The 57,671-nt window shown below is 44.9% G+C and carries 46 protein-coding genes and 1 tRNA gene (1 of these 47 running past the window's edge); 25 read left to right on the top strand and 22 right to left on the bottom strand.

The window, feature by feature from the left end:
• Together BLT07_RS21185 and BLT07_RS21180 are read left to right on the top strand one after the other, a co-directional pair.
• Nucleotides 1–460: the 3' portion of an alpha-amylase family glycosyl hydrolase gene (locus BLT07_RS21185; protein WP_217633300.1), read on the top strand. It extends 320 nt beyond the left edge of the window; the window shows 460 of its 780 coding nt (coding positions 321–780); its start codon lies off the left edge, out of view; the stop codon is at nucleotides 458–460.
• Nucleotides 461–473: 13 nt separating this feature from the next.
• Entirely contained in the window at nucleotides 474–1,022 is a 549-nt protein-coding gene (locus BLT07_RS21180; protein ID WP_217633299.1) for an alpha amylase C-terminal domain-containing protein, read from the top strand.
• 69 nt (nucleotides 1,023–1,091) lie between these two features.
• Here the strand turns inward: BLT07_RS21180 and lpxD are convergent, their stop codons facing one another.
• Nucleotides 1,092–2,099, bottom strand: coding sequence for a UDP-3-O-(3-hydroxymyristoyl)glucosamine N-acyltransferase (gene lpxD / locus BLT07_RS07475; RefSeq protein WP_091867300.1), 1,008 nt, complete (start codon nucleotides 2,097–2,099; stop codon nucleotides 1,092–1,094).
• Nucleotides 2,100–2,555: 456 nt separating this feature from the next.
• Between lpxD and BLT07_RS07470 the strand changes: the two genes are divergently transcribed.
• The 4 genes from BLT07_RS07470 (at nucleotide 2,556) to BLT07_RS07455 (ending at nucleotide 5,886) form a co-directional block, all read left to right on the top strand.
• On the top strand, nucleotides 2,556–2,837 hold the full coding sequence (locus BLT07_RS07470; protein ID WP_139205115.1) for a hypothetical protein: 282 nt from the start codon (nucleotides 2,556–2,558) through the stop codon (nucleotides 2,835–2,837).
• Nucleotides 2,838–3,133: 296 nt separating this feature from the next.
• On the top strand, nucleotides 3,134–3,634 hold the full coding sequence (locus BLT07_RS07465) for a hypothetical protein (RefSeq protein ID WP_091867296.1): 501 nt from the start codon (nucleotides 3,134–3,136) through the stop codon (nucleotides 3,632–3,634).
• Between the two features lie 203 nt (nucleotides 3,635–3,837).
• On the top strand, nucleotides 3,838–5,568 hold the full coding sequence (locus tag BLT07_RS07460) for an APC family permease (RefSeq protein ID WP_091867293.1): 1,731 nt from the start codon (nucleotides 3,838–3,840) through the stop codon (nucleotides 5,566–5,568).
• Nucleotides 5,569–5,610: 42 nt separating this feature from the next.
• A complete protein-coding gene (locus tag BLT07_RS07455) occupies nucleotides 5,611–5,886 on the top strand; it encodes a hypothetical protein (protein WP_091867291.1) in 276 nt (91 codons plus the stop codon).
• A 151-nt stretch (nucleotides 5,887–6,037) separates the two neighbouring features.
• On the opposite strand, the gene BLT07_RS07450 is transcribed toward BLT07_RS07455, so the two are convergent.
• Together BLT07_RS07450 and BLT07_RS07445 are read right to left on the bottom strand one after the other, a co-directional pair.
• Nucleotides 6,038–6,637 carry a DUF6515 family protein gene (locus BLT07_RS07450; protein WP_091867289.1) on the bottom strand — a complete coding sequence of 200 codons (600 nt, stop codon included), beginning with the start codon at nucleotides 6,635–6,637 and terminating at the stop codon, nucleotides 6,038–6,040.
• Entirely contained in the window at nucleotides 6,634–6,831 is a 198-nt protein-coding gene (locus BLT07_RS07445) for a hypothetical protein (protein WP_091867287.1), read from the bottom strand. The genes BLT07_RS07450 and BLT07_RS07445 overlap by 4 nt, the downstream gene beginning before the upstream one ends.
• A gap of 181 nt (nucleotides 6,832–7,012) precedes the next feature.
• Between BLT07_RS07445 and BLT07_RS07440 the strand changes: the two genes are divergently transcribed.
• A complete protein-coding gene (locus BLT07_RS07440; RefSeq protein WP_091867386.1) occupies nucleotides 7,013–8,959 on the top strand; it encodes a M1 family metallopeptidase in 1,947 nt (648 codons plus the stop codon).
• A 45-nt stretch (nucleotides 8,960–9,004) separates the two neighbouring features.
• On the opposite strand, the gene BLT07_RS07435 is transcribed toward BLT07_RS07440, so the two are convergent.
• On the bottom strand, nucleotides 9,005–9,712 hold the full coding sequence (locus BLT07_RS07435; RefSeq protein WP_091867285.1) for a Crp/Fnr family transcriptional regulator: 708 nt from the start codon (nucleotides 9,710–9,712) through the stop codon (nucleotides 9,005–9,007).
• A gap of 174 nt (nucleotides 9,713–9,886) precedes the next feature.
• The gene (locus BLT07_RS07430) at nucleotides 9,887–10,864 is read right to left on the bottom strand and encodes a sugar phosphate isomerase/epimerase family protein (protein WP_091867283.1); all 978 of its coding nucleotides are present in this window, start codon (nucleotides 10,862–10,864) and stop codon (nucleotides 9,887–9,889) included.
• Between the two features lie 327 nt (nucleotides 10,865–11,191).
• On the opposite strand from BLT07_RS07430, the gene BLT07_RS07425 reads away from it, so the two are divergent.
• The 4 genes from BLT07_RS07425 to BLT07_RS07410 all read left to right on the top strand — a co-directional run bounded on the left by BLT07_RS07425 (nucleotide 11,192) and on the right by BLT07_RS07410 (nucleotide 18,888).
• Entirely contained in the window at nucleotides 11,192–14,185 is a 2,994-nt protein-coding gene (locus tag BLT07_RS07425) for a SusC/RagA family TonB-linked outer membrane protein (protein ID WP_091867282.1), read from the top strand.
• Between the two features lie 29 nt (nucleotides 14,186–14,214).
• The gene (locus tag BLT07_RS07420; RefSeq protein WP_091867280.1) at nucleotides 14,215–15,876 is read left to right on the top strand and encodes a RagB/SusD family nutrient uptake outer membrane protein; all 1,662 of its coding nucleotides are present in this window, start codon (nucleotides 14,215–14,217) and stop codon (nucleotides 15,874–15,876) included.
• 191 nt (nucleotides 15,877–16,067) lie between these two features.
• A complete protein-coding gene (locus BLT07_RS07415) occupies nucleotides 16,068–17,453 on the top strand; it encodes a 3-keto-disaccharide hydrolase (protein WP_394331307.1) in 1,386 nt (461 codons plus the stop codon).
• A 91-nt stretch (nucleotides 17,454–17,544) separates the two neighbouring features.
• Nucleotides 17,545–18,888, top strand: a complete 1,344-nt coding sequence (locus BLT07_RS07410) for a Gfo/Idh/MocA family protein (protein WP_091867382.1) — start codon at nucleotides 17,545–17,547, stop codon at nucleotides 18,886–18,888.
• Between the two features lie 497 nt (nucleotides 18,889–19,385).
• On the opposite strand, the gene BLT07_RS07405 is transcribed toward BLT07_RS07410, so the two are convergent.
• Together BLT07_RS07405 and BLT07_RS07400 are read right to left on the bottom strand one after the other, a co-directional pair.
• A complete protein-coding gene (locus BLT07_RS07405) occupies nucleotides 19,386–20,705 on the bottom strand; it encodes a sugar porter family MFS transporter (protein ID WP_091867278.1) in 1,320 nt (439 codons plus the stop codon).
• A gap of 31 nt (nucleotides 20,706–20,736) precedes the next feature.
• Complete coding sequence (locus tag BLT07_RS07400) at nucleotides 20,737–21,972, bottom strand: 3-deoxy-D-manno-octulosonic acid transferase (protein ID WP_091867277.1); 1,236 nt, start codon at nucleotides 21,970–21,972, stop codon at nucleotides 20,737–20,739.
• A 157-nt stretch (nucleotides 21,973–22,129) separates the two neighbouring features.
• On the opposite strand from BLT07_RS07400, the gene BLT07_RS07395 reads away from it, so the two are divergent.
• The 4 genes from BLT07_RS07395 (at nucleotide 22,130) to odhB (ending at nucleotide 28,937) form a co-directional block, all read left to right on the top strand.
• Complete coding sequence (locus BLT07_RS07395; protein ID WP_091867275.1) at nucleotides 22,130–23,299, top strand: DegT/DnrJ/EryC1/StrS family aminotransferase; 1,170 nt, start codon at nucleotides 22,130–22,132, stop codon at nucleotides 23,297–23,299.
• 106 nt (nucleotides 23,300–23,405) lie between these two features.
• Nucleotides 23,406–24,422 carry a UDP-glucose 4-epimerase GalE gene (gene galE / locus BLT07_RS07390; RefSeq protein WP_091867274.1) on the top strand — a complete coding sequence of 339 codons (1,017 nt, stop codon included), beginning with the start codon at nucleotides 23,406–23,408 and terminating at the stop codon, nucleotides 24,420–24,422.
• Nucleotides 24,423–24,732: 310 nt separating this feature from the next.
• A complete protein-coding gene (locus tag BLT07_RS07385; protein ID WP_091867272.1) occupies nucleotides 24,733–27,585 on the top strand; it encodes a 2-oxoglutarate dehydrogenase E1 component in 2,853 nt (950 codons plus the stop codon).
• A 44-nt stretch (nucleotides 27,586–27,629) separates the two neighbouring features.
• Complete coding sequence (gene odhB / locus BLT07_RS07380) at nucleotides 27,630–28,937, top strand: 2-oxoglutarate dehydrogenase complex dihydrolipoyllysine-residue succinyltransferase (RefSeq protein ID WP_091867270.1); 1,308 nt, start codon at nucleotides 27,630–27,632, stop codon at nucleotides 28,935–28,937.
• A gap of 156 nt (nucleotides 28,938–29,093) precedes the next feature.
• Here the strand turns inward: odhB and BLT07_RS07375 are convergent, their stop codons facing one another.
• The gene (locus BLT07_RS07375) at nucleotides 29,094–29,540 is read right to left on the bottom strand and encodes a retropepsin-like aspartic protease (RefSeq protein WP_091867269.1); all 447 of its coding nucleotides are present in this window, start codon (nucleotides 29,538–29,540) and stop codon (nucleotides 29,094–29,096) included.
• A 58-nt stretch (nucleotides 29,541–29,598) separates the two neighbouring features.
• On the opposite strand from BLT07_RS07375, the gene BLT07_RS07370 reads away from it, so the two are divergent.
• The 8 genes from BLT07_RS07370 to BLT07_RS07335 all read left to right on the top strand — a co-directional run bounded on the left by BLT07_RS07370 (nucleotide 29,599) and on the right by BLT07_RS07335 (nucleotide 35,018).
• Complete coding sequence (locus tag BLT07_RS07370; protein WP_091867267.1) at nucleotides 29,599–30,366, top strand: TatD family hydrolase; 768 nt, start codon at nucleotides 29,599–29,601, stop codon at nucleotides 30,364–30,366.
• Between the two features lie 74 nt (nucleotides 30,367–30,440).
• A complete protein-coding gene (locus BLT07_RS07365; protein ID WP_091867266.1) occupies nucleotides 30,441–31,460 on the top strand; it encodes an asparaginase in 1,020 nt (339 codons plus the stop codon).
• A gap of 79 nt (nucleotides 31,461–31,539) precedes the next feature.
• Nucleotides 31,540–31,624, top strand: a tRNA-Ser gene (locus BLT07_RS07360).
• 245 nt (nucleotides 31,625–31,869) lie between these two features.
• Entirely contained in the window at nucleotides 31,870–32,634 is a 765-nt protein-coding gene (locus BLT07_RS07355) for a MotA/TolQ/ExbB proton channel family protein (protein ID WP_091867264.1), read from the top strand.
• A gap of 25 nt (nucleotides 32,635–32,659) precedes the next feature.
• Nucleotides 32,660–33,106, top strand: coding sequence for a hypothetical protein (locus tag BLT07_RS07350; RefSeq protein WP_091867262.1), 447 nt, complete (start codon nucleotides 32,660–32,662; stop codon nucleotides 33,104–33,106).
• Nucleotides 33,107–33,111: 5 nt separating this feature from the next.
• The gene (locus BLT07_RS07345; RefSeq protein WP_091867260.1) at nucleotides 33,112–33,738 is read left to right on the top strand and encodes an ExbD/TolR family protein; all 627 of its coding nucleotides are present in this window, start codon (nucleotides 33,112–33,114) and stop codon (nucleotides 33,736–33,738) included.
• Nucleotides 33,739–33,760: 22 nt separating this feature from the next.
• The gene (locus tag BLT07_RS07340; RefSeq protein ID WP_091867258.1) at nucleotides 33,761–34,243 is read left to right on the top strand and encodes an ExbD/TolR family protein; all 483 of its coding nucleotides are present in this window, start codon (nucleotides 33,761–33,763) and stop codon (nucleotides 34,241–34,243) included.
• Nucleotides 34,244–34,322: 79 nt separating this feature from the next.
• Nucleotides 34,323–35,018, top strand: coding sequence for a porin family protein (locus BLT07_RS07335; protein WP_091867256.1), 696 nt, complete (start codon nucleotides 34,323–34,325; stop codon nucleotides 35,016–35,018).
• Between the two features lie 4 nt (nucleotides 35,019–35,022).
• Here the strand turns inward: BLT07_RS07335 and BLT07_RS07330 are convergent, their stop codons facing one another.
• The 6 genes from BLT07_RS07330 to pyrH form a co-directional block, all read right to left on the bottom strand.
• Entirely contained in the window at nucleotides 35,023–35,628 is a 606-nt protein-coding gene (locus tag BLT07_RS07330) for a hypothetical protein (protein ID WP_091867254.1), read from the bottom strand.
• A complete protein-coding gene (rpoN, locus tag BLT07_RS07325; protein WP_091867252.1) occupies nucleotides 35,628–37,091 on the bottom strand; it encodes an RNA polymerase factor sigma-54 in 1,464 nt (487 codons plus the stop codon). Before rpoN ends, BLT07_RS07330 begins: the two co-directional genes overlap by 1 nt.
• Nucleotides 37,092–37,129: 38 nt before the next feature.
• Complete coding sequence (asnS, locus tag BLT07_RS07320) at nucleotides 37,130–38,563, bottom strand: asparagine--tRNA ligase (RefSeq protein ID WP_091867251.1); 1,434 nt, start codon at nucleotides 38,561–38,563, stop codon at nucleotides 37,130–37,132.
• A 36-nt stretch (nucleotides 38,564–38,599) separates the two neighbouring features.
• The gene (locus tag BLT07_RS07315; RefSeq protein WP_245726467.1) at nucleotides 38,600–40,984 is read right to left on the bottom strand and encodes an efflux RND transporter permease subunit; all 2,385 of its coding nucleotides are present in this window, start codon (nucleotides 40,982–40,984) and stop codon (nucleotides 38,600–38,602) included.
• Nucleotides 40,985–41,124: 140 nt separating this feature from the next.
• Nucleotides 41,125–41,679 (bottom strand): ribosome recycling factor, encoded by a 555-nt coding sequence (gene frr / locus BLT07_RS07310; RefSeq protein WP_091867249.1) that lies wholly within the window; start codon nucleotides 41,677–41,679, stop codon nucleotides 41,125–41,127.
• Nucleotides 41,680–41,723: 44 nt separating this feature from the next.
• Nucleotides 41,724–42,431 carry a UMP kinase gene (pyrH, locus tag BLT07_RS07305; RefSeq protein ID WP_091867247.1) on the bottom strand — a complete coding sequence of 236 codons (708 nt, stop codon included), beginning with the start codon at nucleotides 42,429–42,431 and terminating at the stop codon, nucleotides 41,724–41,726.
• A gap of 546 nt (nucleotides 42,432–42,977) precedes the next feature.
• Here pyrH and BLT07_RS07300 point away from each other — a divergent pair.
• Nucleotides 42,978–44,849, top strand: coding sequence for a M61 family metallopeptidase (locus BLT07_RS07300; protein WP_091867245.1), 1,872 nt, complete (start codon nucleotides 42,978–42,980; stop codon nucleotides 44,847–44,849).
• A 113-nt stretch (nucleotides 44,850–44,962) separates the two neighbouring features.
• Here the strand turns inward: BLT07_RS07300 and BLT07_RS07295 are convergent, their stop codons facing one another.
• The 8 genes from BLT07_RS07295 to BLT07_RS07260 all read right to left on the bottom strand — a co-directional run bounded on the left by BLT07_RS07295 (nucleotide 44,963) and on the right by BLT07_RS07260 (nucleotide 57,006).
• Nucleotides 44,963–46,792 (bottom strand): cytochrome c oxidase subunit I, encoded by a 1,830-nt coding sequence (locus BLT07_RS07295; protein WP_091867243.1) that lies wholly within the window; start codon nucleotides 46,790–46,792, stop codon nucleotides 44,963–44,965.
• A gap of 65 nt (nucleotides 46,793–46,857) precedes the next feature.
• Nucleotides 46,858–47,967 carry a cytochrome c oxidase subunit II gene (locus BLT07_RS07290; protein ID WP_091867241.1) on the bottom strand — a complete coding sequence of 370 codons (1,110 nt, stop codon included), beginning with the start codon at nucleotides 47,965–47,967 and terminating at the stop codon, nucleotides 46,858–46,860.
• Between the two features lie 23 nt (nucleotides 47,968–47,990).
• Nucleotides 47,991–49,337: a quinol:cytochrome C oxidoreductase gene (locus BLT07_RS07285; protein WP_091867379.1), complete on the bottom strand. Its 1,347-nt coding sequence runs from the start codon at nucleotides 49,335–49,337 to the stop codon at nucleotides 47,991–47,993.
• 17 nt (nucleotides 49,338–49,354) lie between these two features.
• Nucleotides 49,355–49,924 carry a c-type cytochrome gene (locus BLT07_RS07280; RefSeq protein ID WP_091867239.1) on the bottom strand — a complete coding sequence of 190 codons (570 nt, stop codon included), beginning with the start codon at nucleotides 49,922–49,924 and terminating at the stop codon, nucleotides 49,355–49,357.
• A complete protein-coding gene (locus BLT07_RS07275; RefSeq protein ID WP_091867237.1) occupies nucleotides 49,921–50,457 on the bottom strand; it encodes a DUF3341 domain-containing protein in 537 nt (178 codons plus the stop codon). Before BLT07_RS07275 ends, BLT07_RS07280 begins: the two co-directional genes overlap by 4 nt.
• A 90-nt stretch (nucleotides 50,458–50,547) precedes the next feature.
• Nucleotides 50,548–52,335, bottom strand: a complete 1,788-nt coding sequence (nrfD, locus tag BLT07_RS07270; protein WP_091867235.1) for an NrfD/PsrC family molybdoenzyme membrane anchor subunit — start codon at nucleotides 52,333–52,335, stop codon at nucleotides 50,548–50,550.
• Between the two features lie 33 nt (nucleotides 52,336–52,368).
• Nucleotides 52,369–55,533, bottom strand: a complete 3,165-nt coding sequence (locus BLT07_RS07265) for a TAT-variant-translocated molybdopterin oxidoreductase (RefSeq protein WP_091867233.1) — start codon at nucleotides 55,531–55,533, stop codon at nucleotides 52,369–52,371.
• A 72-nt stretch (nucleotides 55,534–55,605) separates the two neighbouring features.
• On the bottom strand, nucleotides 55,606–57,006 hold the full coding sequence (locus tag BLT07_RS07260) for a c-type cytochrome (protein ID WP_091867231.1): 1,401 nt from the start codon (nucleotides 57,004–57,006) through the stop codon (nucleotides 55,606–55,608).
• 236 nt (nucleotides 57,007–57,242) lie between these two features.
• On the opposite strand from BLT07_RS07260, the gene BLT07_RS07255 reads away from it, so the two are divergent.
• Nucleotides 57,243–57,614, top strand: a complete 372-nt coding sequence (locus BLT07_RS07255; RefSeq protein WP_091867377.1) for an SPOR domain-containing protein — start codon at nucleotides 57,243–57,245, stop codon at nucleotides 57,612–57,614.
• The last annotated feature ends 57 nt before the right edge of the window (nucleotides 57,615–57,671 follow it).

The raw sequence follows: 57,671 nt of genomic DNA, 5'->3' as shown, positions 1-57,671 counted from the left end.
TATAGTGGCCAAACGCAAGTTTTCTTTTAAAGAGAGTGATTTCAAGATTGCCGACCTCGATAAATTGATGATTTATCAAATGCATATCGGTACGTTCAATCGTGAGGAAAAAAAAGATAAGGTAGGAAGCTTTAAAAGTGCCCAAAAAATATTGGGTTATTTGAAAAACTTGGGCATAAACGCCGTTCAACTGATGCCCGTTGCCGAATTTGCGGGTGGCATTTCTTGGGGTTATAATCCCGCGGCACCTTTTGCCATAGAATCGGATTATGGCGGTCCGAATGCTTTTGCCGAATTTGTAGACAAGGCCCATGGCCATGGTATTGCCGTAATAATCGATGTAGTTTATAATCATTTCGGGCCATCGGACACCGATTTGTGGCAATTCGACGGTTGGTCGGAAAATGATAAGGGTGGTATCTATTTTTACAACGGGAGAGGCCGACAGCGCATTTGCTAAAAAACGATCTGTCTTGGGGGCCTTACTTGTGTTCACCGCCCCGGGTATTCCTATGATTTTTCAAGGTCAGGAATTTTTGGAGGACGGATATTTTGACGATACCCAGGGCCTGGATTGGAAAAAAGCATCCAAATTCAAGGGGATTCATAAATTGTATAGAGACCTAATAAAGCTAAGGGTCGGAGACTTGAGCGACGAACTTAGGGGGTTACAGGGGCAGCACATTAACACTCTCCATTTTAACCATGACAATAAGATCTTGGCATACACCCGCTCCCATGATGAGCATGGGCATTGTCCTGTGCTTGTTATCATCAATTTTTCGAACTCCACATTTGAAAATTACGATATAGGCGTACCCATTGGAGGTCTATGGGAAACCGCCTTCAACAGTAGTTGTGACGGTTATGATGAAAAGGATTTTAGTTTGGTTAAGGCAAAATTACACATGGCGAGCGGCGAACCTTATGATAACCAGCCCCATAAATTGACGTTCTCCATTGCAGAGTATGGGGCATTGATTTTGAACGGATGTGATAAAAATCGAAGGGATTACGATTAAGCGCAAATTGAGATATTCCCTTTAAGGTAAAATCGAATTTATGGAAAACAGAAGTGATAAGATCAGCTTTCAAGACACGGTTTTTTTACATTTGACCAACTGCCGTACAGCTGCCCATTGTTTCAACATATCCCTTGCATCCTGTGCCGGATAGCCTAAAACCGTCTTTCCCGCTTCTACATCGTTCATGACCCCCGAGCCCGCACAAACGGTAGCACCGGAATGTATGGTGGTATGGTCTTTTATGGAGGCACTTCCCCCTATAATAACACCATCGCCCAAGGTTACAGAACCTGCAAGACCACTATGCCCCGCCATGATACAAGAACGGCCCATAATACTATTGTGCGCTATTTGTACCAAATTATCGATTTTACAACCGTCACCAACGATAGTGGCACTGAATTTTCCCCTGTCAACACATGAATTGGCGCCGATTTCGACATCATGACCTATGATGACATTGCCTATCTGTGGTATTTTGACCAGTCCTTTGCCATCATCACATGGCCGATATCCGAAACCGTCAGCTCCGATACTCACATTGCTATGAAAAATACAGTGACTGCCAATCATACAGCGTTCACGAATAACCGTACCGGACCAAATGATGGTGCTATCACCCACACTAGTTTCATCGAACACACAAACATTTGGATATAGCGTTACCCCTTTTCCTAAAGCAACATCTTTTCCGATATAGCAATTCGCACCGATTTTGCAGCCGTCACCTATTTTTGCGGTTTCGTGTACCACGGCAGTTGGATGGATGTCGATATCAAAAACAGGGGTGGCGGGATTAAAAAGCTTCAATAGTTCCGCCATGGCCAAATCGACGTTTTTCACTTTAATAAGAGCCCGATTATCGCCAGGCTCCATATCCACATTAAAATCGATCAGCGTGGCACAAGCTTTTGAGGCGGCCCAATATTTCAAATACTTGGTACTGCCTATCAAGGTGATGTGATTGGTGCTTGCCTTTTGTATTTCTTCGGGACCTTCGATTTTTTGGGTGGTGTCACCTATTAACTCACCTTTTAAAATAGTGTTGATTTCTCTTATGGAGTACGATGGCATGAATGGTTGTATTGGTTATCAGAATGCGATGTTCGTAATAGTATTGGAGCCTGTTGTCAGTGTGCCCGAATACCTTTTCTAATGAACATCTTAGGTTCCACAAGGTAACGATTAATTTAGGACATTAATAATCAATTGCTAAGAATGGGTAGAAATACCCATATTGCCGCCTGATATTCCTTAGAATCTATCGCCATTCCAATTTTGACGAAAGTCCGGATAGTTGAAATTTCACGTTTTTTTTGATAAATTTTCGAACTACCAATACCAATTTGATTTGTCGTGAGTATTCATTTAAAGAGTAAGAAGTGCATACTTTGTATCAAATACCTAATTATTATAAAGTCATAAAAATGCCCCGTGACACTATTCTTTAGCATTTTGTTAGTCCTGATTGCAATACCCTTCCTTTTTAAGCAACACCCTCAATTCGGCAAAGTTCCAAAGGGAAAACGGTTGGAACGGATAAAACGATCACCAAATTTTAAGGATGGGAAATTCCAAAATATACGCTTTACCCCTATGTTGACCGAGGGTTATTCTATGGCGAACGTCACTTATAATTTTCTCTTTAAGAAAATTCCGAGGCGGAGACGAACGGATACCGTTCCCTCGATCAAGACCGATTTGCTACAACTTCCCACGGAGAGTAATGTATTAGTATGGTTCGGACATTCCTCAAAATTTGTGTTGGCAAATCACCCATGGGATGCCCCTTGGAACGAATTACTGCGCTAAACGAACAGAATTTTCACTGTGCAATTGTAACGCCATATGTTGGTGAGGTGGTCTATCTTGACGACGGGGATCAACTGTTCTCACAGTGGTGGAAAGAAATAAATTGAATTGTACACAGCCCGCCTTCTAAATCAACCGTTAAATATTCCGTAAATTACTTAAATGTGAGCGCTTTAACCCCCTTCATTTTTGGTGAACTGCTGTTAGTTTTCGAACTTTATATTGGTTTTTTGAAAATTTAAAAATTGAACTGAAATTAGAAAGTGAACTGAACAGCAAATTTAAATTTCATCAAAATGAAAACGTACGCTATAGTTTCGATGGCAGCACTTTTGGCTACCGGATGCAGTGCTCAGGATAAAAATAAACCTGAGATGGCACAAAATGACCATAAACCGCTGAAAGAAGTACCAAAAGGAACTTGGAAGGTCGATAAAGAGCTCGATGAAAACGGGAATATGATAAAGTATGACTCGATTTACTCGTGGTCGTCCGATAATAGCCTTCAGAATTTGACCAATGAGGAAATGGATAGTATTATGCAACATTTTGGTGCGGCTTTTGGTGAACGCTTCGGAGATTTGAAGGATCAAGATCTGGCTGGTTTCTTTAATCGGGATTCCCTTTTTACCAAAGAATTTTTTGGGAAGAATTTCATGGATGGCAACTTCGATCAACATTTTTCGAACCTCGATGACCTGCGTGAACAAATGGAAACGTTGCGACAACAATTTTTAAAAGGGAAGCCCTTGATAGAGGCCGTACCTGATGAAGGGCATGCGGATGACGAGTTATGAAATGTGTTCTTGTATCAATGACATCCGAAATACACTACGAATCAGTGCATTGGCTCGGCCGCACTGAATAGTATCATGAAAGAACACCATCGGGTTTCGTATGCCCGCACGATTTTATCCATAATTTTAGGGTCAATAAAATCAATTTTATTTTTGAAAACGATTAATTTGAACCTACCTTCCATGATACTAACACTATTTTTATGCCTAAAAAGCTAAATCAACTTGAGGCGACCGCTATTTGCGGAAACGACATTAGTTCATCTTGCCTATATGTATCGGCTCTCGCCATAGTTTACGCCGGGCAGTACGCTTGGATTTCCCTTTTGATGGTAGCAGGGGTGCTTTTTTTGTTCAGAAGGATTTATGGGGAAGTAGTAGGGGCACTGCCATTGAACGGAGGAGCCTATAACGCTTTATTGAACACCACGAAGAAATCAACGGCATCGATTGCGGCATCATTGACCGTTCTCTCCTACATGGCTACGGCGGTGATTTCTGCCAGTGAAGCGGTGAAGTACGCCCATAGCATTTGGCCCATCATACCGATAATACCGGTGACGATAGGTATTTTATTGTTGTTTATGGGCTTAGTTATCTTAGGTATCGGGGAATCGTCAAAAGTGGCGATTTTTATTTTTCTGTTCCACTTGCTATCGCTGACCATACTTTGCAGCTTTTGTATCTACTTCTTTTTTCACAACGGTTTTGAGGTGTTGCTGACCAATTTTGAACTACCTATCGAAGGTAGTATCGGTATGGCGCTGTTCTTCGGCTTTTCCGCGGCCATGTTGGGCATCAGTGGTTTCGAGAGTTCCGCCAACTATGTGGAAGAACAAAAAAAAGGCGTCTTTCCAAAGACCCTCCGCAATATGTGGATCGTGGTAAGCGTGTTCAACCCTTTGATTGCCTTTTTGGCACTCGCCATTATTCCTATGGATCTAGTAGGCAGTAATCAAGATGCACTACTTTCCTATTTGGGGGAAACCTCCGGGGGAAATTGGCTTTCTTTTTTGGTGAGCGTCGATGCCGCCCTAGTTTTAAGTGGGGCCGTGCTTACTTCTTTTGTTGGGGTAGGTGGGTTGATGGAGCGTATGGCACTGGACCGCATTTTGCCCAGATTTTTATTGAAAAAGAACAAGAGCAACAGTTCGTATCCGATCTATATCTTATTTTTTGTACTGTGTACCTCTATATTGTTCGTTACCGGGGGTGATCTCGCTAAATTGGCAGGGGTGTATACTATCGCTTTTTTAACGGTAATGGCACTGTTCGGTATTGGTAATCTTCTGCTGAAGATCAACCGCAAACGATTGCCCCGTCCCGAAAGGGCAAATTGGATTTCTGTTTTTGTTGCCATTGCGGCCGTCGTGGCCGCTATCGTTGGAAATGTAATTTTGAATCCGCCGTATTTGGCCATTTTCATCGAATACCTGATTCCTACCCTGTTCGTAGTTTTCTTTATGTTCTATCACAATTACATCCTGAGGGGTATTCTTTCCCTTATTGATTATATTTCCCCGGACAAAAGCCAAGTATGGGCCAAGATCAACAAAGCGACCAAAAGGGAACTGGCTAAAATAAGGGGCCAACAATTTGTATTTTTCACCAATCACGACAATGTAGAGACCCTGAACAAGGTTATGCAGTACGTAAAACGGAACGAGCCTACCCACAAAATCAAGATTGTTGCCGTTCTCGATGATGGCCATAGTGTGGCCACAAACCTGAAAAGTGATATCGAGGTGCTGGATAGGGCCTACCCCGATATCCGTATAGAGTTTGTCGAGGAACCTGGGGTCTTTGGCCCGGAAAAGATACAGGAACTTTCTAGGCGATGGAAAATCCCGACCAATTTCATGTTCATTGGTGCCCCTGGCGAGGACTTCCAGTATGCCATACAGGAACTGGGTGAGGTACGGCTTATCATTTGAAATGCCCTGTAACTGAACGATACATAATTTAAATACGAACCAATGAGTTTATTGACCGAAAATGTTATTCCCGGAAATTACGGCCGGATATTTACCACCAATGCCAATACCGATATCTTGATGAACAAGATAAAGATGGGGCTTGAACAAGTCGATGGCGTACAAATGGTGCTGCCGATCGAAGAAGTTTCCCCAAGGGAATTTATTGTCCGCACCTCAAAATTGGTCACCGTTCGTACTATCGAAGCGGCGGTACAGAAGTTAGGGCTAGATTTGCATGTAATCCCAAAAGGAATATTCCCGATGCTTGAAAAATAGAACGGATTGAGCGGCGCATGGCCGACGGTGTCAATTTACGTTAGAAATCCATACCTATATCCCGTTTCCGCTACTTGCGTTGCGGCTAGGCTATAATCCAACGCAATACATACTTTTTTCATCTGAATAGGTTTCAATTCATACCTCGCTATCATTCCATCAACTCGCCTACGACCTTAAAACCTTGTTCGCCGTCGACAAATACTTTATCGTACAACACTCCTAAATATTCATAATAGGCCTCATCGTCAATGGTTACCGTTTCCGTCAGTATGGGCAGTTCATAGATAATCGCACCTTCTGGGGCCACTTCGGTTTCGAATGCGTTGGCGTTGCTTTTTCTATAGAAAACACCATTACCGTAGTAGTCCGTATTGCCAACCTCCTGTAAATGGGGCACTTGTTCTTTCAGATTGCCTATTTGTAATCCCGTCGGCGGGGCCACCAACAAGTATCGGCCACCATTATAGATGTAAAAATCGCCATGATCAAGATAGTAGTTGGTATCTTCAAATTTCAAAGGTTCAAGATCTACTGCAAGCCCGCGGTGCTCGGCGAACCTTCCCCCGGTACCGAATAGTACCACTTTAAGGCTATCGTTGACCGTAGCCTTTCGTTGTAAGAACGGATGCATGTCTTGTGTGGCCTCCTGTTGTTCGTTTTGAACGATTTCAGTGCTTTTTTGTTGCGCATACAGGGCGCCGCCCGATAAGAATAATGTGCATACAATATAAATACCTAGTTTTTTCATAGCTGTTCATTTTTGGAATGCAACTTTTGCTTTAAAGTTGCAAGTTCTTTTTCGATGGCCTGCAGCTCTTTTTTGGCGGCTACCATTTCTTTCTCCTCGGCCGCGCTCAAGTGGTCGTAGACATCGAGGGACAATCTTTTGTGGCGATCGTGTAATCTGCCAAGTTGATCGCGTTCGCTAATACGGTGTACCATAACTTTGAATATTAAATTGTTGACTTTTATAAAAACAAGGTAAAGGTATGACAATGCCGTATTCGAAACTGCTACCTAAGTAGCACTTCATTAGTATTTCAACTTGTATCTTTGCCACTCGCTTACGCTGTAGATTAACGTGGCTATTTAATTTTAAATCATTTGAACGACTATGAAAACAATGAGCTATTTCAAAAGTATAGCATGGGCTTTGGCGCTTTGCTGTTTTGTTTCAGACCTGGCCCAAGCGCAGGATACCGATAAGGATAACCAATCTCTGTTCGGTGAATTTATGGGCCATAATGGCAATGTATACCGCACGGCCTCTGGCAAACCAGGCCCTGAATATTGGCAAAATGAATCCGATTACGAGATTCATGCCACGCTTGACGACGAAAAGAACAGTCTTACAGGAACCCTGACGCTTACCTATACCAATAATAGTCCCGAAGACCTTGATTTTATTTGGATGAATATGGAACAGAACCGGTTCATGAAAAATTCAAGGGGAAACCTGACCACACCTATCGGAGGTAACCGCTACAACGGCGATATCGACGGAGGCTACGAAATATCGAATCTCAAGGCAAGCGTCAAACGCGGTAGTTCTTCAAAACATATCGTTAGCGATACCCGTATGCAGGTGTTTTTTAACGAGCCCATTCCCGCCAAAGGGGGCAAGGGAACCATTTCGATGGACTTTACCTACAAAATCCCGGAAAAAGGGATGGATCGTATGGGTCGCGTAGACACCAAAAACGGTACCATCTACGCCATGGCCCAATGGTATCCGCGTGCGGCAGTTTTTGATGATATCGAAGGCTGGAACGTGGAGCCTTATTTGGGGGCCGGGGAATTCTACCTCGATTATGGCGATTACGACTATTATATTACCGCGCCTTTCGATTATATTGTCGTAGGGTCCGGGGCACTTCAAAATGCCAACGAAGTACTGTCCGCCACTATGCGCGAAAGAATGGAGATGGCCGCCAAAAGTGATTCTACCGTTTTTATCGTAAAGCCCGAAGAGGTGAACGACGCCACCCTTAGAGCCAAGCAAGAGGGTACCCTGACCTGGCATTTTAAGATGGAAAATTCACGGGATGTGGCCTTTGCCTCCTCCAAGGCATTTGTTTGGGATGCGGCCAAAATCGATCTGCCCAGTGGTAAAAAGGCCTTGGCCCAGTCCGTCTACCCTATAGAAAGTCAAGGTAAGGAAGCTTGGGGAAGATCTACCGAATACGTCAAGAATTCCATCGAGAACTATTCGAATATGTGGTTCGAGTATCCTTATCCCGTGGCGGTAAACGTGGCCGCGGAAATCAACGGAATGGAGTATCCGGGCGTGAGCTTTTGTAACTGGCAGAGCAAGGGCAAAGACCTATGGGGCGTTACCGACCACGAATTCGGGCACAACTGGTTTCCCATGGTCGTCGGTAGCAACGAACGCCGCTACCCTTGGATGGATGAGGGCTTCAACACCTTTCTCAACTACTACAGTAGCGAAACGTTCAACAAAGGGGAATTTTCGGGCGACCTCGACCAGACCCGAAGCAAGGTGAATTGGTATCTCGACCCGAATAGCCAGGGCATAGAGACGTATCCCGATGTGGTCGATATCCGAAATTTGGGCATGACCGCCTATGTAAAGCCCGCTACCGGACTCTTTTTACTGCGGGAATATATCTTAGGGAAAGAACGGTTCGATACGGCTTTCAAATCCTATATCAAGGAATGGGCGTACAAACATCCGCAACCCCGTGATTTTTTCAATAGGATGGACAATGTGGCGGGCGAAAACCTGGCCTGGTTCTGGAAAGGATGGTTCTACGGCACAGGAAAGATCGATCTAGCCATCGACAATGTAGTGCCCTATCAAGGCAACTATGTGATCATTCTATCCAACAAGGGCGACATGCCCATGTCCGTGACGTTGAAGGTCGGCTATGGGGATGGAACTTCGGAAACCCTAAAACTACCTGTTGAAATCTGGGAGCGCGGCAATACGTGGAACTATCTGCTGGATACCGATAAAACGGTCAAAAGCGTAGAACTGGATCCGGATAAAATGGTGCCCGACGTCAACTTTTCGAATGACATATGGCCTGTGGCAACGTATTCCAAATAGAGCGGCCTACTCGTCCGGTTTTTGGCACGATTTGCCAAATGGGAATTAAGGTACAAACTTCTCTTCTGCAATCGCCAGTAACAATTCGGCATTTTGAATGTCGATATGGCTACGACTTACGGTAATGGCACCGCATTTTTTCAGTTCCTGTATATGGCGGTTGACTACTGCTCTGGTTGTGCCGATAAGACTGGCAATTTCACTATGGGGAAGATTGTTGATCAGTTCGAGTTGCTGCGACTGCAGGTTAATATGGTTCAAAAGCAGGTGCGAAAGCCTGATCAGGGTGTTGTGTAATGTAATATCGGTCGTACCTTCTTCCAATTGCCGAATTCGAGTGCCTAAATACCGAAGAACGGCGTTGTTCATAGCGGGATAGTCATTAATCCATTGCCTAAAATCAGCTAGGGCAATGTTTAAAATTTCCAAATGATCTAGGGCTTCCCAATACACCTCATGGGATTTTGAATCCATCAAACTTAAGATGTCGAAGACATCTCCTTTCGAAAGAATGAAAATGGTGCGCTCCCTGCCGGTATGCGGATTGATCTGATATTCCTTCAGCCGGCCGGATACGATAAAATGTAGCGTTGACCCTATCTCCGAGCCATTTTTAAAAGTGCGGATCTTCCATTGGGTCCGGGTCATCGAAGCCAGCATATCGGAAAGGGCAGGAACACTGACATCCCTAAAAAGCAAAGCATCCTTGAGGGTCTCAAGGCACCTTAGAAAATGGGGATTATCAGTGTTCATGAGCGTTTTTTTTTAATTTTCTCAGAAGCAACTTGCGGAGCGATTTTTTAAAACCATACATTTCCAACACGACTAAAGGACCACTAAAGTTCCCTCGGCTGCATCGGTAGGGAAATATTGGATATCCCTTTTCTTATTTTAGGATTCCAAATGGAATCCGAAATTCATCCTTTTTCAACCGTGGTCATCCACTATTTCTTTTACGATAGTGAAAGTGGATTCATAACTCATTTTCAGAAGGGTATCAACGTCCATACTTGCCCAATATCCTTTGTTGAAAAGCTCGACCGAAAGGCCGCCACTAAAACCGGAAGCGTATAATTTGGGAAGGATTTCGTTGAACGGACAAATGCCTTCCCCCGGCAATACCCTATCGGCATCCGTCAGTTTTTCGCGGCTCGGGGTGGCCGGATAATCGTTCATATGTATGACCGGCAGGCGAGATCCGTTTAGGATGTCCAAAGTTTCCCAAGCATTGCCACCCCGGTATATGTGGTAAAAATCGAGGAGTATCGCCGCATTGGGATGCCCTGTATCGATAGCGATTTTGGCGCAATCGCCAAGGTTGTGTAAGGCACCCATGCCCCAAAGTTCCAACAAGGGGGTTACCGACGTATCGGCTGCCAGGTCAAGAATAGCCGCATAGCGTTCGGTATAGGCATCGAATTTCGTGCGGTCGAGGGTTTTGAGGCTTAGGATCGGAGCGGCAATGTACTTTCCGCCCAGTTCGGCGGTCAGCAGCATCTCTTCGCGAAGCTGTGCAACCGCTTTTTTCCGTTCTCCGAGATTATCGCTGCACCAAGGCGAAAATCCGATCATATCTTCCAAAATTAGGTTTCCCGCTTGTAGCTTTTTCTTTAATGCAATCGTGGTGCCCCCTTTTTCCAAATACGCCTTGACATCGCTCATCCAAAGCTCGATTCCGTCAAAACCGGCCGTGGCCACCTTGTCGATCTGCTGATCGACCGGTAGTTTATATGCGGATATCGTTGAGGTATTTAAACTGATTCGAAAGGGCAGTTTTAGGTTTGTATCCGTCTTGTGGCCGGTCGTGGGTTGTGAAATCGGGGCGAAAGCATAACCGAACATGGCCGCCATAGAAGCCTTTACGCTAGTGGTCAAGGCTTTTCTTCGGGTAATCTTGTTTGGCATAGGGCTATGGTTTTAAAGCATAAATATAAGAACTCATGGTGACTTTTTATTTGAATAACCGGTATTCCTCCAAATTTCGAAATTGAAATCTTGTCAAAGTAGTGTAATCCTGTTTATGGAAGACATCTCAAAATAAAAGCGTTGGTTTTATTTTAAAGCAAAAGTATGCTGTACGGGATGAATATGTTAATTTACTACAAACCCTACCTATTTTTCCCGCCTAATGCGAAGAAAAAATCTTTTATCCTAAATTAATTTTTATATTCGCAAATGTTAACATTGCCTTAACAACACATTCTCAACCAATAAATCAACTAAAATTTTGATATGCAAAAGACCAAGTTTCTATTTCTTCCGATAGTGTTTGTGCTACTATCGATACAAGCCGCGTTCGGGCAGGTAAGTGGTACGGTTACCGATCCCGAAGGCATACCCTTGCCAGGCGCAAGTGTTGTCGTAAAGGGTACAACCAATGGTACCACTACCGATTTCGACGGAAACTATTCCATTGACGTGGCCTCCGACGGAATTTTGGTTTTCGGCTACATCGGTTATAGTTCCGAAGAAGTTGCCGTAAACAGTCAATCTACTGTAAACGTTTCGTTGGAGGAAGATGCCGCCCTATTGGACGAGGTAATCTTGGTCGGCTACGGTACCCAGAAGAAGGGTGAAGTGACAGCGGCCATAGCTTCCGTAAATGCCGAACAACTAAGTATAGTCCAGACCTCAAATACTATCGATGCCGTTAAGGGGCAGATTTCAGGGGTAGATATTCAATCCAGCGGTGGTAGACCGGGCCAAACGTCCACCGTGCGGATTAGGGGAAGACGTTCGATTACCGCATCCAACGACCCGTTATATGTGGTCGATGGTATTCCATTGATCGATGGTTCCGAAACCATGTCCGATATCAACCCACAGGATATCGCTTCCATAGAAATATTAAAGGATGCCGCTGCCACGGCGGTGTATGGTTCTCGGGGCGCCAATGGGGTGCTGTTGGTCTCTACCAACCGGGGCAAAGTGGGAAAGACCAAAGTTCGATACAGTAGCCAAGTTGGTCTGACTTCGGCAACGCGACTGGTAGACATGATGAATGGCGAACAGTTTGCCGACCTGAAAAGAGAGTCCAGACGATCTTCTTGGGACGGCACTATCCCACCGGATAGTCAAGTACTATTAGATCCGGTCGAATCGGAGTCCCTAGCCCAGAACCGTTCTACCGACTGGCTTGATCTGGTCGTCGGTAACGGGTATCAGACCAATCATCAATTAGGTGTCAGTGGAGGATCCGAGAAAACGACTTTCAACACATCGTTGGGCTACTTTAAAGAGCAGGGCATTATCAGCAACCAAGATTATGAACGGTTTTCGGGTAGGATTAATATCGATCATCGTATCAATGATATTTTTAAGATCGGGGCTTCCTTTTTGATTACCAATTCGGTGCAGAATTGGGGTTCCAGTGCTACTATCGGTGAAGCTTTGGCCAATAATCCGTTGGGCGTGCCCTATGACGATGAGGGTGAACTTTTGTTTTTGCCTACCAATGATGGTATTCGTACGAATCCTTTGAACGAATTGGTGCCAGATGCTTATATCGATGAAAGAAAGTTCACCCATATTTTTGCGCCCATCTTTTTGGATATTAATATCATGGATGGATTGCAATGGAAAACCACCGTCGGGCCGGATATTCGATTGGGCAGACGGGGACAGTTCAGGGGCAGTTTGACCAATGATAACCGAGGTGGCCCGGGCGATGCCTCAATCAACCATTTAGATATTTCTGGATACACACTGGAGAACTTATTGACTTTTGATAAGGCCATTACCGAAAACCAAAATCTAAAGGTTACTTTACTTCAGAGTACCCAACATTCTAGAACGGAAGGTTCTTCCGCTTCGGTAACGGGTATACCCTATGAGTCACAGAAATTTTACAACTTGGGCTCGGCCGATAATAGCATTGCCGATTCTTTCTTGTCGGAATGGACCTTAAACTCTTTTATGGGGCGATTGAACTATGACATAAATGGGAAGTATTTGTTTCAAGCCTCCTTAAGGGCCGATGGCTCCTCGAGATTGGCAGAAGGGAATAAATGGGATTACTTTCCCGGGGTTTCCGCGGGTTGGCGGATGTCGGAGGAGTCGTTCTTGACAGACACGTCTATTTCTCAGCTAATGCTTCGGGCATCCTATGGGGAGGTGGGTAACACCTCCGTAGAACCCTACCAGACCGCAGGTAGGCTACAGGGCTTGCCCTATGCCTATGGTGAAAGTACGGCACTTGGTTTCGCCCTTTCGGAAATACCCAATCCTGCGTTAGGCTGGGAGGTGTCCAAAACATTGGACATTGGTATTGATTTCGGGGTGCTGAACGGTCGGATCAGTGGTACGGTAGATTGGTTCCGGACCAACACAGTCGACATCCTGTTGAACCGAAGCCTTCCATTTACCTCGGGCTATGACAACATATTACAGAATATCGGCGCCACAAGAACCCAAGGATTGGAATTTGCGGTTAGTGCCGGCATTTTGGATAACCCGGAGGGATTCTCTTGGAAGATGGATTTCAACATAGCCGGTTATAGGGAAGAGATCGTGGAATTGGCGTTAACCGACGAAAATGGAACTCCGACCGATGATATAGGTAATCAATGGTTTATTGGGGAGCCTATCAATGTGTTTTTTGACTATGAGAAAATAGGAATATACCAAGCCGATGAAGTCGCATTGGCATTATCGCAAGAGCAAAAAGTGCCCGGGGAGATACGCTTGAACGATTTGGATGGAGATGGACAGATAACCCCAGATGACCGTAAGATTTTGGGTACCGACACCCCGGATTATTATGGTGGCTTTAACAATAGATTTTCCTATAAAGGTCTGGAATTGGGGGTTTTCTTCTATTTCCGTCAGGGGCAGTTTTTGCAATCTGACTTCAACGCTGGCAATAATACGCTGGCGGGTCGATATAACAATTTGGACGTGGATTATTGGACCATAAACAATCCGAGTAATGCGAACCCAAGACCGAACGTTAATCAAGAATTTCCTAGAAGCGGATCGTCGTTATCTTATTTTGATGCCAGTTTCATAAAATTGAGAAACATTTCTTTGGGATATAACCTGCCCAATTCGATAACCGAAAAATTAGGCATGCAACAATTAAAAATTTCGATTTCGGGACAAAATCTTTGGTTTATCACCGATTATGAAACTTTTGACCCCGAAGTTTCTGAAGATGAAGGTACTCTGGATAGCGGCGTGGTGCCCAGTAGTAAAATGTATTCCTTATCATTAAGCGCTACATTTTAACAAAAATAGATTTAAAAAACAGTCATATTATGAATAGAAAGATATATTTAATTTGGTTTTTGGCTCTAGGGCTTTGGATCAATTCGTGTAGTGATGCCCTTGAGGAAGAATTGGTCACCGATGTTTCGGCCGCTTCGTACTACACGACGGAAAAAGGCCTACAAGATGCGGTTAACGCGACCTACGCCCTTTTAAAACCTTTTTATGGCCAAGAAGCGGGCTTCGCGATGACCACCTTCGGAACCGATATCTGGACCAACGGTGCCGACGGGGGTCATAAATCCTTTAATTTTTATGATACCGACCTTAATCCGGCGGAAGACTACGTAGAGCTTGCTTGGCAGACCTGGTATAGAGGAATCAACCAAGCGAATGGTGTCATCAATCGTTCTACCGACGTGGAAATGGATGAGGCTGAGAAAACCGTACGTGTTGCAGAAGTCCGATTTTTAAGGGCACTGTACTATTTTCAGATTGTTACTACCTATGGTGACGCACATCTTAGTCTTGAGGAGACTGTCGATGTTGAGATAGCGGCGAATAAAACCCCACAAGCTGAGATTTACGGTCAGGCCATCGTACCGGATCTGGAGTTTGCCATTGCCAATTTGCCCGATTCCCAATCTGATTATGGTCGGGCGACCAAACCGGCAGCGGAATTTTTGTTGGGCAAGGCACTTTTGACCCGAAGTTATACCGATTTCTCCGAAGGCAACGACGCCGCTAGGGCAGAAACCCTGTTCGGGAATGTGATCAACAATTATGATTTCGCCTTGTTAGACAATTTTGCCAGTCTTTTTGATATTACCAATCAGATGAATAGCGAAATGATTTTTGTCATTTCTAATTCCAAAGAGCAGGTAGACAGCGGTATTGATGAGTATGGCCATCGCGGCCACCTTTATTTCTTGCAGGAATACGATGTCCGTCGTGGAATGACACGGGATATTGCCAATGGCAGGCCATGGAAAAGGCACCGACCGACCGAATTCATGTTGTCTTTATGGAATAGGGATAACGACGTTAGGTACGATGCTTCCTTTAAACATGTTTGGTATTCCAATGCAGGTGCGGATGCCACCGAGGCTAACCCCGATACCGGGGAGCCAGCGAGGGCCGCACTGGCCATTGGTGATACGGCTATCTTCATTCCCGGTCCCATGCGTAACGATTTATGGCCGCAATCCCGACAGGACACCAAACCCTACATCGTGGTTACGGACGATGAATATTCGGAAAGGTTGTTTCCATCACTGAACAAATGGATCGATCCGACAAGACCGGACCGCCAAAAAGAACAGGGGCAACGCGATTTTATTCTGATGCGATTGGCTGATGCCTATCTATTGCGCGCGGAGGCAAGGCTACAACAGGGCGATGCGGCGGGTGCCGCCGATGATATCAATGTGGTACGGACCAGGGCCGCCGTGGCTGGCCAGGAAGTGGCCATTCAAATAACCGCGGCAGACGTAGACCTTGACTTCCTTTTGGATGAAAGGGCCCGGGAACTGGCGGGCGAGGGCTGGCGTTGGTGGGATTTAGTGCGTACCGGTAAACTGGTCGAGCGGACGAGATTGTACAATCCCGCTGCCGCCAACATACAGGATTATCATACGCTAAGACCTATTCCCCAAGAACAGATCGATAGAACTCAGGGTGGCTATCCGCAAAACCCCGGATATCCGCAATAATATATCATAGTTTTCTTATGCTAAAGCCAGTACTTCTGTATTGGCTTTTTAGCATTTTCGAAATTTCTGGCGGTGAATAGTCAGAAAAAATATAATAGCTTTTAAAAAATCCTATTAAATCCGTACCTTGAGATGGTATATAAAAGAACCTGATACAATACATCAAATCAATCCCTAACATGAAAATGAAAATGCCAAAAACAAAAACTCCCTATTTCTTTTTCCTATTCACCACTTTAATGATTCTATCAGCCTGCAACCAAGGCCCCGAAGACGATACCCCTTGGGTCAATCTCTTTGACGGTAAGTCCCTTAACGGCTTTTCCCAAAAAGGCGGCAAAGCTAATTACGAGGTCCGTGATGGCATGGTTGTGGGAAGTACGGTACACGATACGCCCAATTCTTTTATGGCCACCGATAAAATGTACGGCGACTTTATTTTGGAACTGGATTATAAGGTAGATTCTACTATGAATTCCGGAATACAAATCCGTAGTAACAGCTTTCCCTATTATCAAAATGGGAGAGTGCATGGCTATCAGGTTGAAATCGATCCTTCCGACAGGGCCTGGAGTGCCGGCATCTACGACGAGGGCAGAAGAGGCTGGCTCAATCCTTTGCCCGATAATCCCGATGCGCAAAAAGCTTTCAAACAGAACGACTGGAACCACTATCGTATCGAGGCCATTGGCGATACCATTCAGACCTGGATCAACGGCGTGCCGGCAGCGAACCTTATCGACGACAAAACCGCCGAAGGGTTTATCGCATTGCAAGTACACGCCATTCCTAAGGAAAACAAGGCAGGTACCGAAATAATGTGGAAAAACATTAAAATCCTGACCGACAGCCTATCCAAATACAACCAACCCTCGCCGATACCACCGATTACCACGAAGAATACATTGACCCAATCTGAAAAGGATAACGGCTGGAAGCTGCTTTGGGACGGAAAAACCACTGACGGCTGGCGCGGCGCAAAGCTCGACGAATTCCCCGAAGAAGGTTGGAAAATCGAGGATGGTGTTTTGAGCGTACTTTCCTCAGGCGGGCAAGAATCCGCTGCGGGAGGTGATATCGTCACCAAAGATCTGTATGGGAATTTTGAGCTGATGGCCGACTTTAAGCTTACCGAAGGCGCCAATAGCGGCATCAAATATTTTGTAGATACCGACATGAACAAGGGCGAAGGCTCCTCTATTGGCCTTGAATATCAAGTGCTGGACGATGAGCGGCACCCCGATGCCAAACTGGGCAAGAATGGTAACCGCACCGTTTCTTCGTTGTACGACCTCATTCCCGCCGATCCGGACAAACCGATCAACCCGATCGGGGAATGGAATACCGCCCGAATCGTCTCCGACGGCATGCATGTTGAACATTGGCTGAACGGCGTAAAAGTGCTGGAATACGAACGTAAGAGTCCCGAATACAAAAAACTCGTCTCCGAGAGCAAGTACGCCAAATGGCCGAATTTTGGCGAATCGGATGAAGGGCACATTCTTTTACAAGACCATGGTAATCTGGTTTCTTTTAGGAATATAAAAATTCGAACCCTACCCGAAGGAGAAAAATAAGTTTAGGCGAAAAGCTTACATGGCTTTCAGCAAGAAAAGGGTTGCTTAAGTAAATCCAATCTTTCAAAAAGCCGAAAAAATAGAAATGATTATGTCAGAAAACAGAAGAAATTTTATTAAAAAAGCATCCGCAGGAGCGGCCGGTATCGCTTTTGGTGGTAGTATCAACGCCATGTCAATACCGAGTTATCGGCGTATATGGGGTGCAAACGAACATATCAATTGTGCGGTAATCGGCATCCATAGCCGGGCGAAGGCTCATTTTAAGGCCATCAAGCAAGACCCAAACGCCAAAGTAATTTACAGTTGCGATGTCGATGACAAAATTCTGGAAGAACACAATGCCTGGTGTCAAGAGAATATGGGCTATATCCCCAAAGTGGAAAAGGATTTCAGGAAGATTTTGGAGGATAAAGATATCGACGCCATCTTTATCGCTACCCCCGAGCACTGGCACGCACCCATGGCCATCATGGCCTTACAGGCGGGAAAGCACGTGTATGTCGAAAAACCCTGTAGCCATAATCCACATGAAAACGGATTGCTCGTCGAGGCCCAAAATAAGTATGCTAAGAAAGTTCAGATGGGCAACCAGCAACGTTCCGCAAAAACTTCTATTTTAGCGGTCAAAGAAATCGGCGAGGGTATTATAGGTGACGTTTACAAAGGTGAGGCATACTACTCGAACAACAGGGGCTCCATCGGAACGGGAAAGGTAATCGAAGTTCCGCCGACCTTGGATTGGGAAATGTGGCAAGGTCCTGCGGTACGGGAAGAGTATCGCGACAATGTTCATCCCTACAATTGGCACTGGTTTCGGAACTGGGGTACCGGCGAGGTGCACAACAACGGTACACACGAAATTGATATCTGCAGATGGGCATTAGGGGTTGGCCTGCCCGATAGCGTGACCTCGTTCGGCGGAAAATATACCTATGACGACGATTGGGAATTTGTCGATAACCAACAGCTTACGTTCAAATATCCCGACGATAAATTCATCACCTGGACGGGTCATAGCCGAGGGGTCATTATGCCCGACCAGCCCGGAAGGGGTTCCACCATCTACGGCAGCAAAGGCATCATTACCTTAGGCCGAGACGGATATCGATTATACGATCTGGGCGGTAAACTGATCAAAGAGGAAAAAGAGGGCGGTGGCCAAAGCGCCGGTACGAATACCCGTGGCGAGGGTCAGCTCGACGTGAACCATGTGGGTAATTTTTTTGCGGCCATCCGTGAAGATAAATCCTTGAATTCCGATATTAACGAGGCCAGCGTGACCACGATGCTCTGCCATTTGGGCAACATGGCCCAAGATGCGGGAGAGACCCTAAAGATAGATCCGGCCACAGGTAAAGTGACGAATAATGAAAAGGTGATGAAGGACTGGTGGAAAAGAGAGTATGCCGAGGGTTGGGAGCCTTCGGTGTAAGAATCACGAAATTACCCTCTAAGTAGGTTCAAAAAGTGTGAAATTGATTTTCATCATAGAACAGAAAAAGACCCTTTCTACAAGGGTCTTTTCCTAGGGTAAAGTCAAAAAATATTTTCACGATTCGAAAAGCACGAACCATTGATTTTATAGAATTACATCTTAAGAATCTTACAAAATACCAATCAAGTCCAAAAGAAAGGCGACGGGTATCGCAATTAAAATGAGTACCAGACAGAAAATCATTATTCTTAAAAACGTATTTAGCAATTTAACACCAGGGCTTAGTTCTCGTTCCATAATCGTTAGTATTGTTTCAACTAAGATACGCAAAAATTAAAAGCTCTTTATTGCAGGTGCTAGTTTTTTCGACTAACTGTCTAGTTTTTAGTATGTTTTGCCGTTGTACGGGAAATTATTTCGATACGTTGCTCGCTTTTGTGGGTTATAATTTATCGAGTGAATGATACACACCCCCAGTTTTAGCGGCCTCAAACCTATTTGTTCTGAAATTGCTTACTCAATTCTTCAAGAGATACCCCTTTGGTCTCTGGCATAAGGAAGCGGACGAATAGCAATTGCAAGACCATCATAAAGGCAAAGAATGCGAACACCGGTCCCGGACCGATTGCAGTAAATAAGAAGGGCACCGAAGATGGAATAATGGCCGCCAATACCCAATGTGTAGAGCTGCCGAAGGCTTGTCCCGATCCCCTGAGATGATTGGGGAATACCTCCGAAATAAAAACCCAGATGACCGCGCCTTGTCCAATAGCGTGCGACGCGATGAAAAGAAAGAGAAAAATGGGTACGGCCATACCTTCCCACTCCAGAATAAACGCCGCCGCGACCAACGATAAAGAGATTATGTAGCCGAATGACCCAATATACATGAGCTGTCTTCTGCCCAACTTGTCAATAAGAAAAATACCGGCGAAGGTAAAGACGATGTTGGTTATTCCGATACCGATGCTGCTTAGCAGTGCAGTACTTTCACCGAGTCCGGCCGCCTCAAAAATTCGGGGAGCATAATATAAAAAGGCGTTGATACCCGAAAACTGATTGAAAAAAGCGATAAAAAATGCCAACATCAGCGGAAATCGGTACTTTTTCATAAATATATTTTCCGAGGCGCTATGTTCGTTGATGCCCTCGTTCATATCGGCTTTTAGCTTTTCTACGGTCAGTTGAGGATTTATAGAGGCAAGTACTGTCCGGGCTTCCTCCGTGCGGTCTTTGGTCAATAGCCATCGCGGACTTTTAGGTACCGTAACCACGAATAAGGTATATATAATGGCGGGAAAGGCCTCTACACCGACCATCCAACGCCAATCGTTTTCGCCAACGTTGCTAAGTAACGCATTGGAAACAAAGGCCATCAAAATTCCGAAAACGAGCATAAATTGATAGAAACCCACCAAACGGCCCCGGTCTTTTGCGGGTGCGATTTCCGAAATGTAGGCCGGTGCGGCGACGGTTGAGGCTCCAACCCCGAGACCGCCGATAAAGCGTGCCGCGGCAAAGGTGATAGGGTCATTGGCGAAGGCCGAGCCGATGGCGGATACCGAATAAAGCACCCCGATCCAGATCAGGGTGTTCCTTCTACCTATCTTATTAGTCGGAATTCCCCCGAAAATTGCGCCGACCACAGTACCCCAAAGTGCCATGCCGATAACGACCGATCCGTGAAAGGCATCCGATGAATCCCATAAAAGTTGGAGTTTTTTCTCTGCCCCTGAGATAACTACGGTGTCGAAACCGAATAAAAATCCCGCTAAGGCGGCAATTAAGGAAATTCTTAAGATTTTGGAATTCATAGGTTGGCTTGTCGGTTATCGCAATGTTTGGTTATAGCAATGTACGAATATAAGTCATAATCTGGTTGCTTGCCCCCTTGTTTTTAGCGATGTACGTGGCATTTATAGCCCCGGTTTTCTTACGGAACTCGGGATTATCGAGCATTTTTTTCATCAGCTCGCCGAACGTCCATTGGTCTGCAATCGGAAGGATACCCTTTTGTGCCACAAGATCTTCAGCCTCCTTAAAGCCTTCGTAATCGGGACCGATAATAACCGGAATTCCGAATACGGCCGGTTCTAGAGTATTGTGCAGTCCCGTTGCGAAACCACCCCCCACGTAGGCGATATCGGCATAACTGTAAATTTTTGTCAACAGTCCGATGGTATCTACGATAAGCACTTCGCAATTGCCGATGGTAGTTGAATCGATATTCGAGAAAAGCACTTTCTTTTTGGTAATCGCTCCGGCAAGTCCTAATATTTTATCCTTTTTTATGGTATGCGGCGCTAAAATATACTTGAGGTTTCTTGGTGCATGATTTATGTAATCGATTAAAATGGACTCGTCTTCAGGCCAGGTGCTTCCGGCGACAAAACAGAGCCTATCCTTTTTAAAAGCCTCCATAAAATCGAGTTGATTGTTGCTGTCTAAAATTTCCGAAACACGATCGAGACGGGTATCCCCGGTAACGGTAGTATTTTTTATTTGGAGGGATGTCAATAGTTTTTGGGATGCGGCATCCTGCACAAAATAATGATCGAACTTGCGGAGGGCCTTCCTCATAAATCCACCATAGGCCTTAAAATAGATTTGCTCTTTTTTGAAAATTGCGGAGATCAGGATAGCGGGAATCTTCCTTTTTTCAAGTTCCCTTAAGTAATTGGGCCAGATTTCATATTTGACGAAAATGACCAACTCCGGGTGTACCGTATCCAAAAAACGGGATGCATTTCTCTTTGTATCCATAGGAAGATAGACCACCACGTCGGCGACCGATGTATCCCTTTTGACCTCGTATCCCGAGGGGGAAAAAAAAGTAATCAGAATCTTATGGGATGGATATTCGGCGCGTAACCTTTCGATGATAGGAAGTCCCTGTTCAAATTCCCCCAACGAGGCCACATGCATCCATACTACTTTATCCGCTTTGGAAATGCCCGTGCTAAGCCGTCCGAAAGTTTCCATTCGTCCAGATACGAAAAGTCCGATCTTGGACTTAAAAGGCGCCAAGACTTTTAGGAAGAACCATGAAATTTTAACGATCAGGTTGTAGATAGCGTACACTGCCGATTGGTTTGGGGGGCTAAATTACGCTTCTTTCCCTGACTTCTTGATCTTGGTTTCGTATTTTTGTTGCGGTAGTCGGATTACTCGGATGCTAAGGCTATTTGTGCCTGCCGGATGGATCGACGAATAAGCGATAATCAATACTTATTTCTACATGAAGAAAATCCAGATGGTCGACTTGGGCGGCCAATATGAAGGTATAAAAGAGCAGGTGAATTTAGCCATTGCAGAGGTAATGGAAACTTCCGCCTTTATCAACGGGCCGGAGGTACAGACCTTTCAAAAGGATTTGGAGGCCTATCTCGGCGTCAAGCACGTAATACCCTGCGCCAACGGTACCGATGCCCTTCAAATTGCCATGATGGGGCTGGGGCTGCAGCCCGGTGATGAGGTCATTACCGCCGATTTTACTTTCGCGGCAACGGTAGAGGTCATTGCCCTCTTGCAGCTGACTCCCGTTCTGGTCGATGTCGAACCCGATACCTTTAATATTGATATTAAGGCCGTCGAAAAGGCGATTTCGCCCAAGACGAAAGCCATCGTTCCCGTTCATCTGTTCGGACAATGTGCCAACATGGAGGCTCTTATGGCCTTAGCGAAAAAGCACAACCTATATATTATCGAGGATAATGCTCAGGCCATCGGCGCCGATTATACCTTTGAGGACGGCAGCAAGCAAAAGGCGGGAACAATCGGCCATGTCGGGGCGACGTCGTTTTTTCCTTCCAAAAACTTGGGCGCCTACGGCGATGGTGGCGCAATTTTCACCAACGATGATGATTTGGCCCACACGTTGCGCGGAATTGTGAACCACGGCATGTACGAGCGTTACCATCACGATGTAGTCGGGGTCAATTCTCGATTGGATTCCATTCAGGCGGCAGTCTTACGCGCCAAATTGCCAAAACTGGACGGCTACTGCGACGCGAGAAGGGCGGCTGCCCGAAAATATTCCGCGGCGTTCAAGGGTCAGGAAAACATTATTGTGCCAAAAACGGTCAATTATTGCGATGGCCGTTGCGACCGAAATATTTGCGATACCTGCGATTGCCATGTCTTTCACCAATATACTTTACGCATTACGAACGGAAAGCGTGATGCCCTCGTAAAGCATTTGGGTGAACAGGATATTCCTTCCGGTGTATACTATCCCATTCCCTTGCATAAGCAAAAAGCGTACGCGGATGAAAGATACAACGAAGCCGATTTTCCGGTAACGAACCAACTGGTGAAAGATGTCATTTCCCTGCCCATGCACACGGAGCTTGACCATGAGCAAATCAGGTTTATCACAAAGGCGGTTATTGATTTTGTGAATGGCTGAAACTAACCAGTCGACATTAAGCATCTAGCATCCAATAATCGACCCGTTGTTTTCGCTATAATTTTTCAACCCCAAACAATACACTCTAAAAAAACACATATTCCAAATGAAAATACTAGTAACAGGTGGTCTCGGCTTTATCGGTTCGCATACGGTAGTCGAATTGCAAAATGAAGGTTTCGAGGTGGTTATCATTGACGACTGTTCGAACGCATCCGAAAAAGTGTTGGAGGGTATCAACGCCATCACCGGTAAAATGCCGCTGTACGAAAAAATGGATTTGAAGGATAAATCAAAAGTCTCCGATTTCTTCAAACGGCATGACGATGTAAAGGGAGTCATCCATTTTGCGGCATCCAAGGCGGTGGGAGAGAGCGTTGAAAAACCCTTACTGTACTACGAGAACAATATCGGAACACTGGTCTACATCCTTAAAGAACTATCGAAAAAGGAAAAATCCAGCTTTATATTCAGTTCCTCCTGTACGGTCTACGGGCAGGCCGACAAAATGCCTATTACCGAGGATGCCCCCGTAAAACCTGCGGAATCGCCCTACGGAAATACCAAACAGATGGGTGAGGAAATTATTCGCGATACCTGCTTGGTGACACCCAACCTGAATGCAATCGCCCTTCGCTATTTCAACCCCATGGGTGCCCACCCGACTGCAGAAATTGGGGAACTGCCCATAGGTGTCCCCCAGAATTTAGTGCCATTTATTACCCAAACTGGGGCCGGACTTCGCAAAGAGCTGTCCGTTTTCGGTGATGATTATCCCACCGAAGACGGCACCTGCGTTCGAGATTATATCCATGTGGTCGATTTGGCCAAAGCACACGTGCAAGCTTTAAAACGACTTCTAGAAGGCCAGAATACAAAGAATTACGAAGTTTACAATTTGGGTACGGGAAAAGGAAGTTCTGTCCTGGAGGTCATTCAAAGCTTCGAACGCGTGTCGGGTAAAAAATTGAATTATAAGATAGTGAATAGAAGGCCGGGCGATATCGTTTCCGCCTATGCCGATACCACGAAGGCCAACGAAGTTTTGGGTTGGAAAGCGCAGTTCAGCCTTGACGAAGCCATGAAATCGGCTTGGGATTGGGAGCAGAAGATACGGGGGTAAAGGAAATTGAAGCCACCCCGGTTAGGAAACGATTAATCAGATAGGCTAGCATGGTATGGCGCTCATATATTTTTTAATTACGTGATTTTACGGAATTAAAAATCCCATTTTGGGGTCATATTCTGTGCGGAACCTATAGGTAGAATTCCTGAGGTGAATAGGCTCAAAAAGATCTGTTTACGGCACTAAGGATATATTTTAATCGTTATCTTTCACGTTTTTCAAGAATGGCCGCGAAGATAGATCCAGAAATGGTAAATATTGTATTTTTGTAGTCATTTGGATAAATGGCAAGACAGAGAACCTTTGTATGGATAAGTATTCCTTTTTAAATACCGCACACGCTTCATTTTTTGAGGAGCTGTACGATAAATATCTTAAGAACCCCGATAGCGTCGAGCCCAGTTGGCGCGCTTTTTTTCAAGGTTTCGACTTCGGTACCGAAAGTGCCTTTGAAGAACGTGACGAAAGCGTAGGACAGCATCCCGATGGCGCCCAGGCGCATACCAATGCGGCGGCCATCAGCAATGGCCAGCAGTTGGAAATGCCCGAAGCGTTACAGAAAGAATTCCAGGTCATTCGGCTTATTGATGGCTACCGGAGTAGGGGCCATTTGTTCACAAAGACCAATCCCGTACGCGACCGCAGAAAGTACGAGCCCACCCTCGATATTGAGAATTTTGGACTTTCAAAAACCGATTTGGATACGGTCTTCAACGCGGGCGAGATTATAGGCATCGGCGCCAGCACCCTAAACAATATCCTCAAGCATCTGAAAAGTATTTACTGCGATGCCATTGGGGTCGAGTATATGTATATTCGAACGCCAGAGCGTATCGAGTGGATTCAAAACTATTTGAATGTCAACGACAACCATCCTGATTTTAGCAAGGAACATAAGAAGCGCATCCTTAAAAAACTGAATCAGGCGGTATCTTTTGAAACTTTTTTACATACGAAATACGTAGGGCAGAAACGCTTTTCCTTAGAAGGTAACGAATCATTGATTCCCGCTTTGGATGCCGTGATCGAACGCGCCGCCGAAATGGGCGTGGAACAGTTCGTGATGGGAATGGCCCACCGCGGAAGACTCAACGTATTGACCAATATTTTTGGCAAGGCCGCCAAGGATATTTTCAGCGAGTTCGATGGCAAGGATTACGAACAGGAGATTTTTGACGGGGATGTAAAATATCACTTGGGTTGGACTTCCGAACGCAAGACCGATAATGGCAACCGGATAAAAATGAATATTGCCCCGAACCCCTCGCATTTGGAAACGGTGGGCGCGGTCGTAGAGGGCATCACAAGGGCAAAACAGGATGATCATTTTCCCAATGACTTTTCGAAAGTATTACCGATTATCGTGCACGGCGATGCCGCCATTGCCGGTCAGGGAATAGTTTACGAGGTTATACAAATGGAGAAATTGGAAGGGTATCGCACCAATGGAACGGTTCATATTGTGGTCAACAACCAAATCGGTTTTACCACCAACTACCTCGATGCCCGTAGCTCTACCTATTGTACCGATGTGGGCAAGGTTACTTTGAGTCCGGTTTTACACGTTAACGCCGATGATGCGGAGGCCGTAGTACACGCTTCCCTCTTAGCCCTTGAATACCGTATGCGCTTCGAGCGCGATATCTTTTTAGACCTTTTGGGCTATCGTAAATATGGTCACAACGAAGGCGATGAACCCCGGTTCACACAACCTAAGTTGTATAAGGCCATCGCAAAACACGACAATCCTAGAGACATCTATGCCGCAAAATTGCTTGAGGAAGGTGTAATCGAAGAGGGCTATGTGAAACAGTTGGAAGAGGAGTATAAAGCTACCTTGGAAGAAGAACTGGAAGATTCCCGGAAAGAGGATAAGACCGAAATCACGCCCTTTATGGCCGATGAATGGAAAGGCTTCGACAATGCGCGTGAATGGGAGATGATGACCCCTGTAGATACCACGGTCGATAAAGAGGAACTGAGCCATATTGCCAAGGTAATCACGGAAGCGCCCAAGGATAAAAAATTTTTAAGAAAAGTCGATAAACTGATCAAGGATCGAAACAAGCGGTTCTTCGAGACCGATAATCTCGATTGGGCCATGGGCGAACTTTTGGCTTACGGTAGCTTGCTGCAAGAAGGCTTCGAGGTACGAATGTCCGGACAAGATGTCGAACGCGGCACATTCTCGCACCGCCATGCGGTCATGAAAGTAGAGGAGAGCGAGGAAGAGGTGGTATTGTTGAACCATTTGTCCGATAAGCAGGGCCGTTTTCAGATCTACAATTCGTTATTGTCGGAATATGGAGTCGTAGGTTTCGATTACGGTTACGCCATGGCGAGCCCGAATACGCTGACCATTTGGGAAGCGCAGTTCGGTGATTTTAGCAACGGGGCCCAGATTATGATCGATCAATATATCTCCGCTGCGGAAGATAAATGGAAATTGCAGAACGGTCTGGTAATGCTGTTGCCGCATGGCTACGAAGGCCAAGGTGCAGAGCATTCTTCCGCCCGTATGGAACGATACTTGCAACTGTGCGCACGCGATAATATGTACATGGCCGATGTAACGACCCCTGCGCAGATGTTCCATATTTTGCGCCGGCAGATGAAGGTCAATTTTAGGAAGCCGTTAATAATTTTTACCCCGAAAAGCCTTTTACGGCATCCGAAAGCGGTCTCTACGGTTGACGAATTGGTTAACGGCAAGTTTCAAGAGGTCATCGATGATGCTTCCGCGGATGTGAAAAAGGTCAAAAGTTTGGTTTTTTGCACCGGTAAATTCTATTACGACCTGTTGGCCGCTAAAGAGGAGCACGATAGATCGGATGTTGCGTTGGTCAGGATAGAACAATTGTTCCCCTTGCCCTTCGAGCAGATGAAGGAAATTATAAAAAAATATAAAAACGCCGATGACCTGGTCTGGGCACAAGAAGAACCTCGAAACATGGGTGCTTGGAGCCACTTGATGATGCACTTCAACGATGCGCATAAACTAAGGGTCGCCTCGAGAAGATTCTATGCTTCTCCCGCCGCCGGTAGTGCGGTGCGCTCAAAAATGAGGCACCAACAGGTCATCGACTATGTATTCGATAAGAATAAGGACAATATGTCGAAACCAAAACCGCGCCCAAAGGAGGAAGTCGGAAATGCATAAAACGATCCGTCAACAAATAAGATAACACAGCAAACAATAATAGCATGATTTTAGAAATGAAAGTCCCGTCCCCGGGCGAATCCATTACCGAAGTAGAGATAGCGGAATGGCTGGTAGAAGACGGTGATTATGTGGAAAAGGACCAGGCTATCGCAGAGGTCGATTCCGATAAGGCCACTTTGGAACTTCCCGCAGAAGAAAGCGGAATTATTACGCTAAAGGCCGAGGTCGGCGATGCCGTTGCCGTAGGCGAAGTGGTATGTTTGATCGATACCGAGGGCAAAAAACCCGGTGGAGATTCGGATGGGGATTCAAAAGATGGGGACAAAGCTTCCGAGAAAGACGGTTCAGAGGAAAAATCGAATGATAAAGCCGTGGAGAAGACCGAAAATAAAGACAAGAAAGCAACCTCTTCCGATACGGATACTGAAGATAAGGAAAAAGCGCCCCAACCCAAAGAGAGCAAAGAAACCTATGCCTCCGGTGTAGCTTCGCCGGCGGCCAAAAAAATATTAGCGGAAAAGAATATGGATGGTTCATCCATAAAAGGAAGCGGCAAAGACGGCCGAATCACCAAAGACGATGCGGTAAACGCCGTGCCTTCCATGGGTACACCAACTGGGGGTAACCGTGGCGAGACCCGTTCAAAACTTTCGATGCTCCGCAGAAAAGTAGCCGAACGCTTGGTAGCCGTCAAGAACGAAACCGCCATGTTGACCACGTTCAACGAAGTCAATATGTCCGCCATCTTCGAACTCCGTGAAAAGTATAAAGAAGATTTCAAGGAAAAGCACGGTGTAGGCTTGGGCTTTATGTCGTTCTTTACGAAAGCTGTTGTTAAGGCCTTACAAGAATTTCCCTCGGTAAACTCCATGATTGACGGAAAGGAAATGATATCCTACGATTTCTGTGATATCAGTATTGCCGTTTCAGGGCCGAAAGGTTTGATGGTTCCTGTAATCCGCAACGCCGAGAACCTGACTTTTAGAGGTGTTGAGGCCGAGGTAAAACGATTGGCCATTCGCGCCCGTGAAGGTGAAATAACGGTCGATGAAATGACCGGCGGCACCTTCACCATAACCAATGGAGGAGTTTTCGGTTCGATGTTATCGACCCCGATTATTAATCCTCCCCAAAGTGCCATTCTGGGCATGCATAATATTGTCGAACGTCCTATTGCCATTGATGGGGCCATAGCCGTAGCACCTATTATGTATGTGGCGGTATCTTATGACCACCGCATTATCGACGGTAAAGAATCCGTAGGATTTTTGGTCGCCATCAAAGAAGCTTTGGAAAACCCCGAAGAACTCCTGATGGATGGTGATGTAAAGAAGGCCTTGGAGATGTAGACGACTTTACCGATATCGACCAGCACGGTGTGCTCCACCGCAGTCTGGGTTCCGTTTTAGGTCGATCCCCCATGAGGCATCACCGCTAAACACGAAGAGCCCAAAGGTTTCTTGCTATAGGAATAGTAACTTCTGGGGTCTCTTGCAGCTCTTAGATCAACTGGAGGACTTCAAATACAGGCAACTTTTGCTGTAATCGATGACCGCTTTTGCCTTGATCAGCACATCGGCCCCAATTATACCGTCAACGGGCTTAGCTTTATGGGAGGTGAGTGCCTCGTTGACATGCACTAGGTCAAACAATACAATCTGTAATTTTTTTTTCTTCCATTTGCCAATTTTTATGCGGTTTTTGGTCGAAATCAAGGTTTCCATATTGGTAGCTCCGGCTCCCGCTGCCTTTATTTCAGATGCTTCCGAAGTTAATTTGAAAAGCTCGATTTTATCGAAGCTCACGCAGGTGTTCGAAGCACCGGTATCTAAAATAAACCGTCCCTTCACACCATTTATTTTGGCAGTAATCGCAAAATGGTTGGTTTCGGTCAGCACCAAAGGGATTTTGACGTACTTTTTCTTATTCAAACACTTTTTAAGGGATATCATTCAGGGGATGTTCATTAGGATTAAAAAGAATGACCAAAGATAAACCTATTTTTGCAGCATGATAGTAACAGATACCCATACCCACTTATACAGTGAAGCTTTTGATAAAGATAGGTCGGCCGTCATAAAAGCCGCGTTGGACCAAGGAATCGAGCGATTTTTTATTCCCGCTATCGATTCCACCTACACCCAGGCTATGTTTACTTTGAGAGATGCGCATCCGAAGAACATATTTTTGATGATGGGGCTGCATCCGACCCATGTCAAGGAAAATTATAAGGATGAATTACGGCACGTCGAAGAAATGCTCTCGGAACAGAAGTTTTACGCCGTCGGAGAAATAGGAATTGATCTGTATTGGGATACAACTTTTCTAGAGCAGCAACAGAAAGCCTTCCGTTTTCAGATTCAACTCGCAAAAAAACATAGGTTGCCTATCGTCATCCATTGTCGGGATGCGTTCGATGAAATCTTCGAGATACTCGAAAGCGAAAAGGGAGACGATCTTTTCGGAATTTTCCATTGCTTCACCGGTACCTTGGAACAGGCCCATAAGGCGATATCCTATAATCTCAAATTGGGAATCGGGGGCGTAGTAACCTTTAAAAACGGTAAAATCGATACCTTTCTTGAAGACATCCCTCTAAAAGATATTGTTCTAGAAACCGATTCTCCCTATTTGGCCCCGGTACCGTATCGCGGAAAACGAAACGAAAGTGCCTACCTTATTAAGGTATTGGAAAAACTTTCGGACATCTATGGCATATCCAAAGAAAAAATAGCCCAGACTACCACTGAGAATTCAAAGAACGTATTTGGCATTTGAACCATGAATCCTCCGACGGCGATACGGGTTGACATTTGAACTTGCGCTTGAAACTTGAACTTGAACTTTTTTTCATGACCAACATCCTAATAATATACACCGGCGGCACTATTGGCATGGTCAAGGAATATGATACGGGCATTTTAAAGGCGTTCAACTTTAAGAAGCTGCTCAAGCACATTCCCGAGTTAAATCAATTGGACTGCCATATCGATTCGGTGTCCTTCAAACATCCCATCGATTCATCGAACATGAATCCCTCACATTGGGTCGAAATTGCCGTTATAATCGAGCAACATTACGAAAGTCATAACGGTTTTGTCGTATTACATGGTAGCGATACGATGAGCTATTCCGCCTCGGCCTTGAGTTTTATGCTTGAAAATTTGGCCAAGCCGGTCATTTTTACCGGCAGTCAGTTGCCTATTGGGGATTTGCGCACTGATGCGAAAGAGAACTTGATAACCGCGATACAGATCGCCGCCCTCCAAGCTAAGGGGAAACCTGTGGTTCGGGAAGTGGGCCTCTATTTTGAATACAAACTGTATCGGGCCAATCGAACGACCAAAATCAATGCCGAACATTTTCAAGCTTTTGCATCCTTAAACTACCCCCAGTTGATAGAGTCGGGCGTTCATCTTACGGTTTTCAAGGAATATCTTTTGGAAGTTCATCCACGGAAAAAATTCAAGGTGCATAAAAAAATGGACAGAAACGTGGCCATACTTAAACTTTTTCCCGGTTTGGATGCAGTCGTGCTTGAAAGTATCTTGAATATTCCGCAACTTAAGGGATTGATATTGGAAACCTATGGTGCCGGAAACGCCCCGAACGAACCTTGGCTGGTCGAAAAAATTAAAAAAGCGATCACTTCGGGAATACATATTGTCAACGTGACCCAATGCTCGGGTGGTAGCGTACACATGGGTCAATATGAGACCAGCGAACAGCTTAAAAAATTACAAGTTATTAATGGTAAGGATATTACGACGGAGGCGGCCATAACCAAGCTGATGTATCTGTTGGGTAGCGATATAAGCGAAAAACTATTCAAAACGGTTTTTGAAACCCCTTTGCGCGGGGAGATGGAATAAATACCGGTTTAAATTTTATCAACTGATATTTTTTTTGTTATTTGCCCAACCCTTAGCCGTAGCTTTGGTGATGATGAATAGAGAGGTGGCCGAGTGGTCGAAGGCGCACGCTTGGAAAGCGTGTAAACGGCAACGTTTCGAGGGTTCGAATCCCTTCCTCTCTGCGAAAACAAAAAGAATTTGGGATAGAAATTAGTTTATTCTGAAATTCTTCGTAGTTTAGTTCGATATGTAGAGCGAAAGCTTGGTGATGACCGTTTGAAAACGAATAAGTGATAGTATCGTTTTTATTTAACTCCGTCTTTGGAACATGGACTACTGCTTTCCTTCGACATTGAAGTTTTACTTTGTTTATTGTGATTTTTTTTTATCTTTAACCCAATTAAATAACTAATTTAAGTTTGAAAAAATGAAAAAATTATTCTCTATCCTAGCCGCGGGCGGTCTGTTTGTTTTGAGCACGAACACTGTAAATGCAATGGCAACTACTGCAACTATGCTTCAAGACGCCGCTCCGGCAGAAGCTGAAAAAGGTTTTACCCAAGTACTAAAGGAAATGTTTATTCAAGGTGGTGCCGGCTTCATGGGTATCGTTCTACTTTGTTTAATACTCGGTCTGGCCGTGGCCATCGAGCGTATCATTTATTTGAACATGGCCACAACCAATACGGCCAAGCTCAAGCAGCAGGTCGAGGATGCATTGGCGTCCGGAGGTATTGAGGCGGCGAAAGAAGTGTGCAGAAATACGAAAGGCCCCGTAGCTTCCATTTACTATCAAGGATTGGATAGAGCTGGCGAAGGCATAGATAACGCTGAAAAGGCAGTAGTAGCTTACGGTGGGGTTCAGATGGGCCAGTTGGAAAAAAATGTCTCTTGGCTGTCCCTTTTTATAGCCGTTGCGCCGATGCTCGGATTTATGGGTACGGTAATCGGTATGATTCAGGCCTTCCAGAAAATTAGCGCGGTTGGTAACTTGAGTGCATCCTTGATTGCAGGGGATATTCAGGTCGCGTTATTGACTACGGTATTCGGTCTGATTACAGCGATTATACTTCAAATTTTCTACAACTACATCATTGCTAAAATCGATAGTATCGTTAATGATATGGAAGATTCTTCCATTGTTTTGATCGATATGTTGGTCGATCATAGAAAGGATGTTGTTGTAAAGTAAACAAACCCATAAATAGAACAGAACCATGAATAAAATTGTAAAAATTATATTGATAGTTGTAGGTCTGGCCGGAGCCGCATTATGGTTTATGCTCCCGGAAAGGGATGCTCCCGTAGGTGAAGCGACACAGAACGCCGCCCTCAATGCCATGTTCTGGATTACCTACATACTTTTGGGTATAGCAGCAATCGTTGCTCTGGCATTTTCACTGATTCATTTATTTTCCGATCCGGCGAGTATTAAGAAGACTGTTTTCGTCGTTGTTGGATTTCTCTTGGTCGTGGCAATTGCCTATGTATTAGCCGATGGAACCGATGTTAGTGTTCCTGAAATGGCCGATCGTGGTATCGAAACTTCGGAATCTACCATCAAAAAAATCGGTACGGGTATCAACGTATTTTGGATTCTTACCATCATTGCCGTAGGTGCGATGATTTGGGGAGGAGTGAGAAAAACAATAATTAAAAAATAGAAACTATGGCTAGAAGAGGAGCACCAGCAGAGGTAAATGCCGGCTCAATGGCCGACATTGCGTTCTTACTGTTAATATTTTTCTTGGTCACAACGACCATTGAAACAGATGCAGGTCTGGATCGTATGTTGCCGCCGATTGAACCACCTACCGAAAAGCCGCCGATTATTAAAGAGAAGAATATCTTTACGGTGAATATAAACCGCAACGGACAATTGCTGGTGGAGGAGGAAATTACCGATATTAGGAAACTGCGGGAAAAGGCTATGGCCTTTTTGGATAATGGTGGCGCGCCTTCGGGATCGCCCGATTATTGCAGTTATTGCAAGGGTAAACGTCTTGGCGATTCTTCGGATAGTCCCGCAAAAGCAATTATTTCTTTGAAAAACGATAGGGAAACAAAATACAGCACGTATATCACCGTCCAGAATGAGTTGGTAGGTGCGTATAATGATCTTCGAAACCGTGAGGCCCAACGTCTGTACGGCAGGGATTTTACGACTATGGAAGCTGATTATCTTGACCCTGAAACTGACTCGAATGTCAAAGATGACTTGAAGGAAAAGGTTAAACGGATTCAAGAACTGTTTCCACAGAAATTGTCGGAGGCGGAGACCGATACATCAAATTAATTAAAGGTTAAATCAATACGATATGTCAAAGTTTGCAAAGAAAAAAGATTCCGGTCTGCCAGCGGTGAACACGGCTTCGCTGCCTGATATCGTTTTTATGTTGTTGTTCTTTTTTATGACGGTGACCGTTATGAAGGATAATACCTTGAAGGTTGAAAATACTTTGCCAAACGCTAGCGAGACCAAGAAATTGGAAAAGAAAGATCGAGTAATCTATATCTACGTAGGTGAGCCTACTTCGCAGTATACGAGTAAGTTTGGAAAAGAGGCCCGAATTCAGTTGAACGATAAGTTTTCTTCTCCCTCCGATGTTGGGGGCTATATTTTGGAAGAAAGGGCTAAAAAGTCTCAAGACCTTCAGAACGTACTTACCATTGCCCTTAAAGTGGACAAGAATGCGAACATGGGGTTGATTTCCGATATCAAGCAGGAGTTGCGTAAGGTGAACGCCTTAAAGGTCAACTACACAACCTATGATGGTGACGCGTTCAATAATTTGCAATAGGTATTATCGTCAAAACTTAATGAAAGGACGCTTCAAACGTAAGGTTTGAGGCGTCTTTTTATTTGAATACGTCTATCTAATGAAACATTTTTTATTTGGTGTATTTTCCTTATTGACCCTGTTGGCCTATAGCCAGGTCTATCCCGATTCTACTTTGCGGGATGACAAATACCTCGAAGATCAGTTTTATATTGGCCTTACCTATAATTTTTTGGTGGGCATGCCCGAAAAAGTGAACCAACGTAATCTTTCCTATGGCCTTCAGGCAGGTATAATTAAAGATATTCCTATTAACCGAAGTCGTACAATGGCTTTTGGAGTCGGTTTGGGTTATGGGGTCTATTCCTATTACTCTAACCTTCGGGCCAAAGAAACACCGATCGGCTTTGAATATACGGTTATAACGGACATCGATAGTTTGAAAAGAAGCAAAATCGAGACCCATATGCTCGAAATGCCATTTGAATTTCGTTGGCGGAACTCCAATGCCACCGATTATAAATTCTGGCGCATCTATGCCGGCGTTAAACTGGGGTATGTAATCGGAGGGCGTTCTAAATATATCTCCAACAAAACAGATAAAGAGCGTGCGTCTTTCTACAACGGAGATATCCGTCGATTCCAATATGGTCTGACCTTCAATTTTGGATACAATACGTTTAATCTACACGCCTATTATGCGCTGAACCATCTTTTTGAGGATGGCACTTCGGTAGAAGGGCTCGATATCGCGATGAAACCGCTTCGGATAGGGCTTATTTTCTATATTCTTTGAATTTTTACAACCAAAATTTTATCAATAGCAGCTGCGAGAGCAACCCGACCAGAAAACCGATTACGATTTCGGGTCTCGAATGTGCCTTAAGGTAAAGCCTCGATGTCGCGACAAGACCGGTTGCCAAGGTGAGTAAGCTTACCGCCAAGGTGATATTGATTTCGAAGTGTATGCTCAGGCACACCAAAAATAGGAACAGGTTGCCCATGCCCATCATATGCATGCTGACCTTAAACTTAAAAAACAGCAACAGTAGGGCGGTCATCGCAGCGGCAATAAGCCCCAAAAAATAAAAATGTAGCTCTGGGGTGTAATCGTTGGGAATTACTTTGTAAACCACCATCAGCAACAAGATTATGTGAATGTACAATGGGTATTTACGCGCTTCAATAGCGGGTATAAAAACACTTTTTATCAGGCCGATATTTCTCAAAATAAAGAATGCTATAATAGGAATAATGACCGTAAGTATCAAAATAGGTAGAATGTTGGCGCTCGGAAGCCCGATTGGGCTATATTTCGGTGTGACCATAAAATAGGCACAGGTACCGGCCAAGGGTACGAACAAGGGATGAAAGATATAGGATATGGCCTGAAAGAAAATGCGCATTAGATTTTCTTTCGTAACCGTGCCACGGGAATGTCAAGTTGTTCCCTATACTTTGCTACGGTCCGCCGGGCAATGGGATAGCCTTTTTCCTTGAGTATGGCGGCCAACTTGTCGTCGGTAAGCGGTTTTTTTTTCTGTTCGTCGGTGATTACGGTTTCCAGTATTTTCTTTATTTCCTTGGTGGAAACATCTTCCCCTTGATCGTTCTTCATGGATTCGGAAAAGTATTCCTTGATTAACTTGGTGCCATAAGGGGTGTCGACATATTTACTGTTGGCCACCCGGGAAACGGTTGAAACGTCCATATCGATTTCATCCGCAATATCTTTTAGAATCATGGGGCGTAGGTCTCGCTCGTCACCGCTCAAAAAATAGGCTTTTTGATAGTTCATGATGGAACTCATCGTAACGAATAGGGTTTGCTGTCGCTGGCGGATGGCATCGATGAACCATTTAGCTGCGTCGAGCTTTTGCTTGATGAACTGTACGGTGTCTTTTTGTGATTTGGTTTTGCTTTTAGCTTCCTTGTAGCCTTTCAACATGTTGCTGTATTCTCGGGATACGTGTAATTCAGGGGCATTTCTGCCATTGAGGGAAAGTTCGAGTTCTCCATCAACAATACGTATTGAAAAATCAGGAACCACGTGTTCCACCATGCGATTGTTGCCTGAATACGATCCGCCCGGTTTGGGGTTCAGCCTTTCGACTTCCGAAATGGCATCTTTGAGCTGTTCTTCGGAAATAGCATGTTTTTGGAGTAGTTTCTTGTAGTGTTTCTTTGTGAATTGATCGAAAGATTTATCCAAAATGGCAATAGCCAGTTCGATTTTTGGGGTTGGATTTTTTCTCTCAAGCTGAATGATCAAGCATTCTTTAAGCGAACGGGCGGCCACCCCCGGAGGATCTAAATTTTGAATTATTTTGAGTACCTTTTCAATGGTCTTTTCTTCGGTGTAGATGTTTTGGGTAAAGGCCAAATCGTCAAGTATATCGGATAAGGGTCTGCGTATATAGCCGCTTTCGTCCACACTACCGACCAAAAATTCGGCGATGCTCCATTCCTCGTCGTTGAGATATACCGTATTGAGTTGGTTGAGCAGATATTGGGTGAATGATATTCCGGCGGCGTAGGGCACATTTTTCTCTTCGTCGTCCGCGCTGTAATTATTTGCCTTGGTCCGGTAATCAGGAATTTCGTCATCACTGAGATATTCGTCGATATTGATATCTTCGGTGTCTATGGTTTCATTGTCCCCCGATTCATCATTGTCGTACAATTCATCATAAGGGTCATCGGTCGAATCGTTTTCTTCCTTTCCGTTCTCAAGAGCCGGATTTTCCCCAAGCTCCTGTTTCAGCCGTTGTTCAAAGGCCTGCGTGGGCAACTGAATCAGTTTCATCAACTGTATCTGTTGCGGTGACAGCTTCTGGGATAACTTGAACTGTAGGTGTTGTTTTAGCATCAGGGCAAATCTTACTTTATAAAGTTACTGATTTCCGATCAGAACTCGGCATTCTGGGGGGTTCTAGGAAACGGAATTACATCCCTGATATTGCCCATGCCCGTTGCAAATAGCACAAGACGCTCAAAACCGAGTCCGAAACCACTATGTACCGCAGAGCCGAACTTGCGCAGATCGAGGTACCACCACAGCTCTTCTTCGGGTATATTCAGGGCGGCCATCTTTTCTTTTAAGACCTCCAAACGTTCCTCACGTTGTGAACCACCGACAATTTCCCCGATACCGGGAAAAAGGATATCCATGGCGCGTACCGTTTTTCCATCCTCGTTTAAACGCATATAGAACGCTTTTATTTTTGCGGGATAGTCAAATAGGATAACGGGACATTTAAAATGTTTTTCGACCAAATACCGCTCGTGTTCGCTTTGCAGATCGGCGCCCCATTCGTCGATGATATATTGGAATTTTTTCTTTTTGTTGGGCTTGCTATTTCGTAAAATCTCGATAGCCTCGGTATAGGTAACCCTTTGAAAGGTATTTTCAGCAACGAATTTCAATTTTTCGATCAAGGGCATTGCACTGCGTTCGGCCTGGGGTTTGGATTTTTCCTCATCCAACAAGCGCTTTTCCAAAAACTGTAAATCTTCCCCGCAATGTTGCAAGATGTACTGTACGACCTTTTTGATGAAATCCTCCGCTAGGTCCATGTTATCATCTAGGTCATTAAAGGCCACTTCGGGTTCGACCATCCAAAATTCGGCAAGGTGTCTTGACGTGTTTGAATTTTCTGCCCTGAACGTCGGTCCGAACGTATACACTTTGCCCAGCGCCATGGCATAGGCTTCCGCCTCAAGTTGTCCCGATACGGTCAGGTTGGTTTCCTTTCCGAAGAAGTCTTCCTTAAAGTTGATTGACCCGTCTTCATTTAGGGGGGGATTTTTTCCTTCCAAAGTCGTTACCCTGAACATTTCGCCCGCGCCTTCGGCATCGGATCCTGTAATGATAGGGGAGTGGAAGTAATAAAATCCGTTCTCGGTGAAATACTGGTGTATTGCAAACGACAAAGCGGATCGCACGCGCATAATTGCAGCAAAAGTATTGGTGCGTATACGTAAATGAGCCTTTTCCCGTAGAAATTCCAGGGAATGTTTTTTGGGTTGAATGGGGTAGGTATCCGGATTCGCACCACCATGCACAAAAATATCCTTGACCTGTATCTCAACGCTTTGGCCAGAGCCTTGGCTCTCAACCAAAGTGCCACTGACCTTTAAAGCCGCTCCGGTATGAATCTGTTTTAATACGTGTTCATCGAGTTTTTCAAAGTCGACTACACACTGAATGTTGGCCAGGGTCGACCCATCGTTCAGGGCAATAAAACGATTGCTGCGGAAGGATTTGACCCATCCGTTTACCACGACTTCCTGTACTATTAAATTCTTGGAAAGTAATTCCTTTACGCTGTTCGATGTCATGCCTAAAATTTGATGCGCAAAGATAGGATTTTTAGCCTATTTGACATCTTCATCCTTAGGGAGAATGTCGATTTGGGGTTCTTTCAGAAACTCCTTGCTGGCGATGTTCCGCTCTAAAGACAGTAATAACGAGGGAAGCAGAATCAGATTAGACATCATGGCGAAAAGTAAAGTAGCCGATACGAGGGAACCTAGGGCCACCGTGCCGCCGAAATCCGAGATGATGAAGACCGAAAATCCGAAGAACAGCACAATAGAGGTGTAGAACATACTGACCCCCGTTTCCCGCAAGGCCGCATAGACCGATTTTTTTATTTGCCAATGGTTTACGATAAGTTCTTGTCGGTATTTCGCCAAAAAATGGATAGTATCGTCTACCGAAATACCAAATGCAATGCTGAATACAAGAATGGTGGAGGGTTTGATAGGCACCCCTATATAGCCCATAATACCTGCGGTGATGAGTAAGGGAAGCAGATTGGGTATTAACGATATGACAATCATTCGAAAAGACCGGAACAGATACGCCATAAAAACGGCAATCAGAAAGATGGCAAAGGCCAGCGACAATACCAGGTTTTTCACCAGATATTTGGTGCCTTGCAAAAATAGCAGGGCACTACCCGTCATATATGTTTCGTAGCGTTCGGGTGGAAAAAACTTGTTAAGGTTCTCTGAGAGCTTGTCAATGATTTCCTCCATTCGGTCGGTCTTGACGTCTTGAATGAACGTCGTCATACGGGCGGTTTGGCCTGTGCTGTCCACGAAACTTTTCAGCAAATTCCCATTCCCTTCTGATTTTTGGGCAACGCTTAAAATAAAATTCGTCTCCTGCTTGGTCGGTAGTTGATAATATTTGGGGAGGCCGTTATAAAAGGCCTGTTTCGAATATTTTACCAGGTTCACCACGGAAAGCGGTTGTGATAGTTCGGGAATTTCCGTAATCACCTCGTCCAGCTGGTCTAGCTTCTTCAGAGTAGTCGCGTTCATTACCCCTTTGGGCCGCTTGGTGTCGACGACTATCTCTATGGGCATTATACCGTCGAACTCCGCCTCAAAAAACCGGATATCCTTGAAGAACTGTGCGTTTTTGGGCATATCCTCAATCGGGCTTCCTGAAATCTTAATTTGATACATGCCGATAATACTGGCGATGACAAGGCTTACCGACACGATATATACCGCAATTCTTTTGTTCCGTACGAGATGTTCCATCTTATTGACAAAAGCGTCGATCCATTTTTTGTTCAAATGCTTTAAGTGCCGGTCTTTCGGAAGGGACAAATAGCTGTAGACAATAGGGATGATCAGTAGGGAAAGAATAAAAATACCAATAATATTTAAGGAGGCTACAATTCCAAATTCTGTCAACAGCTTGCTGTCGGTGATGATGAAGGTCGCAAAACCGGATGCCGTCGTCATATTGGTCATGAGGGTCGCGTTGCCAATTTTTGAAATGACGCGCTGCAAAGAAAGAGCTTGGTTACCATGCTTTTGTACCTCTTGTTGATACTTGTTGATCAAAAAGATGCAGTTTGGAATTCCGATAACGATGATTAGCGGTGGAATCAATGCGGTCAGTACCGTGATTTCATATTGCAGTAATCCTAAAATACCAAAGGCCCACATCACCCCGATGATAACAACACACATAGAAATCAGGGTAGCCCGAAAACTTCTGAAAAAGAAAAAGAAAATCAGCGAAGTGACCAGCAATGCCGCACCAATGAACTTTCCTATTTCGTCGATAATACTTTGGGAGTTCATGGTACGTATGTACGGCATGCCGGACACGTGTACGTCCAGACCGGTATCCGATTCAAAATCGGCGACCAGATCGTTGACCTCCTGCAGTATAAAATCTTTCCTGACCGAGGTGTTTACGATTTCCTTATCGAGATTGGCGATTGTTCTTATGGTGCCGCTTTCTTTGTTGAACAGTAAATTATCGTAAAAGGGCAGGTCGTTAAAAAGATGGTCGGTTAACGAGTCGATTTGAGACTGTGATCTGACCTCCGAGCTTATCAGGGGCTTGAGAACAAATTTTTGATCCGTCGTATCCCTTTTAAGCTCTTTTAAATTGTCAAGGGAAAGTACATAATCGATTTCGGGAAAAGCGGCCAATTGCTTACTGAACTTATTCCAACGGTTCAATTTTGAAGGCGTGAATAACGACGAATCCCTAATACCAAAAACGATGGCGTTGCCTTCTTCGCCGAAGGTTTGCAGAAAGTGCTGATACTCGATATTGACGGGATGGTCATCAGGCAAGAGATTGGCCGTCGAGTTACTGAACCGCATGTTCTTCCACTGCATGCCCAGAAAGATGGTAAACAAGGCAATCAAGACCAATATTAAAATCCGGTTACGGAGAATGATATTCGCCGTTTTTTCCCAAAAGCCTTTTGTGAAGTTCCCCACGTTAATTTTGTAGTTTTTTGCCAAAAGCAAAGGTAGGGAACGATTGGATGTCTTCAGGTGCATTACCAAATAAAATGATACACCAATCGAAAAAAGCGGCTTTTAGGCCGCTTTTCAAAAATTATAAATTCCGTAAAACCTTACACCTTCATAATCTCCGCTTCTTTGGCTTCCAAAAAGACATCTATTTTTTTGCTATAGATATTGGTGAGCTCTTGCACGTCGACTTCAGCGTTTTTTTGCAGGTCTTCGGAAACGTCAAGGTCCCGAATTTCTTTGTTGGCGTCTTGGCGGGCATTTCGCACGCCTACTTTGGCATCCTCAGCCTCGGCCTTTGCCTGTTTGGTCAACTGAATACGACGTTCCTCTGTTAACGGTGGCACGTTAATGATAACGAAATCACCGTTGTTCATAGGATTAAAGCCCAGATTTGCGTTCGTGATAGCCGTTTGTATGGGCTGTAGCATGTTTTTTTCCCAAGGTTGTACCGAAATTGTACGGCCGTCGGGTGTGTTGATGTTGGCTACTTGTGAAAGTGGCGTATCCGAACCGTAATAATCTACCATAACGGAAGATAGCATTGCCGGATTGGCCTTGCCGGCACGGATTTTCATAAATTCTTTTTCCAAATGTTTGATGGCGTCTACCATGCCTTCCTTTGCGGAATCCAATATAAACTGTACGTCTTCGTTCATAGTTCAAATATAAAATAAAATCTAAAAAAAGTTAAAACGGTAACTTAAAGATTCACAACGGTACCTATATTATGGCCTTCGACCAACTTCAAGAGATTGCCTCTTTTGTTCATGTCGAATACTACTATTGGTAGTTCGTTTTCTTGACTTAGTGTAAAGGCGGTCGTATCCATTACCTTCAATCCCTTTAAAAGCACATCAGCAAAAGAAATGGTATCGAATTTGGTGGCGTTTTTATCTTTTTCAGGATCGGAAGTATAGATACCATCAACCCGGGTTCCTTTCAGGATTACATCGGCCTCGATTTCAATGGCGCGTAGCACCGCAGCAGAATCCGTGGTAAAATACGGATTTCCGGTTCCTCCACCGAAAATGACCACCCGACCTTTTTCAAGATGGCGCATCGCCCGTCTTCGGATAAAAGGTTCGGCCACCTCGTTGATTTGTATGGCCGATTGTAACCGGGTCTGTACTCCGGTAATTTCCAGCGCACTTTGTAGTGCCAGGCCATTGATTACGGTCGCCAGCATCCCCATATGGTCGCCTTGTACCCGATCCATACCGGTGGCAGCACCGGTAAGGCCCCTAAAGATATTTCCGCCCCCAATTACGATGGCGACTTCCACACCTTTATCAGCTACTTCCTTGATTTCTTCGGCGTACTCCGCAAGTCGTTCCGGGTCTATTCCGTATTGCTTTTCGCCCATCAAAGCTTCGCCGCTGAGTTTTAAAAGTATCCTTTTGTATTGCATCCTTAGTGTTGTGTTACAACGGTTTTAGACGGCCCGAGCCTTGTTCATTTTAACTAGTTCTGCATTAAAGAATGATTCCCTAGCTACGGCTATGTCTTGCCTTCGATTCGACTTGTCCACAGCTTTCGATGTGTTGTGCCTTGACCTGGCAAAAACTAACTGCGGCTTGACCAACACCATAGGCTTAACACAATACTTGCCATTTCTTTGTAGCAAAAATAATCAAAAATTATTAGTGGGATGGAAGAAAAAACGTTGCAAGGTTCAACAGCAGGCATCCTTAATTATTTGCTAATCATGAGGTGCAATTCTATTAGAATTTATATTCTTGCAGTACTGAACTCGTCTTGAGTTGTTGTTCGGAACCGAGTTTTTCGCCTTTTGTGCTCGAATGAAGGGTCTTTTGGCCACTTAGCGAAGCTACGGTGAGAAAGAAAGACAAAATTAGAACGAAAAATGTGAAAAACGTATGTAAAAGAGCAACTCAAGACGTGTGCATAGTATAACAGCGGGTCTTCCGCATAAATTCTTTTGAAAATGAACAGGATGAAAAAATGGGTGCTACCGTCTTTGGCAGGATTAGTCTTTTATAGTTGTGGTTCTACCAAAGCATTAGTAACGGCCGATAGAACGCCAATTCGTACTACTATGGATTTGAAGAACGTGGTAGACGATAAAGTTATGGTTTCGGTAGATCCAGGCGCTTTTACTACCAACGATGTCTCTTTCTTGATTCCCAAAACGGTTCCGGGTACGTATAGCACTGATAATTATGGCAAATATATCGTAGATCTCAAAGCCTTGGATTACGATGGAAACGAACTTGCTGTTACCAAGAGTGATGACAATACTTGGAACATAACCGATGGTAAAAATCTGGACAAGGTTACCTATTATGTGAACGACACCTATGACACCGAATCAAATACGGAGGACGCCGTATTTTCTCCGGCAGGCACAAATATCCTTAAGGATAAAAACTTCATGCTCAACCTGCATGGTTTTGTCGGCTATTTCAAAGGCCTTCAAGAAGTGCCTTATGAAATCGAAATTAGCGTACCTGAAAACCTTGAGCCCACTACTACCTTGATAATGAAAGAAGTGACAGATGAAGAAACGGGTAAGGACACCTTTTTGGCCAGCCGGTATTTCGAGGTGATCGATAATCCTATTTTATATGCCGAGCCGAACACTGAAACGTTTAAGTTGAACGACATTGAGGTCAAGCTGAGTGTGTATTCCCCCAATGATGTCTACAAAGCTTCGGACCTAAAGGAAAAAATGGAAAAAATGATGACGGCTCAGAAGGCGTTTTTGGGCGACGTCAACAGCACGAAGAATTATGACATTCTATTGTATCTTTCTACAATGGACTCTACGGATGCCAGCGGTTTCGGTGCCTTGGAGCACCATACCTCTACCACGGTCGTTTTGCCGGAAGCCATGCCCAAAGACCGTCTGGAACAGGCCATGATCGATGTCGTTTCCCATGAGTTTTTTCATACCGTAACACCCTTGAACGTACATTCAAAGGAAGTGCAGTATTTCGATTTCAACGATCCGAAAATGTCACGCCATTTGTGGATGTACGAAGGTACCACTGAATATTTTGCCAATCTCTTTCAGGTACAGCAGGGCTTGATAGACGAAACGGAGTTTTATCAGAGGATGATGGATAAAATTACCAATTCGAAAGCATACGACGATGCCCTATCGTTTACGACCATGAGCCAAAATATCCTGGAAAATCCTTATAAGGAAAACTATGCCAATGTCTACGAGAAAGGGGCCTTAATCAATATGGTCTTGGATATCGAGCTGAGGCAATTGAGTAATGGTGAAAAAGGGGTTTTATGGCTGATGAAGGAACTTTCAAAAAAATACGGTCAGGACACCCCTTTCGAAGATGATCAACTGATCGATGAAATTGTTGCGATGACCTATCCGGAAATCCGGACCTTCTTTGACGAACATGTTATTGGCGACAAACCGATCGCTTACAGTGCCTATTTGGCGAAGGTCGGGCTGAAGATAGAAAGTGCCGAAAAGCAGACCGGATACTTTCTAGACGGCGAAGTACCTTTTATAGACATCGACCCAACAAATAACAATGCGGTCTTTATACGGAAAGGTATTCCACTGACCAGCTTTTTCTTGGATTTAGGGGCAGAGAATGGCGATGTAATCAAAAGCATCAACGGCACACTTATTACATTGGAGACTATGCGCCCCATAATCGGACAGAGTTTCGGTTGGTCCCCCGATACCGAAATCATCATGACGGTTCAGCGGGGCGACGACGAAGTCAAGCTTGAAGGTAAGGTCGGGACCCCGATGTTACAGGCCAAAACCATTGTCCCAGTAATGAATATCGCTCCGAAGGAGGCTCAGTTACGAGCTGCTTGGTTAAAATCGTGACATGATAATCATACATACCTATAGGAACAAAAAATGCCCGACTGCAACAGTCGGGCATTTTATTTGGGTAGTAAGCACTTTAAACGCAATTTGGTTCTTGCTCTAAGCTAGAATCAATGTTGCAGCTCCTCTTCATCTTTTTGTAAGGGAAGCGTTTGTGGAACGAAATCCTGATCCGGAATAATGTATTCACCGTTTTCGTCGACCTTGCTATAATCATAGGGCCAACGATGTACTTCGGGTATGGCACCTGGCCAGTTGCCGTGAATATGCTCTTGAGGTGTTGTCCATTCCAGTGTGGTCGCTTTCCAAGGGTTTTTCGGACCTTTTTTACCGTAGAATATGCTATGCACGAAATTATACGCGAAAACCAATTGTGCACAGGCGGTGATTAATGCAAATACCGTCATTAATACTTGCACGTCGGTCAGATCATCGAACATTGGGAAGGCCGTATTTTGGTAATACCGCCTAGGTACGCCCGCCATGCCCACAAAGTGCATCGGGAAAAAGATGCCGTATGAGCCGACAGCGGTAACCCAAAAATGGACATACCCCATATTCTTGTTCATCATCTTGCCTTCGAACAACTTAGGAAACCAGTGATAGATACCTGCGAACATACCGTATAGGGCCGAAATACCCATTACCAAATGAAAGTGTGCCACTACGAAATAGGTGTCGTGTACGTTGATATCGAGCGTGCTATCGCCTAAAATTATTCCTGTAAGTCCACCAGTTATGAAAGTGGAAACCATACCTATAGAAAATAGCATTGCCGGGTTTAGCTGTAAGTTGCCTTTCCATAAGGTCGTTATCCAGTTAAAGGCCTTAACCGCCGAGGGAATGGCGATTAAGAGGGTAGTAAAGGTAAATACAGAGCCCAAAAATGGGTTCATCCCCGAAATGAACATATGATGGCCCCAAACAATCGTCGATAAAAAGGCGATGGCCAAAATCGAAGCTATCATTGCGCGATATCCAAAAATAGGTTTACGGGAATTGACCGCCAATACTTCGGATACGATGCCCATAGCAGGTAATATTACAATGTATACCTCTGGATGTCCTAAAAACCAAAATAAGTGTTCATACAGAACGGGAGAGCCCCCCTGATAGTGCAGTACCTCTCCTTGAATAAAAATATCGGATAGGAAAAAGGAAGTGCCGAAACTTCTGTCCATAATTAATAAGAGTGCAGCGGACAATAGAACGGGGAAAGATACGACACCGATGATGGCGGTAACGAAAAATGCCCATATGGTCAAAGGCAATCGCGTCATCGACATGCCTTTCGTTCTTAGGTTAATGACCGTTACGATATAGTTCAAAGAACCTAATAACGAAGATGCGATAAAAATAGCCATCGAAGTCAACCAAAGGGTCATACCCAAGCCTGAGCCAGGTTGTGCCATAGGCAATGCGCTCAAGGGCGGATAGATGGTCCATCCGGCCGCTGCCGGTCCTGCTTCGACGAACAATGATCCGATCATTATTACCGAAGAGGTAAAGAACATCCAATACGAGACCATGTTCAAAAAGCCGGATGCCATATCACGGGCACCGATCTGTAAGGGGATCAACAAATTACTGAAGGTTCCGCTCAAGCCCTGCGTGAGCACGAAAAAGACCATAAGGGTACCATGTATGGTTACCAATGCCAAATAGACGTCGGCATCCATAACCCCTTCTGGCGCCCATTTTCCCAATAATGCCCCGAAAACGGCATTGGATTGGCCGGGCCAAGCGAGCTGCATTCGAAACAAGAGCGACATGGCGATGCCGATAACACCCATGATAAGCCCTGTAATCAGGTATTGCCGAGAAATCATTTTATGATCCTGGCTAAAAATATATTTCGTAACGAATGTTTGTTGGTGATGATGGGCATGCTCGTCGTGAGCGTGATCATCAGCTATGTGTGTATTAGCAGTTACAGACATATTGGATTTTTTAAATTTATTAATTTTCTTTTTATAGCTTTTTTTGATGCGATGGCGTAAAGGTTTTATTGACCGTTCGACGCTGTTTCAACAGCATCGGTAGTGGGTTGCGAATCATCGACCATGACCGTTTCCTTAAACGTTTTTTGCCCCTCCATCCAAGCGTCATAGTCTTCTTGGGGCTCCACGATTATCTTCATCTGCATATTGTAATGCGATTTACCACAGATTTTGTTACAAAGCAGAATATAATCGAATTCCCAAGGGTCTGAATTGTCCTCTCCGTTGGCCGCCCTTTCTTTTCGTATTTCGTTTGTGCGCTTGACCTTCTCGATGATTTCCGGCTTTTGGCGCATCTCATCGGTAGTGGTAATAGGGGTAAACGAAAATTCGGTTATCATACCGGGCACGGCGTTCATCTGCGCCCTGAAATGGGGCATAAAAGCGGAATGTAATACGTCTTGCGAACGTATCTTGAAATTCACCTTTCTACCTACCGGAAGGTGGAGTTCTTTTACGATGACATCATCTTCTGCATAGGTGTCCGATTCGTCCAAACCCAGTACATTGGCTTTGTTAATATCGATCATTCTCACATTGGCTTGTCCCAACACATTATCTTCACCGCCATATCGGGCCGTCCAGTTGAATTGCTGGCCGTAGAGTTCGACAATCAGGGGATCGTCTTCATCGTTGACATCCATAATGTTCGTCCATGTATAGAGTCCCCATAAAATCAATCCGGAGAGAACGATTACCGGAATGATGGTCCAAATAAACTCCAAACGATCATTATCGGCAAAAAAGAGCGCTTTTTTGCCCTTTTCCCCTCTGTATTTGTAACCGAAATAATGCAACAAACCCTGGGTAATCGTCTGTACGAAAAAAATAAGGGCCATGGATACGAGCATCAAATAGTCGTATTCCCCGCCATGCTCCGAAGCTGCTTCCGGTAGCATAAGTTTCCCGTATTTCCAAAAACTGAAAATGGTTATACCGTAAATAAAAATTAAAAATGCAAATAAGAGGTATCCATTAATCTTGTTGTCGGAATCGTTCGCTATTTCAGAACTATCAGTTCCAGTTCGAACTTGTGACAACTCGAATATTTTGGTCATTTGCCAAATTGCAATGGCCACCAATACTAAAACAGCTATGATTAAAAATGCAGTCATTTTATACTTTGAAATTAATACTTCTAATAATGATAATTTTCACTCTCCTTGATAAACGGATCTCGAAGGGGACGCAGCGAAACTTTTGCAAGTGCACTACCGACCACTAAGACGAACAGCCCAAGGAAAAAGAGTATCGCAGCGATCTCGGTAACGCCGAATGACCAATTAGGACCTACCGTAGAGGGCATTACCAATTGGAAAATGTCAAGATAATGACCGATTAAAATTACGATTCCGGTCATGATTACAAACCAAGGAATCCTTTTATAATCGCTGTTCATCAACAATAATATCGGAAACACAAAGTTAAGCACGAGCATGCCAAAAAACAACAAATTGTATTCTTGAATTCGGATTATAAAATAGGTAACCTCTTCGGGAATGTTGGCGTACCATATAAGCATAAACTGCCCGAACCAAAGATAAGCCCAAAAGATACTGAAGGCGAACATAAACTTGCCAAGATCGTGCAAATGGCTGTCGTTCACGAAGGGCAAAAGCCCTTTTCCTTTTAAGAATATGGTGACCATGGCAATCGTAGTTATCGCCGATACGAACATCGAGGCAAAGATATACCAAGCTAACAAGGCGCTGTACCAGTGCGGGGTAAGTGACATGAACCAATCCCATGACATGGTTGACTCAGTCGTGATAAAGAATACCAAAAAGAAAACCGCGAACTTAAAATTCTGTTTGTAATGCCTATTATCGTTGGTCTCGGCCTGCGCCAGTGAATTTCTTCTTGAAAAATAGCGATAGAGGTTCCATCCCAAGAGATATATTAAAGCTCTTATGACAAAGAAGGGAAAATTAAGATATCCCGATTTGCCCTGTAATACCGTATCACCTGCCACTAATTCTTCGTTTTGCCAGGGATAAAAATGGGTACCTGCGAAAACAACAATCAGAAAAACGATGATGGAACCTGGCAACAGATAGGCGGTAATGCCTTCCAGCACCCGATATAAGACCGGCGACCAACCTGCGGAGGCGGCATATTGGATGGCATAAAAAACAAGCGTTCCCAAGGCCAGCATCATAAAGAAAAAAGCGGCAACGAAAATGGCCGACCAGGGTTTGGTCTGCAGTTGGTGTAGCAGGTGCTCGTCATGTTCGGCACTATGTTCCCCACCATGTGCCTCTGTATTTTCGGAATGGCCTTCGGTAGCCATAGTCGTATTATCTTGTCCGGAGTGCGACGTGGATGCTTCTTCGCCCCCATGCGCATCGTCATGACCGGCCGCTACCATTTGCTTCGCCTCATCGACCGTACCCGGTACCGACATAAATCCATATCCGATACCCAATAGTCCAATGACCATTAAAACAATGGAACCAATTTTTAGCCTGTTTGAAAAAGTATACATAGTTCTTTGGTTATGCATTATTTTGTTAAGTCCTGTTTCAATGTCATCACGTATTCCGATACTTGCCACATTTCCTTGGTATCTAATTGCGCGGCGTACGACCCCATGGCATTCAGGCCATATTGTATGGTATGGAACACATCGCCTTCAGTAATATTCCGCGCGGGATCGGCATAGCTGGGAACGCCCAGAATTTTTTCGCGTTGCACCAAATAGCCCTGGCCGTCGCCCTTATCTCCATGGCAGATAGCGCAGTAAATCGTATAAAGTTGAGATCCGTTTGCATGATTCTCTGCGATTTGTACGGAATCGGTTGCAACCAACGGACTCGTATTGGCCTTGGCCAGTTCCTTACCTTCAGGCGTATTCTCGAATTCGTAAGGCATCCAACCGCGCATAATTGTATTCGGGGCGGGTAGCTGTGCCTCTTGGCCCCTTGGCAATATGTCGGCCTCTCCGTAGGCTTCGTAACCTACGGGAACATACATGTTGGGCATATACTGATAGTTGCGATTGCCTTTGTCGGCACAGGAGGCGATCAACAACAGTAAACCGAACAATATTCCTATTTTTTGTATAGCGTTCATCCTAAAATTTTCAAGGGTTCTACAACTTTTACTTCCGATGCATGGGTGTTCGACAACAGTTTCAGTAGCTCCGTTTCCTCACCGTGGACCTCGATTTCCATCAAAAAATGGTCATCCGTAGTTCTTAAATCCGGATTTTCGGCTTTTCTGAACGGCCATATTTTACTTCTCAGATAAAAGGTGATTACCATAAGGTGGCCTGCAAAAAATACGGTCAGCTCGAACATGATCGGAATGAATGCCGGCATATTCTGGATAAAGGTGAAACTAGGTTTGCCACCGATATCCTGAGGCCAGTCGACAATCATGATATAGTTCATCATCACAACCGCTACTGTAAGCCCTAAAAGTCCGTATAAGAACGATGCAATGGCAATCCGTGTCGGCTCAATCCCGACCGCCTTGTCAAGCCCATGCACTGGAAACGGGGTAAAGACCTCCTTTATCGTGTACTTGGCGGCGCGTACTTTCTTAACGGCGTCCAATAGAACATCGTCGTCGGTATAAATAGCATGTATTACTTTTGTTGCCATCTGTTTCAATTATTGATTACCTAGTATTGATTATTTTTTATATGGGATGTACGTATAATTTTCGAAACATCTATTTAATGATCAATACTATTAGTTCTTTTTCAACACCTTCGCCTGCCCGGCCCAATCATCTCGTTTTGCCCTTCCGGGGAATTCCCCTGTAATAGTATCGAGCATATCATATTCGAGGTTGGTCATTTTGCTGACCTGTTCGAAGGTATAGATACCGAGTTCGTGCAGCTTTCTTTCCATTACCGGACCTATACCGTTAATTTTTTTCAGATTGTCAGCTTCCTGGCTTTTAGGATCAAATGTCCCGACATTGCTTAAAAGGCTATTTATTTTATCATCTTTTGAAGCATCCTTAATCGTGTCGGTAGTCGTAATTTCTTCTTTTTTATCTGTGGAGGTAAAATAGCTGCCCTGTATGTTTGATGCGGGTTCCTCGGCCGTTGGATCGAGATCGACATGGCTTATCGGCTCATTGGGGTGCTCTGCCCTTCGTTTTTTGTACATTTCGCCGGAAGATTTTAAAATGGTCTTCACTTCGGCCTGGGCGATTACCGGAAAAGTTCGGGCGTACAGCAAAAAAAGAACGAAGAAAAACCCAATCGTACCAATGAAGGTGCCAATGTCGACAAAGGTAGGCTGGAACATCGCCCAAGACGATGTCAAACGATCTTTAGTCAAATCGATTACAATAATGTTAAAACGCTCGAACCACATCCCGATATTGATGATGAGGGCAACCATGAATGTCCACATGATGTTCCGTCTCAATTTTTTTACCCATAAACTCAGGGGAACGATCAGGTTACAGGTAATCAACATCACAAATGCCCACCAATAAGGTCCCGTAGCAGCCCCGAAGGATAGGTAGGTGTAATTTTCGTAGGATTGTCCAGAATACCATCCTATGAAATATTCCGTAAGATAAGCTACTGTTACAATTCCGCCGGTCAATAAAATGACCTTGTTCATCAATTCGATATGCTGTATGGTGATGTAATTTTCAAGATTCGATACCTTCCGCATAATAATTAGCAAGGTTTGTACCATGGCGAAACCTGAAAAGATAGCCCCCGCCACGAAATAGGGAGGGAAAATGGTACTATGCCATCCTGGAACCACCGAAGTGGCGAAATCGAAAGATACAATAGTGTGCACGGAAAGTACCAAAGGGGTCGCTAAACCGGCCAATACCAAGGAAACCTCTTCAAAACGCTGCCAATCTTTTACCCTACCGCTCCAACCGAAGCTCAACAGGCTGTATATTTTCTTTTGGAAGGGTTTTGTGGTACGGTCCCGAATCATGGCGAAATCGGGCAAAAGCCCCGTGTACCAAAAAACCAGCGATATGGAAAGATACGTCGAAATCGCGAAAACGTCCCATAATAACGGGGAGTTAAAATTGACCCATAACGATCCGAACTGGTTGGGAATGGGCAGTACCCAATACGCCAACCAAGGTCGACCCATGTGGATGATAGGGAACAAGCCCGCCTGTATTACGGCAAAAATCGTCATTGCCTCCGCAGAACGGTTAATCGCCATCCTCCATTTTTGGCGGAACAATAGCAAAATCGCAGATATTAAGGTTCCGGCATGTCCGATACCTACCCACCAAACAAAGTTCGTAATGTCCCACGCCCAGCCGATGGTCTTGTTCAGGCCCCACACGCCAATACCGGTAGAAACCGTATAGATTATACATCCAATACCCCATAAAAAGGCTACTAGGGCGATGCTGAAAGCGATATACCATGAACGATTGGCGCGGCCCAAAATGGGAGCCCCTACGTCAACGCTGATATCATGGTACGATTTCTCTCCGATTATCAGCGGCTCTCTTATGGGTGCTTCGTAATGTGAGGACATATTAAATTTTAAAATGTTGTTATAACCAATTTTTTAGGCTTCCGCGGTGTTTTTGACGATGAGCTGGTACATCACGTTGGGTTTGGTACCTAAGCTCTCCAATAGATGATACATACGGTCGTCATTTTTCTTTTCTACGATTTCGGCATTTTCATCGTTAATATCGCCAAATACCATAGCGCCCTTATCGCATGCAAGCGAGCAGGCGGTCTGAAATTCGCCATCCTTGATTGCCCTGCCATCGCGTTTGGCATCTAAAATGGTCTTTTGGGTCTTTTGAATGCACATAGAGCATTTTTCCATGACACCTCTTGATCGTACGTTGACATCGGGGTTGATAACCATTTTGCCCAAATCGTTGTTCATGTAGTAATCGAACTCGTCGTTGTCGCTGTACAGAAACCAATTGAAACGGCGTACTTTATACGGACAGTTGTTTGCACAATACCGGGTGCCCACGCATCGGTTATAGACCATTTGATTCTGGCCCTGTCGGCCGTGGGAAATCGCCGCCACCGGACAGACCGTCTCACAGGGAGCATGGTTGCAGTGCTGGCACATGACCGGTTGAAAGGCCACCTCAGGATTATCATAGGAAGCAATTTCTACTTTCTCATAGGTCTCGAAGGCGGGGAGGGTCTCCAGATCCTCTATTTCTTGCTTGAAAGTCTCCGCTGAAGAGTAGTAGCGATCGATGCGCAACCAGTGCATATCCCTAAATTTACGAACCTCTTCCTTGCCAACCACAGGTACATTGTTCTCTACCTGACAGGCAATCACGCAGGCACCACATGCGGTACACGCATTCAAATCGATGGATAAATTGAAATGTGGACCGATACTTCTGTCGAAAGACTGCCATATATCGGCATTCTTTTCGCGTACCTCAATTTCGGAGTGGTTGTAATCCACTTTAGGAACCGCATTCCAATGTTCCTTATCTTCGGTGTTGAATACGCTTAGGGTTGTTTCCTTAATAATATCATTACTGCGGCCGGCCATTGTATTTTGCAACTGTTCGCTGGCAAATTCATGCGCCCCATCTGTTTTTTCAATACTGACCGATTGAATGTTCGAGAAGTTTTGATATAGGGGAAATGCATTTACACCTACCTGCATTTCTTCTTTCATGCCTACCTTTTTGCCGTATCCGAATGCGAGTCCTACCGAACCGCGTGCCTGTCCGGGTTGAACGATAATAGGCACCTTGTCGACGCTGGTCCCGTTTACGGTCAATTTGACATAGCTACCGTTCATGGCGCCGTTGGAAACATAATAGTTTTCGAGCCCCAATCTTTCGGCATCGGATTTGGAAACGGTCAAATAGTTGTCCCAAGAAACCCGGGTAATAGGATCGGCAAACTCTTGCAGCCATGGGTTATTGGCCTGTCGCCCGTCGCCCATACCTGTTTTGGAATACAATATAAGCTCCATCCCACTGCCGCTTGTGGCGTTCGCGAGACTGCTGACCGCGGTCGATATCGACACACTGGCTGGGGGCTGTACTTCTTCGGCGGCGGTTTCATTCGCAGCATCTTCCTGCTTGTCGGAAGCGATATCTTGTTGCACGGTCGGATCTGCATCGGCACTTGCCATAACCATGGCGTTGTCCGAGGATGCCAAGACCCCGTCTTGCAAGGCTTTGTTCCAAGAACTGCCACCAAGGATCGAAGCGCTCCAAGTTTCCTTTATATACTCATAATAACTTTGGCCGGTACCCATCCATTGCAATAGCGCATCCTGAAACAATCGGGTGTCGAACAATTGGCGTATGGTGGGTTGCATTAGGCTGTAATGGCCTTTCTTTATTTGGGCATCGCCCCAAGACTCCAAATAATGGTTGGCAGATGCGGTATATTGGCTTACTTCGGTAGTTTCGTTCCAGTTCGTGGAAAAAGTAACGGAAAGATCGACCTTCTCGATACCTTCCTTGAAATCGGCGGCGTTCGGTAACGAATACATCGGGTTGACCCCGTCCATGATCAAGGCGCCAACCTTGCCCGCCTTCATATCGGCAATCAAGGTATTGACGGCTTTTACGTTGCCCTGCCGGGTATATTTGGGTGATTTGGCATCAAACGCCTTACTGCCCAACATTTCGTTAATGGCCAGAATCACGATTTGGGTATTTACATCATCGATACCCGATACGACAACCGCCGCAGCTGGATTCTTCTTTATCTGTAACACCAGTGAATCGATGGCGTTTATGGCATATTCGGGCAGTTCGCCGGCCATGTTACTTCCGTTCAGTTTGGCGTATAATTGCGCCAAGGCGACCCTTTGTAATACGGGGGTTAGGGGAACCCGCTTGTCGGCCTTTGCACCGGTCTGGGTCAAGTTGGCCTCGAACTGCACATGTCGGGACATTTTACCGTTCTTGGGCATACGACTTCTCGCATAGCTGGCATCATAGCCGCCGCCCTGCCAATCCGCCAAAAAGTTGGCTCCGAAAGATATGATAAGTCCCGCTTTTTCAAAGTCATAATCTGGTAGCGCACGCTCACCGTAGCGTTGTTCGAAAGCGGTCAACGCGGCATCTTCGGAAATTGAATCATAAGTAACGTGGTTCACGTTGGCGTAAGCCGCCTTGAATTCACCCATTAATTTTTCAGTGGATGGGCTGGCATAGGTCTGTGTCAAAACAGCGATTTGCTTCCCTGAATTTTGCAAGCTGCCCAATTTGGATTTAACCGCTGCGTCAAGGGCATCCCATTCTACGGGCTCACCATTGGCCAAAGGACCTTGTAAACGGGTGCTATCGTATAGGGATAGTACAGATGCCTGCACGCGGGCATTAGCTCCGCCCCCGATTTTGGCATCGGTATTGTTTTCAATTTTTATGGGTCGCCCTTCACGGGTCTTGACCAGAATACTGGCGAAATCAAATCCATCGGCGATAGTCGTGGCGTAGTAGTTGGCCACCCCAGGAACAATATTTTCCGGCTGTACAACATACGGGATGGATTTATAGACCGGTCCTTCGCAAGCTGCCATGGAAGCGGCAGCGGTGCTGAAACCAATATATTTCAAAAAATCCCTTCTATTGGTCGACGACTCCGATAAGTTTTCCTTATCGCCCAAAAAATCGTCCACCGGAATTTCTTCGGCAAATTCGTTATTCTTCATCGTCTCGACCATGGAATCGTTTGGATTTAACTCCGCTGCGCTCTTCCAATATTTTTTATTCGATGCCATATATTCTATTTGCAATTTTGTATTTCCAGGGGAATTCGTTGTTGTTTAAAAAAATGGACAATTATTGGCCATCTAGTAGTGACATTTCCCGCATTCTATGCCTCCCATTTGTGCTACGGTAAAGGTCTCCACTCCGTATTTTTTGGCGAGCTGTTCATGAATTTTGTCGTAATACGCATTGCCTTCGACCTTCACGTTGGTCTCCCGGTGGCAATTGATACACCAGCCCATGGTAAGCGGTGAATATTGGTACATGATTTCCATTTCCTCAACGGGACCGTGACATTCCTGACACTGAATGCCCCCAACAATATGGTGCTGTGAATGGTTGAAATAGGCAAAATCAGGAAGGTTATGTATTCGGATCCATTCTACCGGCTGGCTCTCGCCGGTATATTTTTGGTTTTCCTCGTCCCAACCGACAGCGGCGTAGAGCTTTTTTATTTCTTTGTTGTAGTCAACCCCGTATTCTTGTTTTCCTTTTTTCAAAGTTTCGTCGGCCACTTCATAAATCGATTTGTGACAGTTCATACATACGTTTAGGGAAGGAATGCCCGAGTGTTTGGACACCCGTGCCGAAGAATGGCAGTATTTACACTCAATTTTGTTCTCCCCGGCGTGGATCCTGTGGGAATAATGGATCGGCTGAATCGGTTCATAGCCTTGGTCAACGCCTATCTGCATCATCCATCCGTAAGCAAAATAAGCACCACCCAATAATAATAGGACAACGGATACAAATACCAAGAACTGATTTTTTGCAAATGCCTTCCAAATTGGAAGACGCTTTTCGGACTCATCCTTTTCAACTGCGATTCCGTTCGCTGCGGCAATCCTTTGTAAGGTTTTGTTGACCAAGAACAGCATCGCGACCAATAAGCCGAAAACCAAGGCGAGGGCACCCAAGATGATTTCGTTGGATATGCCGGAGGATGCCGAACCGCCTCCGCCTCCGCCGGCTGCAGCCTGATCCGCGCCCGCGTCCGCAGCTTTTTTAGGCGGTGCGTTGGTATAGGCCAGAATATTATCGATATCCTCATTACTGAGGGTAGGAAAGGCGGTCATTGCAACCTGGTTGAACTGGTTGTAGATTTTGTTGGCGTATTCGTCGCCCGAGCTGATCAGACCGGCACTATTCTTTATCCATTTATAGATCCAGTCCCTTCCCAGACCGGCCTCGTCCTGTATTTTCTGTTCAACGTTGCCCAGTGCGGGCCCAGTCATTTTACGATCTAATGCATGACAGGCTGCACAATTTTGGTTAAAGATTTGTTTGCCCGCTGCTGGATCGCCGTCGGTATCCGCGGCGGAATCTTCGGAGCCTCCACTATCGGCCTGCTCAGAATCTGCGGTTGAGGTGGAATCCTGAACCGCCTTTTGTTGTGCGCAAATAGGAAGGGAAAAGAGTAGGAAAAATAATATACCTATACCTACAACTCTAGAAATTCGATGGCGGTACGAAAGCTTTTGCATATGGAGTCAATTTCTATCTAAACTTTGGCACGATTATTAATGGTCAAACGAAAGTATGGATTCACTCTATACATGCCAAATCAAGTGCAAAAATAAGACATAGACTTTGTTTAGTAAATGTTAACGGATTGATAATAGTTAATTTATAACTGTTCTAAATAATTACTTTTGGGTCTTCTTTGATTTATAAAAAATTACTTTTGCACAAGACTTTTATACCCAATAAATTGCAGTTCATGAAAAGAGTTATTTGTTTAATGCTGTTGGTAGTATCCTGCGCTTTCGGTCAGGCGCAAAAAGGAAAAATTACTATCGATCAAGACCAGAAAATCACCGATTTGTTGGCCATTTATAAAACGGCCAACGAAAGTGCGGCCTATTATCGCATTCAGGTCGGGTTTGGGGATTTTGCAAAGGCCAATGAAATCAAGTCGAAAGTAGAGCAGGATTTTCCAAGCCTTTTTTCCAATATAGATTTTGATTCCCCTACGTATAGAGTGCGCGTAGGCCGTTTTAAAAACAAGCTCGATGCGGAGCGAAAGTTTAAGGAGGTACGACAAAAATATCCCGATGCGATGCTGCTACAGCCCAAAAAATCACCTCGGTAAGAGGGGGATATTTAATTTGTCAGATCGAGTCCAGTCGCGCTGTCAAATTCCAAAATG

It is taken from the genome of Pricia antarctica (assembly GCF_900101815.1).
Classification (GTDB): domain Bacteria; phylum Bacteroidota; class Bacteroidia; order Flavobacteriales; family Flavobacteriaceae; genus Pricia; species Pricia antarctica.
This window is presented reverse-complemented; position numbering and strand designations above follow the sequence as displayed.

Bases quoted from the DNA above. Each gene is read 5' to 3' on its own strand.
- BLT07_RS07370 (WP_091867267.1), top strand. From the start codon at position 29,599: ATGATAGTAACAGATACCCATACCCACTTATACAGTGAAGCTTTTGAT.
- BLT07_RS07335 (WP_091867256.1), top strand. From the start codon at position 34,323: ATGAAACATTTTTTATTTGGTGTATTTTCCTTATTGACCCTGTTGGCC.
- BLT07_RS07350 (WP_091867262.1), top strand. From the start codon at position 32,660: ATGAATAAAATTGTAAAAATTATATTGATAGTTGTAGGTCTGGCCGGA.
- galE (WP_091867274.1), top strand. From the start codon at position 23,406: ATGAAAATACTAGTAACAGGTGGTCTCGGCTTTATCGGTTCGCATACG.
- BLT07_RS07465 (WP_091867296.1), top strand. From the start codon at position 3,134: ATGAAAACGTACGCTATAGTTTCGATGGCAGCACTTTTGGCTACCGGA.
- BLT07_RS07260 (WP_091867231.1), bottom strand. From the start codon at position 57,006: ATGCAAAAGCTTTCGTACCGCCATCGAATTTCTAGAGTTGTAGGTATA.
- BLT07_RS07330 (WP_091867254.1), bottom strand. From the start codon at position 35,628: ATGCGCATTTTCTTTCAGGCCATATCCTATATCTTTCATCCCTTGTTC.
- lpxD (WP_091867300.1), bottom strand. From the start codon at position 2,099: ATGCCATCGTACTCCATAAGAGAAATCAACACTATTTTAAAAGGTGAG.
- BLT07_RS07425 (WP_091867282.1), top strand. From the start codon at position 11,192: ATGCAAAAGACCAAGTTTCTATTTCTTCCGATAGTGTTTGTGCTACTA.
- nrfD (WP_091867235.1), bottom strand. From the start codon at position 52,335: ATGTCCTCACATTACGAAGCACCCATAAGAGAGCCGCTGATAATCGGA.
- rpoN (WP_091867252.1), bottom strand. From the start codon at position 37,091: ATGCTAAAACAACACCTACAGTTCAAGTTATCCCAGAAGCTGTCACCG.
- BLT07_RS07345 (WP_091867260.1), top strand. From the start codon at position 33,112: ATGGCTAGAAGAGGAGCACCAGCAGAGGTAAATGCCGGCTCAATGGCC.
- pyrH (WP_091867247.1), bottom strand. From the start codon at position 42,431: ATGCAATACAAAAGGATACTTTTAAAACTCAGCGGCGAAGCTTTGATG.
- BLT07_RS07280 (WP_091867239.1), bottom strand. From the start codon at position 49,924: ATGAACGCTATACAAAAAATAGGAATATTGTTCGGTTTACTGTTGTTG.
- BLT07_RS07385 (WP_091867272.1), top strand. From the start codon at position 24,733: ATGGATAAGTATTCCTTTTTAAATACCGCACACGCTTCATTTTTTGAG.
- BLT07_RS07295 (WP_091867243.1), bottom strand. From the start codon at position 46,792: ATGTCTGTAACTGCTAATACACACATAGCTGATGATCACGCTCACGAC.
- BLT07_RS07420 (WP_091867280.1), top strand. From the start codon at position 14,215: ATGAATAGAAAGATATATTTAATTTGGTTTTTGGCTCTAGGGCTTTGG.
- BLT07_RS07255 (WP_091867377.1), top strand. From the start codon at position 57,243: ATGAAAAGAGTTATTTGTTTAATGCTGTTGGTAGTATCCTGCGCTTTC.
- BLT07_RS07415 (WP_394331307.1), top strand. From the start codon at position 16,068: ATGCCAAAAACAAAAACTCCCTATTTCTTTTTCCTATTCACCACTTTA.
- frr (WP_091867249.1), bottom strand. From the start codon at position 41,679: ATGAACGAAGACGTACAGTTTATATTGGATTCCGCAAAGGAAGGCATG.
- BLT07_RS07435 (WP_091867285.1), bottom strand. From the start codon at position 9,712: ATGAACACTGATAATCCCCATTTTCTAAGGTGCCTTGAGACCCTCAAG.
- BLT07_RS07275 (WP_091867237.1), bottom strand. From the start codon at position 50,457: ATGGCAACAAAAGTAATACATGCTATTTATACCGACGACGATGTTCTA.
- BLT07_RS07450 (WP_091867289.1), bottom strand. From the start codon at position 6,637: ATGAAAAAACTAGGTATTTATATTGTATGCACATTATTCTTATCGGGC.
- asnS (WP_091867251.1), bottom strand. From the start codon at position 38,563: ATGACATCGAACAGCGTAAAGGAATTACTTTCCAAGAATTTAATAGTA.
- BLT07_RS07455 (WP_091867291.1), top strand. From the start codon at position 5,611: ATGAGTTTATTGACCGAAAATGTTATTCCCGGAAATTACGGCCGGATA.
- BLT07_RS07440 (WP_091867386.1), top strand. From the start codon at position 7,013: ATGAGCTATTTCAAAAGTATAGCATGGGCTTTGGCGCTTTGCTGTTTT.
- BLT07_RS07340 (WP_091867258.1), top strand. From the start codon at position 33,761: ATGTCAAAGTTTGCAAAGAAAAAAGATTCCGGTCTGCCAGCGGTGAAC.
- BLT07_RS07290 (WP_091867241.1), bottom strand. From the start codon at position 47,967: ATGACTGCATTTTTAATCATAGCTGTTTTAGTATTGGTGGCCATTGCA.
- BLT07_RS07355 (WP_091867264.1), top strand. From the start codon at position 31,870: ATGAAAAAATTATTCTCTATCCTAGCCGCGGGCGGTCTGTTTGTTTTG.
- BLT07_RS07300 (WP_091867245.1), top strand. From the start codon at position 42,978: ATGAAAAAATGGGTGCTACCGTCTTTGGCAGGATTAGTCTTTTATAGT.
- BLT07_RS07430 (WP_091867283.1), bottom strand. From the start codon at position 10,864: ATGCCAAACAAGATTACCCGAAGAAAAGCCTTGACCACTAGCGTAAAG.
- BLT07_RS07365 (WP_091867266.1), top strand. From the start codon at position 30,441: ATGACCAACATCCTAATAATATACACCGGCGGCACTATTGGCATGGTC.
- BLT07_RS07410 (WP_091867382.1), top strand. From the start codon at position 17,545: ATGTCAGAAAACAGAAGAAATTTTATTAAAAAAGCATCCGCAGGAGCG.
- odhB (WP_091867270.1), top strand. From the start codon at position 27,630: ATGATTTTAGAAATGAAAGTCCCGTCCCCGGGCGAATCCATTACCGAA.
- BLT07_RS07265 (WP_091867233.1), bottom strand. From the start codon at position 55,533: ATGGCATCGAATAAAAAATATTGGAAGAGCGCAGCGGAGTTAAATCCA.
- BLT07_RS07405 (WP_091867278.1), bottom strand. From the start codon at position 20,705: ATGAATTCCAAAATCTTAAGAATTTCCTTAATTGCCGCCTTAGCGGGA.
- BLT07_RS07460 (WP_091867293.1), top strand. From the start codon at position 3,838: ATGCCTAAAAAGCTAAATCAACTTGAGGCGACCGCTATTTGCGGAAAC.
- BLT07_RS07445 (WP_091867287.1), bottom strand. From the start codon at position 6,831: ATGGTACACCGTATTAGCGAACGCGATCAACTTGGCAGATTACACGAT.
- BLT07_RS07395 (WP_091867275.1), top strand. From the start codon at position 22,130: ATGAAGAAAATCCAGATGGTCGACTTGGGCGGCCAATATGAAGGTATA.
- BLT07_RS07375 (WP_091867269.1), bottom strand. From the start codon at position 29,540: ATGATATCCCTTAAAAAGTGTTTGAATAAGAAAAAGTACGTCAAAATC.
- BLT07_RS07285 (WP_091867379.1), bottom strand. From the start codon at position 49,337: ATGTATACTTTTTCAAACAGGCTAAAAATTGGTTCCATTGTTTTAATG.